This window comes from Ectopseudomonas oleovorans (assembly GCF_003052605.1).
GTDB classification, from domain to species: domain Bacteria; phylum Pseudomonadota; class Gammaproteobacteria; order Pseudomonadales; family Pseudomonadaceae; genus Aquipseudomonas; species Aquipseudomonas oleovorans_A.
In genome coordinates this window covers 1-42,942 of the sequence record NZ_QASO01000100.1, presented here as the reverse complement: position 1 = coordinate 42,942, position 42,942 = coordinate 1, and the positions used below count along the sequence as shown (strand labels likewise).

At 62.2% G+C, this 42,942-nt stretch carries 30 protein-coding genes, 2 tRNA genes and 11 pseudogenes; 36 read left to right on the top strand and 7 right to left on the bottom strand.

The annotated features are described in order from the left end of the window. Both DBO86_RS16810 and DBO86_RS16805 read left to right on the top strand, forming a co-directional pair. Positions 1 to 949, top strand: a 949-nt coding sequence (locus DBO86_RS16810) for an IS1182 family transposase (protein WP_108234275.1), incomplete at its 5' end; no start/stop codon positions are given. Positions 950 to 1,764: 815 nt separating this feature from the next. Continuing rightward, a complete protein-coding gene (locus tag DBO86_RS16805) occupies positions 1,765 to 2,025 on the top strand; it encodes a type II toxin-antitoxin system MqsA family antitoxin (RefSeq protein WP_322726717.1) in 261 nt (86 codons plus the stop codon). Here DBO86_RS16805 and DBO86_RS26780 read toward each other — a convergent pair. Beyond that, positions 1,981 to 2,546: pseudogene (locus DBO86_RS26780) on the bottom strand (NAD(P)-binding domain-containing protein); the annotation flags it as partial. The gene DBO86_RS16805 and the pseudogene DBO86_RS26780 overlap by 45 nt on opposite strands. A gap of 283 nt (positions 2,547 to 2,829) precedes the next feature. On the opposite strand from DBO86_RS26780, the pseudogene DBO86_RS16795 reads away from it, so the two are divergent. From DBO86_RS16795 to DBO86_RS16775, 5 genes and pseudogenes are all read left to right on the top strand, one after another. Then, positions 2,830 to 3,606 (top strand): annotated as a pseudogene (locus tag DBO86_RS16795) (radical SAM protein); the annotation flags it as partial. 73 nt (positions 3,607 to 3,679) lie between these two features. Continuing rightward, on the top strand, positions 3,680 to 4,282 hold the full coding sequence (locus DBO86_RS16790) for a DUF4823 domain-containing protein (protein WP_084341703.1): 603 nt from the start codon (positions 3,680 to 3,682) through the stop codon (positions 4,280 to 4,282). Positions 4,283 to 4,386: 104 nt separating this feature from the next. Further along, positions 4,387 to 4,956, top strand: coding sequence for a DUF1285 domain-containing protein (locus DBO86_RS16785; protein WP_003461924.1), 570 nt, complete (start codon positions 4,387 to 4,389; stop codon positions 4,954 to 4,956). Positions 4,957 to 5,031: 75 nt separating this feature from the next. Beyond that, positions 5,032 to 5,457 (top strand): GNAT family N-acetyltransferase, encoded by a 426-nt coding sequence (locus DBO86_RS16780; RefSeq protein WP_104727960.1) that lies wholly within the window; start codon positions 5,032 to 5,034, stop codon positions 5,455 to 5,457. Positions 5,458 to 5,772: 315 nt separating this feature from the next. Further along, a complete protein-coding gene (locus tag DBO86_RS16775) occupies positions 5,773 to 7,440 on the top strand; it encodes a sensor domain-containing diguanylate cyclase (RefSeq protein WP_003461921.1) in 1,668 nt (555 codons plus the stop codon). Between the two features lie 12 nt (positions 7,441 to 7,452). Here DBO86_RS16775 and DBO86_RS16770 read toward each other — a convergent pair. Beyond that, positions 7,453 to 7,548: pseudogene (locus DBO86_RS16770) on the bottom strand (protease); the annotation flags it as partial. Here DBO86_RS16770 and DBO86_RS16765 point away from each other — a divergent pair. Beyond that, positions 7,511 to 8,532 (top strand): annotated as a pseudogene (locus DBO86_RS16765) (IS30 family transposase). The pseudogenes DBO86_RS16770 and DBO86_RS16765 overlap by 38 nt on opposite strands. 188 nt (positions 8,533 to 8,720) lie before the next feature. Here the strand turns inward: DBO86_RS16765 and DBO86_RS16760 are convergent. Continuing rightward, on the bottom strand, positions 8,721 to 10,937 hold the full coding sequence (locus DBO86_RS16760; RefSeq protein WP_108234273.1) for a putative bifunctional diguanylate cyclase/phosphodiesterase: 2,217 nt from the start codon (positions 10,935 to 10,937) through the stop codon (positions 8,721 to 8,723). A gap of 430 nt (positions 10,938 to 11,367) precedes the next feature. Beyond that, a pseudogene (locus DBO86_RS16755) lies at positions 11,368 to 11,535 on the bottom strand (AI-2E family transporter); the annotation flags it as partial. A gap of 48 nt (positions 11,536 to 11,583) precedes the next feature. On the opposite strand from DBO86_RS16755, the pseudogene DBO86_RS16750 reads away from it, so the two are divergent. Then, positions 11,584 to 12,287, top strand: a pseudogene (locus DBO86_RS16750) (class I SAM-dependent methyltransferase). A gap of 6 nt (positions 12,288 to 12,293) precedes the next feature. Here DBO86_RS16750 and DBO86_RS16745 read toward each other — a convergent pair. Together DBO86_RS16745 and DBO86_RS16740 are read right to left on the bottom strand one after the other, a co-directional pair. Next, positions 12,294 to 12,683 (bottom strand): GFA family protein, encoded by a 390-nt coding sequence (locus DBO86_RS16745; RefSeq protein ID WP_108234272.1) that lies wholly within the window; start codon positions 12,681 to 12,683, stop codon positions 12,294 to 12,296. A 143-nt stretch (positions 12,684 to 12,826) separates the two neighbouring features. After that, positions 12,827 to 13,183 carry a DUF7079 family protein gene (locus tag DBO86_RS16740; RefSeq protein ID WP_003461909.1) on the bottom strand — a complete coding sequence of 119 codons (357 nt, stop codon included), beginning with the start codon at positions 13,181 to 13,183 and terminating at the stop codon, positions 12,827 to 12,829. Between the two features lie 215 nt (positions 13,184 to 13,398). Between DBO86_RS16740 and DBO86_RS16735 the strand changes: the two genes are divergently transcribed. Beyond that, positions 13,399 to 15,102 (top strand): amidase, encoded by a 1,704-nt coding sequence (locus DBO86_RS16735; RefSeq protein ID WP_108234271.1) that lies wholly within the window; start codon positions 13,399 to 13,401, stop codon positions 15,100 to 15,102. 534 nt (positions 15,103 to 15,636) lie between these two features. Here DBO86_RS16735 and DBO86_RS16730 read toward each other — a convergent pair. Then, positions 15,637 to 16,463, bottom strand: a pseudogene (locus tag DBO86_RS16730) (type II secretion system protein GspD); the annotation flags it as partial. Between the two features lie 31 nt (positions 16,464 to 16,494). Here DBO86_RS16730 and gspE point away from each other — a divergent pair. The 26 genes and pseudogenes from gspE to DBO86_RS16595 form a co-directional block, all read left to right on the top strand. After that, a pseudogene (gspE, locus tag DBO86_RS16725) lies at positions 16,495 to 17,786 on the top strand (type II secretion system ATPase GspE); the annotation flags it as partial. Between the two features lie 126 nt (positions 17,787 to 17,912). Then, positions 17,913 to 19,130, top strand: a pseudogene (gene xcpS / locus DBO86_RS16720) (GspF family T2SS innner membrane protein variant XcpS). A 3-nt stretch (positions 19,131 to 19,133) separates the two neighbouring features. After that, a complete protein-coding gene (gspG, locus tag DBO86_RS16715; RefSeq protein ID WP_088339346.1) occupies positions 19,134 to 19,556 on the top strand; it encodes a type II secretion system major pseudopilin GspG in 423 nt (140 codons plus the stop codon). Between the two features lie 91 nt (positions 19,557 to 19,647). Further along, positions 19,648 to 20,034 (top strand): annotated as a pseudogene (gene gspI, locus DBO86_RS16710) (type II secretion system minor pseudopilin GspI); the annotation flags it as partial. Between the two features lie 179 nt (positions 20,035 to 20,213). Then, positions 20,214 to 20,888: pseudogene (gene gspJ / locus DBO86_RS16705) on the top strand (type II secretion system minor pseudopilin GspJ). 13 nt (positions 20,889 to 20,901) lie between these two features. Next, complete coding sequence (gspK, locus tag DBO86_RS16700; RefSeq protein ID WP_108234270.1) at positions 20,902 to 21,855, top strand: type II secretion system minor pseudopilin GspK; 954 nt, start codon at positions 20,902 to 20,904, stop codon at positions 21,853 to 21,855. After that, entirely contained in the window at positions 21,852 to 22,991 is a 1,140-nt protein-coding gene (gspL, locus tag DBO86_RS16695) for a type II secretion system protein GspL (protein WP_108234269.1), read from the top strand. Before gspK ends, gspL begins: the two co-directional genes overlap by 4 nt. Beyond that, the gene (locus tag DBO86_RS16690) at positions 22,991 to 23,518 is read left to right on the top strand and encodes a type II secretion system protein M (protein ID WP_425266803.1); all 528 of its coding nucleotides are present in this window, start codon (positions 22,991 to 22,993) and stop codon (positions 23,516 to 23,518) included. Before gspL ends, DBO86_RS16690 begins: the two co-directional genes overlap by 1 nt. A 545-nt stretch (positions 23,519 to 24,063) precedes the next feature. Beyond that, entirely contained in the window at positions 24,064 to 24,837 is a 774-nt protein-coding gene (locus DBO86_RS16685; RefSeq protein ID WP_084342333.1) for an ABC transporter substrate-binding protein, read from the top strand. 178 nt (positions 24,838 to 25,015) lie between these two features. Then, on the top strand, positions 25,016 to 25,705 hold the full coding sequence (locus DBO86_RS16680) for an ABC transporter permease (protein WP_003461900.1): 690 nt from the start codon (positions 25,016 to 25,018) through the stop codon (positions 25,703 to 25,705). After that, a complete protein-coding gene (locus DBO86_RS16675; RefSeq protein ID WP_003461899.1) occupies positions 25,702 to 26,400 on the top strand; it encodes an ABC transporter permease in 699 nt (232 codons plus the stop codon). The genes DBO86_RS16680 and DBO86_RS16675 overlap by 4 nt, the downstream gene beginning before the upstream one ends. 28 nt (positions 26,401 to 26,428) lie before the next feature. Next, the gene (locus DBO86_RS16670) at positions 26,429 to 27,193 is read left to right on the top strand and encodes an ABC transporter ATP-binding protein (RefSeq protein ID WP_017677551.1); all 765 of its coding nucleotides are present in this window, start codon (positions 26,429 to 26,431) and stop codon (positions 27,191 to 27,193) included. Between the two features lie 55 nt (positions 27,194 to 27,248). Further along, positions 27,249 to 28,229 carry a transcriptional regulator ArgR gene (gene argR / locus DBO86_RS16665; protein WP_108234268.1) on the top strand — a complete coding sequence of 327 codons (981 nt, stop codon included), beginning with the start codon at positions 27,249 to 27,251 and terminating at the stop codon, positions 28,227 to 28,229. A gap of 419 nt (positions 28,230 to 28,648) precedes the next feature. Further along, positions 28,649 to 29,869, top strand: coding sequence for an aspartate aminotransferase family protein (locus DBO86_RS16660; protein ID WP_108234267.1), 1,221 nt, complete (start codon positions 28,649 to 28,651; stop codon positions 29,867 to 29,869). 125 nt (positions 29,870 to 29,994) lie between these two features. Next, on the top strand, positions 29,995 to 31,011 hold the full coding sequence (aruF, locus tag DBO86_RS16655) for an arginine/ornithine succinyltransferase subunit alpha (protein WP_084342262.1): 1,017 nt from the start codon (positions 29,995 to 29,997) through the stop codon (positions 31,009 to 31,011). Positions 31,012 to 31,092: 81 nt separating this feature from the next. Next, complete coding sequence (astA, locus tag DBO86_RS16650; RefSeq protein ID WP_108234266.1) at positions 31,093 to 32,109, top strand: arginine N-succinyltransferase; 1,017 nt, start codon at positions 31,093 to 31,095, stop codon at positions 32,107 to 32,109. A 63-nt stretch (positions 32,110 to 32,172) separates the two neighbouring features. Further along, complete coding sequence (astD, locus tag DBO86_RS16645) at positions 32,173 to 33,636, top strand: succinylglutamate-semialdehyde dehydrogenase (RefSeq protein WP_108234265.1); 1,464 nt, start codon at positions 32,173 to 32,175, stop codon at positions 33,634 to 33,636. Continuing rightward, entirely contained in the window at positions 33,636 to 34,982 is a 1,347-nt protein-coding gene (astB, locus tag DBO86_RS16640) for an N-succinylarginine dihydrolase (RefSeq protein ID WP_108234264.1), read from the top strand. The genes astD and astB overlap by 1 nt, the downstream gene beginning before the upstream one ends. Before the next feature lie 26 nt (positions 34,983 to 35,008). Beyond that, positions 35,009 to 35,287 (top strand): hypothetical protein, encoded by a 279-nt coding sequence (locus DBO86_RS16635; protein ID WP_003461883.1) that lies wholly within the window; start codon positions 35,009 to 35,011, stop codon positions 35,285 to 35,287. A 92-nt stretch (positions 35,288 to 35,379) separates the two neighbouring features. Next, complete coding sequence (gene astE, locus DBO86_RS16630; protein WP_003461881.1) at positions 35,380 to 36,393, top strand: succinylglutamate desuccinylase; 1,014 nt, start codon at positions 35,380 to 35,382, stop codon at positions 36,391 to 36,393. Between the two features lie 160 nt (positions 36,394 to 36,553). Beyond that, positions 36,554 to 37,558 (top strand): low-specificity L-threonine aldolase, encoded by a 1,005-nt coding sequence (gene ltaE / locus DBO86_RS16625; protein WP_108234263.1) that lies wholly within the window; start codon positions 36,554 to 36,556, stop codon positions 37,556 to 37,558. A 339-nt stretch (positions 37,559 to 37,897) separates the two neighbouring features. After that, positions 37,898 to 40,522, top strand: coding sequence for an alanine--tRNA ligase (gene alaS / locus DBO86_RS16615; protein ID WP_108234262.1), 2,625 nt, complete (start codon positions 37,898 to 37,900; stop codon positions 40,520 to 40,522). Between the two features lie 102 nt (positions 40,523 to 40,624). After that, positions 40,625 to 41,863, top strand: coding sequence for an aspartate kinase (locus tag DBO86_RS16610; protein ID WP_084342258.1), 1,239 nt, complete (start codon positions 40,625 to 40,627; stop codon positions 41,861 to 41,863). A 190-nt stretch (positions 41,864 to 42,053) separates the two neighbouring features. Continuing rightward, on the top strand, positions 42,054 to 42,239 hold the full coding sequence (gene csrA, locus DBO86_RS16605; protein WP_003244478.1) for a carbon storage regulator CsrA: 186 nt from the start codon (positions 42,054 to 42,056) through the stop codon (positions 42,237 to 42,239). A gap of 61 nt (positions 42,240 to 42,300) precedes the next feature. Next, positions 42,301 to 42,391 (top strand) — tRNA-Ser (locus tag DBO86_RS16600). A gap of 211 nt (positions 42,392 to 42,602) precedes the next feature. Continuing rightward, a tRNA-Arg gene (locus DBO86_RS16595) sits at positions 42,603 to 42,679 on the top strand. Positions 42,680 to 42,942 lie beyond the last annotated feature (263 nt).

Below are 42,942 nucleotides of genomic sequence, written 5' to 3'. Positions count from 1 at the left end.
ACTGAAGCGGCGCATGGAAGAAATCGAGGCGAGCATCAGCCGTTATTTGGCTGCGCTCGATGCGGCTGATCGACAGATTCCTAGCGCCTCCGCGCCAGACACGGCCAGCCTGGAAGATAAAATCGCCAAGCTCAAAGCGCAGATGAAAGAGCTTCAGGGGATCGAAACTCAGCTCAACAATTCCCCTGACAAACAGGTTTCGCTGACCGACCCGGATGCCCGTTCGATGATGACGCGCGGCAGCGGTATCGTCGGCTACAACGTGCAGACGGCTGTCGATACGCAGCACCATTTAATAGTTGCTCACGAGGTCACCAACAGCGGTTCCGACCGTGACCAACTCAGTTCAATGGCGAAGCAGGCTCGTGAAGCCATCGGCGAAGAAACGCTGTCCGTGGTGGCTGACCGAGGCTACTTCAAGGGTGAAGAAATCCTTGCCTGTCACGACGCAAACATCATGGCCTACGTGCCTAAGCCAATGACTTCAAGCGCCAAGGCTGATGGCCGATTCAACAAAGATGCCTTCGTGTATGACCCGACGAAAAACGAATACACCTGTCCGGCGGGAGAGGCACTGATCTGGCGATTCTCCAGCGTTGAGAAAGGCATGAATATGCACTGCTACTGGAGTTCAAAGTGCCAGAGCTGCACGCTGAAAACCCAGTGCACGCCAAGCACAAATCGTCGAGTACGGCGCTGGGAACATGAAGCTGTGCTGGAGGAAATGCAACGCCGGCTGAACCAAGCACCGGAGATGATGCGGGTTCGAAAGCGGACTGTTGAGCATCCCTTCGGGACGCTCAAACAATGGATGGGGGCAATGCACTTCCTGACTCGAAAACTGAACGGGGTGAGTGCAGAAATGAGCTTGAATGTGCTCGCCTATAACTTGAAGCGGGTGATGAAAATCATCGGCACCGAAGGCTTGTTGAAGGCGATGACGGCGTAAAAGCCCCTTTTTTTGCTGCTCCAGGAGGTGCCGCAGCGCTTCATACGCGCTCTGAGGCGTTACCAGCGCTGATCGTGGTAAGTAATCGGGAAATCACCACGCCCAAGAGCAATGGGCTGAGGCACACACGATAAGAAAGTGTTTTTACACACTCTGGGCCAATTACAGCCGGCTGGTAATTCCCAGCTTCTGACCGGCTCACCAATGCCGGGGTCGGCCCCTTTCTGGCCAGAAGCACTCTTTGACTATCGCCCAGTGGAACCAGCGCTTTTGGATAGAACAAAATCAAATGACTTAGAGCGCATGACTGGCTTCACTTGAGGTTCAGGTTGCGGATCTGCGATCGAACCTGCAGCCATCGTTTCAATCAGCGGAGTTAGGCGCAACCAGTTCCATCGCTTACACTTTTGGCGGGTAGTAGCATGAGCATTCATTGTAGTTGTTAAGAGCCGGCGCAAGCACGACCACATGCGGACCGCTGATACGCTGCCGCAATTTGTAGTCGTTAAGAGCCGGGCAAACACGCTCAGACCCGGACCGTTGATATCATGCCGCTATGTGTAGTCGATGAGGCGCAGGCCAAGCTGATGGTATTGTCATATCTGGCACAGCGAACGGAGAATCAGATGAACCAGGCAAGCATGCTGATGATCGCATTAGGGGGCGTACTCGTAGCCTTGAGTGTGGCGGGCTTCGTAGGCTATGTTGTCGCAAGGCATTTGGACAAAAAGGTTGCTCAGTGCCATCAGGCGCCAGGCAAGCATTCTTACGCTGGCGATCTTTGACGGCATGCTGATCGTGTCCTTCAAGGAGCTATGAACATGAAATGTCCTGTTTGCGGCGTAGCGGAATTGATCCACGACACCCACGACCTGCCTTATACCTACAAGGGTGCAACCACCGTCATCACTGCTGTAACTGGCGAGTTCTGTCCGGCCTGTGCTGAATCTAATTTAGATGCAGTGGAGTCGGATCGGGTGATGTGCGAAATGCGCGCTTTCTCCAAGCAGGTCAATGCGGCCATTGCTGATGGGCGTCACCCAGGTGGCATCGGCCACTTTAGAACCCTCTGCTAGTTCTGCGCCCCGGAGTTGCCACCGCCTACCACCAGCGCGCGTTTACCTGCGAGCGGCTGCGCCTCGACATAGTGGGCCGAGTGCAACTGCTGGCGCCGTAGATCTCGCTGCCGGGATAGTGGGGGATATGTGGATGGCTCCAGGTACCGGTGGCGCTTACCACCGCCCTGGCGCCCAATGCTCATGCTCGGCACGAACGCGCAGCGCCCCCGGGATGCGTTCCACCGAGTTGACCCGCACGGGGCGCTGGACCGCAAGCTGGTAGCGATCTTCATAGCGCGCGAGGTAATCGACGACGTGATCGCGCGTGGGGTAGCCATCCTCAACCGGAGGCATCATTCAGCCGGGAATTGAACTCCAGTTCGCTGGGGATAATAGTCGCAAGGAGTTCCAGCCGTGACGCTAGGCGCCGCCGGGGGCCATCATCGGCATCGAGCATCACGAATAACAAACCAGTACGACGCAGGAAAATATGCGGTGGCTAAAGCGGCTTGCCTACCACCGATAATGACGACATCTATCGGCGTTCAGCGTCGATTTTCATATGGAGGTCCCTGCGTCTCGACGGAAGGAGTCTCCATTTGCCCTTGAAAAAACGCGCGGCAACTCGAGCACCGCTCATTGAAGGACTGCTATTGGGCCGGTAGTAGCCCTGTCAATGTGTCTACGAAACCAAGGGCGACTCATAGATCTAGGACTCGCCTGCAGAGTGACTCCTAAAATTAGTCATAGAAAAAAATGATAAAAATCATTGGGTTGCCATGGTTTGTTCTGGCTTTGGACTCTAGCGAGGTAACTACCGACCAGATGTACACAGCGCCGCAGAAGAAATTCCGCGCCCGTGATGAGGCGCAGGTGCTGGAGGAGATTCGTCGTGCGGGCGAGCAACTGATTGTTAACCGCGTATTCCTCGCCGACGGTGATGCTCTGGTGCTGCCGACTCGGCGCCTGCTGGCCATCCTGCAAGCCATTCGCGAATACATGCCCGAGGTGCGTCGGGTCTCGAGCTATTGCCTGCCGCGCAACCTGCGCAAGAAGTCGGTGGATGAGCTCAAGGAACTGGCCGATGCCGGGTTGAAGATGGCCTATGTCGGCTGCGAATCCGGCGATGACGAGGTGCTGGCGCGGGTCAACAAGGGTGAAACCTTCGAGTCCAGCCTTAGCGCCCTGGACAAGCTTGGCCAGGCCGGCATCACCCGCTCCGTGATGATTCTCAACGGGCTCGGTGGTCAGGTGCTCAGCGATCAGCATGCGGACAACTCGGCGCGCCTGATGAACGAGGCCCAACCTGAGTACCTCTCCACTCTGGTGGTCAGTTTCCCCATGGGTGAGGCGCGCTTTCGCGAGCAATTCACCGATTACCAGCCGCTGACGCAACTGCAGCTATTCGGTGAGGTTGAGCGCCTGCTGCAGGGGCTCGAATTGCAGCAGACGGTGTTTCGCAGTGATCACGCTTCCAACTATCTGGTGCTCAAGGGCAATCTGGGGCGTGACAAGGCGCGTCTGCTGGCGCAGGTGCGTGAGGCTATCGAGCGGCCGCAACAGGCCAATCTACGTCAGGAGTGGCAGCGCGGACTTTGACGAGGCTGGCGCAGAACCTGCATCTATCCCTTATCCGCCGGTTTTCCGTCACCGGCATGAGGAGGATGGATTCATGCGTAACCTGCTTCTACTGGTGGCGCTGCTGGGCCTGACCGGGTGCATGAAGGTCAGCGATCTGGCCAGCGGCGCCGAGTACCACCTGCGCGATGCCGGGTTTCTCGACCACGGCCGTACCGAGCGCATGGCCTCGCGGCGCCTGCAGCAGGACTCCTTCATCTACATCGCCCAGGGCCACTTCGTGCCACCAGGCCATGGTTATCCGCGGCCCAATGTGGTGGCCGAGGAGGCGTTCAAGGGTTTCGTCGAATACTTCCCGCTGGTGCGCCGCGCACGTCAGCCGGCAGGCCTGGATGAAGCCATGGCCGAGGCGCGCGGGGCTGGCGCGCATTATCTGTTGTATGCGCGTTTCGCCTACAGCGATGACCGTATCGGCACCCTGGAGGAGTGGGAGGATCAGGAGGCTGTGGATCGCCTCGGCACTGACCGGGCATCGATCCAACTGATGCTGATCGAAACCAACACGCGTTATCTGGTGGACACCGCCCGCATTCGCAGCCGTGGCGGACTCCTGACGTTTTACGACGCCCAGCCGCAGGACCTCATCGGCCCACCGCTGCATGACTATGCGCGCAGCCTGTTGGGTGTGGGGCGCTAAGAATAGGGGCAATCGGCGCGCTGCTCTTGTGGGAGGGGCTTTAGCCGCGACAGGTGGCACGGTGTATCCTCGTCCGTTCGAATCGAACTGGACGAGGAAAGACCATGAGCGATCCAGGCAAGGCGGGCGACCTGCTGGCGCAGATCCCCAAGGGTGAAGGCAAGGGCCTACCTCCCGTGCACCTGTGGAATCCCGATTTTTGTGGCGATATCGACATGCGAATCGCCCGCGATGGCACCTGGTATTACCTGGGCACGCCCATCGGCCGCAAACCCATGGTGCGGTTGTTTTCAACCATCATCCGCCGTGACGGAGACGATTATTTCCTGATCACGCCGGTGGAGAAGGTGGGCATCAAGGTAGACGACGCGCCCTTCGTTGCCGTGACGCTGCAGGTGGAAGGTGAGGGTGAAGCGCAGGTGCTGCGCTTTATCACCAATGTCGAGGATGAAGTGGTGGCCGGCGCCGAGCACCCAATTCGGGTGGAGATCGACCCTGTGACACTCGAGCCCTCGCCCTACATTCTGGTGCGGCGTAACCTCGAAGCGCTGATTCATCGCAACGTGTTCTACCAACTGGTGGAGCTGGCGGTGGAGCGCGAAGTGGACGGCAAGCCTTGGCTGGGGGTGTGGAGTGCCGGGCAGTTCTATCCCATCGGGCCTTCTCCGGCCTGAGGCATCTGGTGCGGTGGGGCTGCGCAAGAGACCTCGATGCGCACGGCCCACGCTACTGCTTGGCAGGAGATATGGATGGATGAGCATCGCATCGAAACCGAACGCCTGACGCTGCGCCCACCGCAGCCGGAGGATGCTGCCGAGGTGCAACGTCTGGCTGGTGATTTTCGCATTGCCGATGTCACCAGCAGCATTCCCCATCCTTATCCGCCCGAGCTGGCGCAGCAGTGGATCGAGCGCTGCGCACAGGATTGGGCCAGTGGCACGGCGGCCAACTTCATCATCACCGAGTCGGCCAGCGGCAAGCTGGTCGGCAGCATGGCGCTGAAGGACATCGGCCGCGGCGAGGCCGAGGTGGGCTATTGGATCGGCGTGCCTTACTGGAGCCGTGGCTACGCCAGCGAAGCCTGCAATGCCCTGGTGGATTTCGCCTACCACCAAAACTGGCTCCGTCGCGGCCGTGCGCGAAACGGCAACAGACCCTGGCGTTGCATTTTCTAAGTGGGGTGAGGGGGGACGCTGGCTTGCTGCGCGGGCTGGCGCGTCTCCAGGCGGCAGCGGGTTGTCCGGTCGGCCGGAACGTATCGACGAAATATCTATAATTCAGGTGTTATATCGTAACAATTCTGATGCGCTCGACCAGTTCGAAATCAAGCTATGGGGCCGTAAAGGCTCTGGCTAGGGCCGTCTGAGGCTGAGCAATCGGCGCAACGGTCGATGAGCATTTGCCTGACCTGCACGAGGGATTAGACGCCAGCCCGCCAATGGCGTATCAATATCAGACGTCTTCCGCGTTTCTATCCAAACAGAATCACTATGCAGCCCCTATGTTCGGTCAATGCGCCCAGCAGTGCCAATGATGAGCGGTTCGATGCCTTAGTGCGCCTGCTTGGCCGGTATTTCGATTCGGCCGTCGTACTGGTTTCCGGTGCCGACTCTGCGCGCCGTATCTGGGCCAGCCCTGGCCTGAGCGATGTGGCGAAGATCATCGGCATCAGCGAAACCTCGCCCACCACGCTCATCTGGCCACTGCAGACGCAAACAGGCGCACGGCTCGGCACGCTGTACCTGCATTTCGACCGGCCACATACACTCGACGCCAAACAGCGCGAAGCTCTGCTGGATTTCGCCGCCCTGGCCCTCGATCTACTGGCACGCGAGACCGACGAAGCCCTGCAGCGCCATGAGAACGCCGCCCTGCGCGATAGTGAACGACGCATGGCGCTGGCCATCGCCGGTAGTGGCACCGGGATCTGGGACCGCGACATCAGCAGCGGCGAGATTTACTACTCCAGCAGTTGGAAAGCGCTGCTCGGCTATGCCGACCACGAAATCGGCAATCGCATCGAAGAGAGCTATACCCGCGTACATCCAGCCGACCTCGACTACGTGCGCGCGACCATCCAGGCACACCTGGATCAGCGTACCGATGCCTATGAGGTGGAGCACCGCCTGCGTTGCCGTGACGGCCAGTACAAGTGGGTGTGCAGCCGCGGCAAGGTGGTCGAGCGCGACAAGCACGGCAAACCGCTGCGAATGATCGGCACCACCACCGACATCACCGCCATGCGCCGCCTGTCCGAGCAGGTACAGCAGACCGCCACCCTGATGACCGACCTGACCAATGAAATCCCCGGCATGGTCTTCCAGGTCCGCCGGCAGAGCGATGGCAAGTACGCCGTTACCTACGCCAGCGCCGGCGCGCAAGCCATCTGTGGCCTCAGCGCCATGCAACTGATGCAGGACGCTGAGGCGCTGACCACCATCGTTCACTCGGATGACCGCATGGCCTTCATCGATTCCCTGCAGCTATCGGCCGAGGAGTTGACGGACTGGTATCTGGAGTTTCGCGTGCAGGTGCCGGGGCGTGAAGTCGCCTGGTGCCAGGGTGAAGCCTGCCCGCGCCGCGAAGCAGACGGCAGCGTGATCTGGCATGGCTTCATGACTGACGTCACCGAACGCAAGCAGATCGAGGCCGAGCTGCAGGCCTTCGCCACCACCGACTTCCTCACCCAGCTCGCCAACCGCAGGCACTTCATGTGTCAGCTCGAGGCAGAGCTGGCGCGCCTGCAACGCAGCCCTGAACAGAGTGCGGCGATCCTGATGTTCGACCTGGACTACTTCAAGACCATCAACGACCGCTGGGGCCACGATGTCGGCGACCAGGCGCTGCGCCATTTCGCGGGAATTCTAAGCAGCCAGCTGCGCAAGACCGACACCGCCGGGCGCCTCGGTGGCGAAGAGTTCGCCGTGGTGCTCAGCGACGCGAATCTGGACAAGGCCATGCACTTCGCCACGCGCATCCAGAGCGAACTGGCCAGGGCGCCGATCCTGCATGCCGGGGAACCGATCTTCCTCGCCGTCAGCGTCGGCATCTCCTCGCTCAATGCCAGCGATGCCAGCGTCGAGGCCGCCCTGTCGCGCAGCGATATCGCCCTGTACTGCGCCAAGCGCGGCGGGCGAAATCGCATCGAGCATCATTGACGGCAGGCTGGCTCAGGCCGCCAGCAACGCCTGGCTGATGGCCTCGTTGAACGCAGGAATATCGTCGGGATTGCGCGAGGTGATCAGCGTCCAGTTCTGTCCTGGGCAAGGGTTCAGCCTGCGCAAGATTGCTTGCTTGATCACCCGATCCCCTTCGACTATCAGCCGGGAGCTGCGCCGCAATCGAGATGTCTGTGGCGGCTACTCGGCCCGCACGGCCCAGCAGCAGATGCAGGCCCGCCGTCAGGTGTGTCGACCGAAGCGAAAGCTGTTGCCGGGTGGTGAGCGCTTCGAGTTGGTGGCGCATATGCTGCGTGAGCGTTTGTCTCCCGAGCAGATTGCCGGCAAGCTGCGCAGCATGAACATACCCAACCTGCGAGATGCCTACGTCTGTCGCGAGACGATCTACGGGGCGGCCATCCGCAACGCGATCTATGCCCTGCCAGTGGGTGAGCGGCGTAGGAGCTGATCATCTGTCTGCGCCAAGGCAAGACGACACGCCGGCCGCGCTCTGGCGGCGTGGATCGGCGCGGGCAGATTCCCGAGATGGTCAGCATTCATGCGTGTCCGCCGGAGATCGAAGAGCGGCTGATGCCTGGGCATTGGGAAGGCGACCTGATCAAGGGCAAGGCCAGCGCCTCGTGTGTAGGCACGCTGGTGGAGCGAACCAGTGGCTACCTGATGCTGGTGAAGATGAACGACGCGACGGCGACCTCGGCGATGGAAGGCTTCAGTGCGGCGCTCAATGGCATGCCGCTGGCGATGTGCAAGAGCATGACCTACGACCAGGGACGGGAGATGGCGCGGCATGCCGAGATCACCCAGAGAACCGGTGTGGCAATCTACTTCTGCGACCCGCACAGCCCTTGGCAGCGCGGTAGCAACGAAAACATCAATGGCCTGATCCGCCAGTACCTGCCCAAAGGCACAGACCTGACGGTACACAGCCAGGAAGAACTGAATGCCATCGCACTACAACTGAACATGCGTCCGCGTAAGCGCTTCGACTTCAAGTGCCCCATCGAAGTTATGGGTGAGGTGATGCAGAAGGCCATGGCTATGCGGCATGATGCTCCTGCTTCAATTCAATGACCGTGTTGCACTCAGCTCCTGCAACCGCCTGGGATAGAAATGAGGAGCTGTGTATTGTTGTTCATGCTTCCTTGCTGAATTGGGCCGCGGCGGATAACGGGTCTAAAGCGGGTCCGTAAATTATCGGTATGACTACTTCGGCAGACTCGCTGACAGTTCGCGGCTGCAGCACAGCGAGGGGCCAGCCTTCAAAGAAGGCCTATTCTTTTGCCCCTCAAGAAAACCTCGAGTGCTTCGTACTTCATCGGTTTGGCAAAGTGATACCCCTGCAACACATCGCACCTGCTGCCCTTTAAAAAAGCCGCCTGAGATTCGGTTTCAACACCTTCAGCGACCACTGTCAGGCTCAGGTGGTGGGCCATAGCGATAATGCCCTGAATGATTGCGGCATCGTGGCAATCCGTGCCGAGCTCCTGGATAAACGAGCGGTCGATCTTGATCTTGTCTATCGGCAAGCGTTTGAGATAGCTGAGACTGGAAAATCCGGTGCCGAAATCATCGAGCGCAATGCGCACTCCCAAAGCCTTGAGCCGGTGCAATGTGTCGATCGCTTGTTCAGCGTTATGCAGCAAAAGCGATTCGGTGATCTCCAATTCCAACTGCTCACCGCGGAGTCCGTGCTTCTCCAGGATCGTTTGGACAAATTTAACGAAATGACCACGCTGGAAATGCATTGGCGAAATGTTCACAGCCATCGAGATGCCTGTTATGCCTTGTTCGCCTAACTGACGCAGTTGAGCGCAAGCCGTATCGAGTACCCAGAGGCTTAGCGGGATGATCTGGCCACTGTCCTCTGCCACTGGCACAAATACCGCTGGTGAGATAAATCCTCTTTGCGGATGCTCCCAGCGCAATAGCGCTTCGATCCCGGACACTCGCCCCGTACGCGTCTCTATCTGCGGCTGATAATGCAACTCGAGCGATTCAGTATCGATAGCCTTCTGTAGGTCGTTGCGTAGTCTCGCGTTTTCACAAACGCGCTCATTGAGATCGCTGGTGTACCACTGGAAATTATTGCGCCCCTGCTGCTTGGCTTTGTACATGGCCATGTCAGCCTGCTGAATGAGCTGCATCGGTGGCTCGGTATAACCATCGCTCAGGGTGATGCCAACACTTGCGCTCACGTGCAGGTCAATGCCTCGGATGCAGTAGGGCCTGGCTATGCCCGCCATCAGTCGTTCGGCCACCGATACAACGTCGTCATCACGCAGCAGGTTCGGCAGCAGAACGATAAATTCGTCGCCGCCCATGCGCACGATGGTATCGCCGGGACGAACGTGCTGGGCCATACGCTGCGCCACCTCAATCAGCACTTGATCGCCGAAATAGTGCCCAAGCGAATCGTTGATGGATTTGAATCCATCCAGATCGATGCACATTACCGCCATGCGACGCTTGTGCCGGCGACTGATGTGACAGCCCTCAATAAGCCGATCTTCAAGAGTCACACGGTTAAGCAAACCTGTCAGGCGATCATGGCAGGCGTTGAAGCTCAACTCGCGCTCGTAGTGCTTCTGCTCGCTGATATCCCTGACCACTGCGAATACCCCGACGATCTCGCCATTGACCCTGATCGGCAGGTTGGAAATGTCCATGGTCAACAACGTTTCGTTCTCGTCGCGAACCCGGGCTTCGAAACGTTGGGGCTCGCCGATGCAGGCTGCAGAGAAATATCGACCTACCCGTTGCTGCTCCTCCTCGATCACCAGATTGACAAAGTGATGACCGATCAAGTCGCTAGTGGTGTATGGCTTGAGCTTCAAACTTGCGGGATTTGCATTCTGGATTCTGCCGGCCAGATCGAGGGCGAATACCGGATTGGGGTTGTAGGTGAACAGTGAACGAAAACGTTGTTCGCTTTCCTCCAGGCTTCGGCCGTCACACTCACGGCGGATCGCAATGGCAGCCAGTTGGGCCGCGCAACCCAGTCGTTGAATCTGCGCCTCGTCCGGCTTATGGGTGCGGTTCTGGTAAAAGGCAAACGTACCTAACACGCGTCCTTGATGGGAGAGCAAGGGCATCGACCAGCAGGAGTGCAGGTTATGCCCCAGGGCCAGACTACGGAAACGCTCCCAGCTTGGGTCAAGCGCGATGTATTCGGTGACCACCAGCTCACGTCGGAACGCAGCGGTACCGCAGGTTCCCTCCTGTGGGCCAATGGCCATTCCATGAATCGCCTGGCTGTATTCAATCGGCAAACCGGGCGCCGCACCGTTAAGCAAACGTTTGCCTTCGGCATCAGCAAGCAGAATTGAACTGAAAATTTCGGGGGACTGTGCGTCCAACATCTGACAAATGGCGCAGAGTATTTCGTCCAGATGACGGTCGGTTGCGATCATGTCGAGGATGTCATGCTGCGACTCGGAAAGTGCCTTGCTGTTAACGCTCGTGAAACAAGTATTCATGCGGGATCTTGAAGACTCTCGATGTCATCCGATCTTCAGAGAGCCTGAAATGGTGAGCGATCGAGCACTTTCGGCTAGCGCACAGGGAGCCTTTTTATAAAGGCACTGATCCAATCCCCAAAAGACTCAGATCAGCCGCGGAAAACCATATCAGATGCGTCCTCTTTGGCTTCGCTGCTCTCGGTCTCGGTGCGTCAAAAATCGCTTGCGAGGGCAGTAGTTGAGTCGCCAAGCCACCCAACATTACTCGCTGGCGAGACGCTCACAAATCATCGGCGCTGCGGCATACAGGCAGGAGTAGTGAGAAAGCCCCTCCATCCGCTCGATGCGCGCGTTGCTTGGGAGGCGCTCAGCCAGATACGCCGACATAGCGAAAGGCGACCAATTGTCCGCCGTGCCATGCCACAGGCTGACATTTGCCTCGCTTGGCTCAATCCGGCAACCTGACCTTTTTCTTCGCCTCGAACAGATTCCAGTTGGCCACGAATAGTGCCGCCACCAGCGGGCCGATCACGAAGCCGTTCAGACCCAGCAGGGCCAGGCCGCCGAGGGTGGAAATGAGGATCAGGTAGTCGGGCATGCGGGTGTCTTTGCCGATCTGGGATGCTGGAAGGCGTGAGGGCGATCCTTCGAAGGAGGCATGGCCATGCGTTACGAGGAAATCAAGGCGCTGTTCGATCAACAGGCAGCGGGCTACGACAAGCAATGGGCGGGGATGGCGCCGATTCGTGAGGCGCTGTATCTGCTGCTCGATGCGCTGTTCATCGACCTGCCGGCCGACGCGCGGATACTCTGCGTGGGCACCGGCACGGGGGCGGAAATCGCGCACATGGCCGAGGGCTTTCCGGGCTGGCGTTTCACCGCGCTCGACCCGTCCGGGCGATGCTCGATGTGTGCCGTCAGCGCGCGGAGCACGGTGGCTTTGCCCAGCGCTGCGACTTTCACGAGGGCTATCTGGATACGCCGGCGCCTGGGGCGGCCTACGACGGCGCTACCTGCTTTCTGGTGTCGCAGTTTCTGCTCGAACCGGCAGTGCGTAGCGCGTTCTTCGACCAGATCGCGCAGCGCCTGAAACCCGGCGGGCTGCTGGCCAGTGTCGACCTGGCGGCGGATATCCAGTCGCCGGCCTACGAGGTACTGCTGCCTGGCTGGATGACGCTGATGGCTGCGGCCGGGGTCGATGCGCAGATGCTGGAACGTGCGCGTGCAGCCTACGCCCGTGACGTGGCGGTGTTACCGGCGCAGCAGGTGGCTGGCATCATCCAGGCCGCCGGTTTCGATGCGCCGGTGCAGTTTTTCCAGGCCGGGCTGATGCACGGCTGGGTAAGCCGGCGCGCAGCCGATGCTTGAGCGGTTCTACTCGTGACGCGTGCGGCGGTCGCGGTCGCCTGGGTAGTGGCGTTCGAAGGGCAAGGGCAGTAGCCAGGCTTCGCGGCGGATGGTCCAGAGTTCGTAGGTGGGGGTGAACTGGTTCGGTTCGTCCAGCGAGCCGACGTTCACCTCGACTTCATCCCCCGAGCGTGCGAACACCGGCGAGCCGCAGTGCGGGCAGAAGTCGCGGCGGGCGTACTGGTCGGTTTCGCCCTCTACCTTCACCGCGTCCTGCGGGAATATCGCCGAGGTGTGGAATAGGGCTCCGTGGTGCTTGCAACAGTCCATGCAGTGGCACACGCCGACCCGATAAGGCTGGCCGCTGGTTTCGAAACGCACCTGGCCGCAGAGGCAGCCGCCGGTGAGGTGGGGCATGGCGATGTTCTCCTGTTTCGTGTGCAGGGACTGAGAACATCGCAGGAGGCGGCTTAGTGCTCGCTAGTTAAGAGCAGGATGATGACTCTGCAGGAGCCGGCTCGCGGGCGATCCTGATAGAAGCATCGCCCGCAAGCGGGCTCCTACGGTTCGAGATCCAGTTCCTGCTCGATCTTCGCCCATTCCGGCTTCAGGGCGCGGCGCAGGTAGGCGATGAAGAGTCGGTCGCGCAGACGGCGCAGGGTGGAGTTCCGTCGCGCTGCCTGGGCTTGCTCGATGGTTGCGCTCAGCCAGGCGCTGTCGAAGCCTGTCCAGATCGGTGGGATGGGCGCGAGCATGTTGGAGTAGCACGCGGGAGCGACGTCCTGGTAGAAGGCGGCTTGTACTGTGGCACGGTCGAAACCTGCCACCTGACGGGCGATGTATCCGTAGTCGACTTCGGTGTCGACGAATACGTCCGATAGCGCCGACCACAGATAAATGCGTTCTTCGCGGGTCATAAGCCTGCTCTGCCCAATGCAGCGTAATCGGTGGCGAGAATGTAATGGCTGGCGCGCATCCTGGCCATTGGCGCGGGCTGCTGCGAAGGCCTGACGGGATGTATCATCGGACACATATTTGCATGACTGAATCTGCCCGTGAGCGTCGACCGTGCAAGCGCTGTTTTCGTATCCGTGGCCGTAGACGCGGCCCGCTATCTGCGAGTGATGACACCATGATCGAGGTAACCGAAGTTTCCATTGCCGAGCTGCGCGCGGCGCTGGAGTCCGGCCGCACTACTGCGGTCGAACTGGTCAAGGCCTATCTGGCGCGTATCGACGCCTACGACGGCGCGGATACGCCGACCCGGCTCAACGCGGTGGTGGTGCGCAATCCCGACGCGCTGAAGGAGGCCGAGGCCTCCGATGCGCGCCGCGCTCGCGGCGAGACGCTGAGCCCGCTCGATGGCATTCCCTACACAGCCAAGGACAGCTACCTGGTCAAGGGGCTGACAGCGGCCTCCGGCAGCCCGGCGTTCAAGGACCTGGTGGCGCAGCGTGATGCCTTCACCGTCGAGCGCCTGCGCGCGGCCGGCGCCATCTGCCTGGGCAAGACCAACATGCCGCCGATGGCCAATGGCGGCATGCAGCGCGGTGTCTATGGCCGCGCCGAAAGCCCGTATAACGCCGATTACCTGACGGCCCCGTTCGCCTCGGGCTCGTCCAATGGTGCCGGCACCGCAACCGCTGCCAGTTTCTCCGCGTTTGGTCTGGCCGAGGAAACCTGGTCCAGCGGGCGTGGCCCGGCCTCCAACAACGGCCTGTGCGCCTACACGCCGTCGCGCGGGGTGATCTCGGTGCGCGGTAACTGGCCGCTGACGCCGACCATGGACGTGGTCGTGCCCTATGCCCGGACCATGGCCGACCTGCTGGAAGTGCTCGATGTGGTGGTGGCCGACGATGCCGACAGCCGCGGCGACCTGTGGCGTTTGCAGCCCTGGGTGCCGATCCCGAAAGCCTCGGAGGTGCGTCCCGCGTCCTACCTGGCGCTGGCGGCCAAGGCCGATGCGCTGAAGGGTAAGCGCCTTGGCGTGCCGAAGATGTTCATCAACAAGGACGAAGCCGCTGGCACCAGCGAGAATCCGGGCATTGGCGGCCCGACCGGCCAGCGCATCCACACCCGGCCGACGGTGATCGCCCTGTGGGAAGCGGCGCGCCAGGCACTGGAAGCGGCCGGCGCCGAGGTGGTGGAAGTCGACTTCCCGCTGGTGTCCAACTGCGAGGGTGATCGCCCCGGTGCGCCGACCGTATTCAATCGCGGCATCGTCACGCCCGAGTTCCTGCATGACGAGCTGTGGGAGCTGAGCGGCTGGGCATTCGACGATTTCCTGCAGGCCAATGGTGATCCTAAACTCAACCGCCTGGCCGACGTCGATGGCTCGCAGATCTTCCCCCACGACCCCGGCACGCTGCCGAACCGTGAGGGCGACCTGGCGGCGGGCATGGACGAGTACGTCAATATGGCCAAGCGTGGGATCAAACCCTGGGACCAGATCGCTACGCTGCCCGACGGCCTGCGCGGTCTGGAGCGCACGCGCAAGATCGATCTGGAAGACTGGATGGATCAACTGGGCCTGGATGCGGTGCTGTTCCCCACCGTGGCCGACGTGGGCCCGGCGGATGCCGACGTGAACCCGGCATCCGCCGATATCGCCTGGAGTAACGGTGTGTGGGTGGCCAATGGCAACCTGGCGATCCGTCACCTGGGCGTGCCGACCGTCACCGTGCCGATGGGCGTGATGGCTGATATCGGCATGCCGGTGGGCCTGACCTTCGCCGGCCGTGCCTATGATGATTCGGCGCTGCTGCAACTGGCGGCCGCCTATGAGTCGACCGGCAGCAAACGCCTGGTGCCGCCGCGTACACCGGCGTTGGGGTGAGTGCCCGCAAGGGCTGTAGGAGCGGCGCCCTCGCCGCGAAAAGGCTTGGCCGACAGTTGTGTAGGAGCGAGCGTCGCTAGCGAACCGCTTTTCGCGAGCAGAGCTCGCTCTACAGAGGCACATCGATCCAGCCCTCTCCCCCGGCCCCTCTCCCGTAAACGGGAGAGGGGGAAAGCCGCGCTGGCTCAGTGGGAGGGGCTTCAGCCGCGACTGCTGTAGAGCCTGTCGCCGCTAAAGCGCCTCCCACGGCTTGTGGCGCTCCACAATTTAGCGCGTAGGGCGGGTGCAACCCGCCATCTCCATTCTGGCGGGTTTCACCCGCCCTACGATGTATCGGTCACCTGTGAATTGAAGAGGGGAGGCAAGCCGTGCTGGCTCAGTGGGAGGGGCTTCAGCCGCGACAGCTGTAGAGCCTGTCGCCGCTAAAGCGCCTCCCACGGTTTGTGGTGCTCCACAATTCAGCGCGTAGGGCGGGTGCAACCCGCGATTGCCATTGCGGCGGATTACACCCGCCCACGAGATGACGCCCTATCGTTACTGCCGCAAATCCACCGCCGGTGCGCCTTGGCCGTCGAACAGCTGGCTTGGGGTGCTGGGCAGGATGCTGGGGCGGCCGTTGTCCGGGCCGCCGTTGCCGATGATGCGAATGTCGCTGTACTTCTTGCCTGACAGTGCAGCCAGGCCGGCGCCATCGCGGACGATGGTCGGCCGCAGGAAGACCATCAGGTTGCGTTTGATATGAGATTCGCGGGTGGAGCGGAACAGCCCACCGAGCAAAGGAATGTCGCCCAGCAGTGGCACCTTGGAGATGGCCTGGGTGACGTCGTCCTGAATCAGCCCGCCAAGCACGATCACCTGACCGTCGTCGGCGAGGATGATGCTCTTGATCGAGAGCTTGTTGGTCACCAGATCGACCGCCTGGGCGTTGCGCCCGGTGCTGGGGGCGATGGAGGAGATTTCCTGCTCGATCTCCAGGCGCAGGGTGGCACCTTCGTTGATGCTTGGCGTGACCTTGAGGGTCACGCCGATGTCCTGGCGTTCGATGGTGGTGAAGGGGTTGCCGGCACCCGAGGCGTCGGTGGTGTAGGAGCCGGTCTGGAAGGGCACGTTCTGCCCGACGAGGATTTCCGCTTTCTGGTTGTCCAGTGTCAGCAGGCTCGGCGTGGACAGCAGGTTGCTCTTGCTGTTGGCCGAGAGTGCGGTGATCAGTGCGCCGAAGCGGTCGCTGCCGATGCCGATGATAGCGCCGTCGGGCAGGGTGAGGTCTTCCGGTATTTCGTCACTTTGCAGGATCTGCAGCACGCTGCCCACCGACAGACCGGTGCCGGCGAAGTTGACCCGCCCAGGCCGCCGCTGCCGCCGCTGCCGCTGCAGGTGTTGAGTGCGCCGGAGTTCGCCCAGGTGCTGGGTGCGGCCTATCAACACGATTCCGCTTCCATGCAATTGGCCGAGGACATCGGCGGCAGTTTCGATCTGGCCTCGCTGGCCGATCAGGTGCCGGAAACCGAAGACCTGCTGGAGCAGGAGGACGATGCGCCGATCATCCGCCTGATCAACGCCATCCTGGGTGAAGCGATCAAGGAAAACGCCTCCGACATTCACCTGGAAACCTTCGAGAAGCGCCTGGTGGTGCGCTTTCGCGTCGACGGTATCCTCCGTGAGGTGCTCGAGCCCAAGCGCGAGTTGGCGGCGCTGCTGGTCTCGCGGGTGAAGGTCATGGCGCGGCTGGACATCGCCGAGAAGCGCGTGCCGCAGACGGACGCATCTCGCTCAAGGTCGGCGGGCGCGAGGTGGACATTCGTGTGTCCACATTGCCTTCGGCCAACGGCGAGCGGGTGGTGCTGCGTCTGCTCGACAAGCAGGTCGGGCGCCTGTCTCTGCAGCACCTGGGCATGCGCGCCGAGGACCGCAAGCTCATGGAAGAGACGGTGCGCAAGCCGCACGGCATCCTGCTGGTCACCGGCCCCACCGGCTCGGGCAAGACCACCACGCTGTTCGCCAGCCTGCTCAGCCTCAACGACCACACGCGCAACATCCTCACTGTCGAAGACCCCATCGAGTATCACCTCGAAGGCATCGGCCAGACCCAGGTCAACACCAAGGTGGACATGACCTTCGCCCGCGGCCTGCGCGCCATCCTGCGCCAGGACCCGGACGTGGTGATGGTCGGCGAGATCCGCGACAAGGAAACCGCCGAGATCGCCGTGCAGGCTTCGCTGACCGGCCACCTGGTGCTGTCGACGCTGCACACCAACAGCGCCATTGGCGCCATCACCCGTCTGGTGGACATGGGCGTGGAGCCCTTTTTGCTGTCGTCATCGCTGCTCTGCGTGCTGGCCCAGCGCCTGGTGCGGGTGCTGTGTCCGTCGTGCAAGGAACCCTATGCGGCCGATGAGGCCGAATGCGCGCTGCTCGGTGTGCCGGCCAGTTCGCCGCCGACGCTTTACCACGCCCGTGGTTGCGCCCATTGCCATCAACAGGGCTATCGTGGGCGTACCGGCATCTACGAACTGGTGGTCTTCGATGAAACCATGCGCACTCTGGTGCACAGCCGTGCTTCCGAGCAGGACATGACCCGTCATGCCCGCACGCTGGGCCCGAGCATCCGTGACGATGGCCGGCGCAAGGTGCTGGAAGGGGTGACCACGGTCGAGGAAGTGCTGCGCGTGACGCGAGAGGAATGATGGCGAGTGGGATGTTGGCATTGGCTCTTGTGGGAGCGGCTGGGCGGCATTCCGCTTCGGCCGCGCGTGATTGTGAATCGCGGCTGAAGCCGCTCCTACATTATTTACAGTCGGAGCGATTTGCCAATGGCTGCCTTTGAATATATCGCCCTGGACGGGCGCGGCCGCCAGCAGAAAGGCGTGCTGGAAGCCGACAGTGCGCGCCAGGTGCGCCAGTTGTTGCGCGAGCGCCAGTTGGCGCCGCTGGAGGTCAAGGCCACGCGCAGCCGCGAGCAGGACAGTGGCCAGGCGCGCCTGGGTTTTGTACGTGGTCTGTCGGCGCGCGATCTGGCGCTGGTCACTCGCCAGTTGGCGACGCTGATCCAGGCGGCGCTGCCCATCGAAGAGGCGCTGCGCGCGGCTGCCGCGCAATCCACCAATTCGCGTATTCAGGGCATGCTGTTGGCGGTACGTGCCCGCGTGCTGGAAGGCCACAGCCTGGCCGGCAGTCTGAAGGAATTTCCGGCCGCTTTTCCCGAGCTGTACCGCGCCACGGTGGCAGCGGGTGAGCATGCCGGGCACCTCGGTCCGGTGCTGGAGCAATTGGCCGACTACACCGAACAGCGCCAGCAGTCGCGGCAGAAGGTGCAGCTGGCGTTGCTCTATCCGGTGATCCTGATGTGCGCCTCCTTGCTGATCGTCGGCTTTCTGCTCGGCTACGTGGTGCCGGACGTGGTCAAGGTATTCGTCGACTCGGGGCAGACCCTGCCGGCGCTGACACGCGGGCTGATCGCCCTGAGCGACTGGGTCAAGGCCTGAGGGCTGGTTGCCCTGGTGGCGCTGATACTGACGGTCGTCGCCTTGCGTGCAGCCCTGCGTGACGAGACGTTCAGGCTGCGCTGGCATCGATTTCTGCTGCGCATACCGCTGGTCGGACGGCTCGGGCGTGCCACCGATTGCACGCGTTTTGCCTCGACCCTGGCGATCCTCACCCGCAGTGGTGTGCCGCTGGTGGAGGCGCTGGCGATTGCCGGCGAGGTGATCGGCAACCGGGTGATCCGTGGCGAGGTGCTGGTGGCGGCGCAGAAGGTGCGCGAAGGTGGCAGCCTGACCCGCTCGCTGGAGGCCACCGGCCAGTTCCCGCCGATGATGTTGCATATGATCGCCAGCGGCGAACGCTCCGGTGAGCTGGATCAGATGTTGGCGCGCACGGCGAAGAATCAGGAGAACGACCTCAGTGCACAGATCGCTCTGCTGGTCGGCTTGTTCGAGCCGTTCATGCTGGTATTCATGGGGGCAGTGGTGCTGGTGATCGTATTGGCCATCCTGCTGCCTATTCTTTCTTTGAACCAAATGGTGGGATAGCAGGTGAGAAAATCTCAGGCGGGCTTCACGCTCATCGAAATCATGGTGGTGGTGATTCTGGGCATTCTGGCGGCGCTGGTGGTGCCGCTGGTGATGAGCCGGCCGGACCAGGCCAAGGTCACCGCCGCGCAGAACGACATCCGCGCCATCGGCGCCGCGCTCGACATGTACAAGCTCGACAACCACAACTACCCCAGTACCCAGCAGGGCCTGGAGGCGCTGGTGAGCAAGCCGAGTGGTAACCCACAAGCGAAGAACTGGAACAAGGACGGCTACCTCAAGCGCCTGCCCATCGATCCGTGGGGCAACCCGTATCAGTACCTGGCACCTGGAACCAAGGGCGCCTTCGATCTGTATTCGCTTGGCTCCGACGGCAAGCAGGGTGGCAGTGACCTGAACGCCGATATCGGCAACTGGGATCTCTGACCCGACCATGCCGTCGTTCGCCTGTGGGAGCGAGCGTCGCGAGCGAAGCGTTCGACATCGCTCATGTTCGCGAGCAGAGCTCGCTCCTACGGTAAAGGCGCAGCGTGGCTTCACCCTGATCGAGCTGCTGGTGGCCCTGGCCATCTTCGCCCTGATTGCCGCCAGCGTGCTGACTGCCAGCGCACGCAGCGTGCGTACGGCCAGCCAGCTTGAGAACAAGACCCTGGCCATGTGGGTGGCGGACAACCGACTGACCGAGCTGTAACTGGCCGACACGCCACCGGCTGATGGCCGCGACCAGGGCCAGGTGGAGTTCGCCGGTCGTCGCTGGTCGTGGCAGAGCGAAATCCAGGCCACCAGCGAGCCGGCCATGCGTCGCGTGACGCTGTGGGTTGCCGCTGAAGAACGCGGTGCCAGCGGTGATCTGCGTGAGCGGGCGCTGGTGACCCTCAGCGGTTTCCTGGGGGCGCCGCAGTGATCTGCCTCCTTCGTAGGAGCGAGCTCTGCTCGCGAATCCGTGGCGACGCCATTTCGCTCGCTCCAGCCCGTAGGATGGGCCGGGCGGCGCTCCGCTTCAGCCTACCAACAGCGGCCAGCCTTGGTGGGCTAAAGCCCACCCTACCAACTGGTGACCCTCAGCGGTTTTCTGGGGGCTCCATGATGTGTTGGAGCGCTCAGCGCGGCTTTACCCTGCTCGAGCTGCTGATTGCCATTGCCATCTTCGCCCTGCTGGGCCTGGCCACCTACCGCATGCTCGACAGCGTGCTCAGCGCCGATGCCGTCACCCGCGAGCACGAACGCCAGTTGCGCGAGTTGACCCGCGCCCTGTCAGCCTTCGAGCGCGATCTGCGCCAGGTGACGGTACGGCCGATTCGCGATGCTTTCGGTGATGCCCAGCCGGCGCTGCACGGCGATCTGGCTGATGCCACGGCGCTGGAGCTGAGTCGCGTCGGCTGGCGCAACCCGCTCGGCCAACCGTGTGCCGAGGTGCAGCGGGTGCGTTGGCAGCTCAGTGGTGAACAGTGGCAGCGGCGTTACTGGCGCGTGCTGGATCGCGCGCAGGACAGCACGCCGCAGATCCAGCAGGCGCTCGATGGCGTCGAGTCATTGAGCCTGCGTTATCTGGACAAGGATGGCCAGTGGCAGCCTGACTGGCCGCCAGCCAATGCCTCTGGCGACGGTTTGCTCACCGAGCTGCCGCGCGCTGTGGAACTGCGCCTGTAGCATCGCCACTATGGCGAATTGCGCCGTCTGCTGCGCCTGCCCGATCTGCCGGCGCAGAACGCTGCCGGCGCGCCGCCAGAGGATTTGAACGAGGTGCCGCAATCATGAAGCGGCAGAAGGGGTGGCGTTGATCACCGTGCTGCTGGTGGTCGCCGTGGTCACGGTGGTGTGTGCCGGGCTGATCGCCCGTCAGCAGCTGTCGATCCGCAGCAGCGCCAACCAGTTGCACGTGACCCAGGCCTGGCACTACGCCCTGGGGGGCGAGACGCTGGCCAAGGCGATGCTCGAGCGCGACTTGCGCCATGGCGATCCACGTCAGCCGGTTGATCACCTGCTGGAACCTTGGGCCAGGCCGTTGACGTTCCCGCTGGATGAAGGCGGCGAGCTACGGGTACGCATCGTCGACCCCAACGGCCGCTTCAACCTCAACAGCCTGGTGCGCCAGGGGCGGCCCAACGAGCTGGCGGTGCTGCGCCTGCGCCACCTGCTGTCGCGTCTGGGCATCGATAAACCCTATGCCGAGCGCCTGCTGGACTGGCTCGATAGCGACAGTGAGTTGCAGGGCAGCAATGGCGCCGAGGACGGCCAGTACCTGCTGGCGACACCGCCTTACCGGACGGCCAATCGCGAGATCACTGATGTGTCCGAACTGCGCCTGCTGCTGGAGATGGAGGAGGCCGACTACCGGCGCTTACTGCCCTTCGTCAGTGCGCTGCCGAGCGAGGCGCTGCTCAACGTCAACACGGCCAGCGCGATGGTGCTCTCCAGTCTGTCCGACGGCTTGAGCCCGGATGCGGCCATGTCGCTGATTGCCGGGCGCGGCGCCGAAGGCTATCCCAGCGCTGCGGCCTTCGCTGCCCAGCCTGCGCTTGCCGGCCTGGGCGAGCAGGTGGTGCAGGGGCTGGCGGTCGGCAGCCGGTATTTCGAGGTGTTCAGCGAGGTGAACCTGGGTGAACGCCGGGTGGTATTGCGTAGCCTGCTGCAGCGCAGCAATGATGGCCAGGTCAGTGTCCTGGCGCGTGAACTGGGGCAGGGCGGTATGCCGCCACGGCCCATCGAGGAAGAACAAGAATGAACCCGACATGGATTTTTCTGCCGCCTGAGGCGTGCCACGCGCTCTCAGCGGATCTATCCGTGCAGCGCGTCACGGCAGACGGCAGTCGCACGCTCGGTCTGGCCGAGGCCCTGGCCGATTTGCCGGCACACTGGGAACTGGTGCTGCCGGTTGAGGCGGTCACCGCCTGCGCCGTGCAACTGCCGACGCAGAAGGCGCGCTGGATGCGCCAGGCGCTGCCGTTCGCGGTGGAGGAACTGCTGGCCGAAGATGTCGAGTTGATGCACCTGGCGCTGGGTGAGCAACTGGCCGATGGCCGTCACCGCGTCTATGCGCTGCGCGCCAGCTGGCTGCGCGAGTGCCTGGCCCTGTGCGCGGCGCAACCGCCGCAGGCGATTCGCGTCGATGCCGATCTGCTGCCACGCCAGGGCAGTCAGCTGCTCTGGTTGCAGTCGCGCTGGTTGCTCGGTGGCGAGGCGCCCTGGCGCCTGGCTTTGCAGACTGAGGACTGGCCAGCGCTGGCAGGCCGTTGCCCATCGCCATGCATCGCCAGTGCGCCAGCTGGGCAGGTGCTGCCCGAGCCGGTGGATGAGGTGCATCTGCTGGAGGACGCGCATCAATGGCTGGTGCATCAGGGCAACGGCGTCGATCTGGCTCAGGGGGAGTTCGCCCTGCGCCAGAGTGGTGACAGTTGGCGGCGTTGGCGCCCGCTGGCGGGGGTGTTGGCACTGTGCCTCGTGCTGCAGTGGGGCTTCAATTTCGCGCAGGGCTGGTACCTGCAGCGCGAAGCCGATGCTTATGCCGCGTCCAGCGAGGCGCTGTACCGCGAGTTGTTTCCTCAGGACAGCAAGCTGATCAACCTGCGTGCGCAGTTCGATCAACATCTGGCGCAGTCCACGGGCGGCGATAGTCCGGTGCTGGGCCTGCTGGCCGAAGTAGCGGCGGCGCTGCAGGCCGATGGCGCAGCGCTGGTGCAGGTCAATCAGCTCGATTACAGCGCGACTCGTGGCGATCTGTCGTTGCAATTGCAGGCGCCGGGTTTTGCCGAGCTGGAGCGTTTGCGTGAGCGTCTGGAGGAATCCGGCCTGTCGGTGCAGATGGGCTCGGCCAGCCGTGAAGCCGAGGGTGTCAGTGCACGCGTGCTGATAGGAGGATGATGGGCATGTCGAGGACGGGGTTGAGCGAAAGTCTGCAATTGCACTGGCAGCGTTCGCCGCTGGCGCAACGCTGGCAAACGCTGCCGGCACGTGATCGTCTGGCACTCTTGGCGCTAAGCGTTTTCCTGCTGTTGGTGCTGTTCTATCTGGCGTTGTGGCAGCCGGTGCAGCGTCAGGCTCAGGCCGCACGTGCCGCGTTCGAAGAGCAGTGCGCCCTGTTCGCCTATATGCAGAGCCGTGCGCCACAGGTGCAGGGGCGCGACCTGCAGCCACGCGCCAGCCTCGACCCGGCGCGCCTGCAGGGCGTGGTCACGGCGAGTGCGGCGCAGCAGGGGCTGGTGATCGAGCGTCTGGATACCGAGGGTTTTGGTGCGGTGCAGGTCAACCTGCAGCCGGTGGCGTTCGCTCAGTTGCTGCGCTGGATTCAGGCGCTGGAAGAGCAGGGCGTGCGCGTTGAGGAAGCCGGGCTGGCCCGCGCCGAGGAAAACCATGTGATAGCGCGGCTTAGCTTGCGTGTGGGTGAGTGACTCGTGCGCTATTGATCGTCACTCCCGCGAAGGCGGGAGCCCAGGTGTTGCGTAACGCCTGGTTTCTCGCCTTCGCGGGAATGACGGCTACTCCAGTGCGTGGTCGTGTACCGATGCGCACCCTACGGTTTGCATGGCGCCACGGTAACAGCGCGCACCCGATTGGGCGGTTAGGGAACGTTGGTGCGCCGATACGGTGCCATTTACAACACTGGATGACACACGAAAGCGGCGTTGAAGCCCATGAAACGGGCTTTTGCTGATTGATGGCCTGAGTATTGCTGTAGATATCCGTTTATGCTTTTTGCTTGATCACTCCTTTTGCGGGCTGTCAATATCTGCGCCCGGCGCTTCTGGTGCTTCTGTAATTAGTTGTCGCATTGAGGAAATATCGCCTCATTGCCTGCCGCTAGAATGCCGCACACCCAGCCAAGGCCCCTTTGTCGCTTGTCCACCACGACAGCGCAGCACCGCCTTCTACAATCCATAAAAGGCCCGGGCCCCTCACTGCCATCGATGTCATACCCAATTCGAAGGAGCAAAGAATGAAGAAGATCACACTGCTTGGCGCTCTGGCGCTGTCCCTGATGTCGCCCTTGGCCATGGCCGAGAAGCCGCTGCGCATCGGCATCGAGGCGGCTTACCCGCCCTTCGCATTCAAGACTCCTGATGGCCAGATTTCCGGCTTCGACTACGACATCGGTAACGCCCTGTGCGAAGAGATGAAGGTCGAGTGCAAGTGGATCGAGCAGGAGTTCGACGGTCTGATCCCGGCCCTGAAAGTGCGCAAGTTCGACGCCGTGCTGTCTTCCATGTCGATCACCGAAGACCGCAAGAAGTCCGTGGACTTCACTGGCAAGTACTACGCCACGCCGGCCAAGCTGGCGATGAAGGCCGGTACCGAAATCAAGGACCCGCTGGTCGACCTGAAAGGCAAGAAGATCGGCGTGCAGCGTTCGTCCGTGTATGACCGTTACGCCACCGACATCTTCGCTCCGGCCGGCGCCGAGATCGTTCGTTACAGCTCGCAGAACGAAGTGTTTCTGGATATGCAGTCCGGCCGCCTGGACGCCACCCTGGCCGATTCGGTGAACATCGACGACGGTTTCCTCAAGACCGACGCTGGCAAGGGCTTCGCGTTCGCCGGCCCGGACTTCACCGACGTGAAGTACTTCGGCGAAGGTCAGGGTATCGCCGTGCGCAAGGGTGACAAGGCACTGGCCGACAAGATCAGTGCTGCCATCCTAGCCATCCGCGCCAACGGCAAGTACAAGGAAGTGCAGGACAAGTACTTCGACTTCGACGTTTACGGCGAGTAAGCGTCCCAGGCAAAAAAAGTGGCACAGCCTGAAAAAGGTTGATGCCACTTTTTTCTTGGTTCTGCGGAGTTGGTTCTTGCTGGCTTTGGCTGAATGCCAACCGTACGACCCGTCGCGTGAGCGACATGAATTTTCTTTGTGCTAGGCGGCGCCTGGGGTGCCTGAGAGGTATTAGCGCATGCTTCAAGGCTACGGCTCGACCATTCTCGATGGTGCCTGGCTCACTCTGCTTCTGGCGCTGACGTCGATGGCAGTGGCGATCTGCCTCGGCCTGCTGGGTGCGGCCTTTCGTCTGTCACCGGTGCGTTGGCTGGCGGCGTTGGGTGATACCTATGCCACGGTGATTCGTGGCATCCCTGATCTGGTGCTGATTCTGCTGATCTTCTACGGCGGCCAGGACATGGTGAACCGCATCGCGCCCATGGTCGGCTATGACGATTACATCGACATCAACCCCTTCGTCGCCGGCGTGTTCACCATGGGCTTCATCTTCGGGGCCTACCTGTCGGAAACCTTCCGCGGCGCTTTCATGGCGATCCCCAAGGGGCAGGCGGAAGCTGGCGCGGCTTATGGCATGAGCGGGATGAAGGTGTTCTTTCGCATTCTCGTGCCGCAGATGATCCGTTTCGCCATTCCCGGTTTCACCAACAACTGGCTGGTGTTGACCAAGGCCACCGCGCTGATTTCCGTAGTCGGCCTGCAGGACATGATGTTCAAGGCCAAGAGCGCAGCCGACGCGACGCGTGAGCCGTTCACCTTCTACCTGGCGGTGGCGGGGCTGTACCTGGTGCTGACCAGCGTTTCTTTGCTGGCGCTGCGTTTCCTCGAGAAGCGCTACTCGGTAGGTGCCAAGGTGGCTGACCTATGATCTTCGACTATCAAATGATCTGGGAGAACCTGCCGCTGTACTGGGGCGGCGTGCTGGTCACCGTGAAAATCCTGCTGATCTCCCTGGCGTTCGGCCTCAGCCTGGCGCTACCACTGGCACTGATGCGGGTGTCGAAATCACCCTGGGTCAACTTCCCGGCCTGGCTCTACACCTACGTGATTCGCGGCACGCCGATGCTGGTGCAGCTGTTTCTGATCTATTACGGGCTGGCCCAGTTCGAGTTCATTCGTGACAGCTTCATGTGGCCGTATTTCTCCAGCGCGACTTTCTGCGCCTGCCTGGCGTTTGCCATCAACACCAGCGCCTACACTGCGGAAATCCTCGCTGGCAGCCTCAAGGCCACGCCGCCGGGTGAGATCGAGGCGGCCAAGGCCATGGGCATGTCGCGAGCCAAGCTGTACCGGCGCATCCTGCTGCCGTCCGCGCTGCGCCGTGCGCTGCCGCAGTACAGCAATGAAGTGATCATGATGCTGCACACCACGTCGTTGGCGTCGATCGTGACTCTGATCGATATCACTGGCGCGGCGCGTACCGTCAGTTCGCAGTACTACATGCCGTTCGAAGCCTTCATCACCGCCGGCCTGTTCTATCTGGCGCTGACCTTCATCCTGGTGCGCCTGTTCAAGCTGGCCGAGCGCCGCTGGCTGGTCTACATGGCCCCGCGCAAGGGCTGATGCCATGACGATTCAAGAGAACCCGAACATGTACAAACTCGAAGTTCAGGACCTGCACAAGCGCTACGGCAGCCATGAAGTGATCAAGGGTGTGTCGATGGCGGCCAAGGCTGGCGATGTGATCAGCATCATCGGCTCCAGCGGCTCGGGCAAGAGCACCTTCCTGCGCTGCCTGAACCTGCTCGAGCAGCCGCATGCCGGCAAGATTCTGCTCAACAACGAAGAGCTGAAGCTGGTGCCGGCCAAGGACGGTTCGCTGCGCGCCGCCGATGCCAAACAGCTGCAGCGCATGCGCTCGCGCCTGGCCATGGTGTTCCAGCACTTCAACCTGTGGTCGCACATGAGCGCCCTGGAGAACGTGATGGAAGCGCCGGTGCACGTGCTCGGCATGAGCAAGGCTGAAGCCCGCGACAAGGCTGAACATTACCTGGCCAAGGTCGGCGTCGCGCACCGCAAGGACGCCTACCCCGCGCACATGAGTGGTGGTGAGCAGCAGCGCGTGGCCATCGCCCGTGCCCTGGCCATGGAGCCGGAGGTGATGCTGTTCGATGAACCGACTTCGGCGCTTGACCCCGAGCTGGTCGGCGAAGTGCTTAAGGTAATGCAGGACCTGGCCACCGAAGGTCGCACCATGGTGGTGGTGACCCACGAAATGGGTTTTGCTCGCGAGGTGTCGAACCAGCTGGTATTCCTGCACAAGGGATTGGTCGAGGAGCGCGGTTGCCCGAAGGAAGTGCTGGCCAATCCGCAATCCGAACGACTGCAGCAGTTCCTTTCCGGCAGTCTCAAATAATAAGAAGCTAGACTTCGCACTTAACTGGTGCGTTGAGCCCACTGAATAGACACTAATGACTCCCCATCGAATCGGCTTTTTGTACTGGCCCGGCACCAAAGCCCTGACCTTGTCCCTGGCGGAGGAGGCCCTGCGTGTCGCCCAGCGCGTGCATCCGGAAGTGCTGTACGAGCTGGTGTTCCTCCAGGCCGAGCCGCTGGCGGCCGGTGATTGGCGTCTGCCGGGCGAGCCCTGGGCCGGGCATCTGGAAGGGTTGGACAAGCTGTTCCTGCTCGCCGATGCGCCGCCAGCGCAGGTGTCTGCGGGGCTGGCGGCGGCGCTCAAGCAGCAGGTGCGCAGTGGTTGCGTGATCGGCGGGCTGTCTGCCGGGGTCTATCCGCTGGCTCAGCTTGGTTTGCTCGATGGTTATCGCGCGGCAGTGCACTGGCGCTGGCAGGACGATTTCGCCGAGCGTTTCCCCAAGGTCATCGCCACCAGCCATCTGTTCGATTGGGATCGCGACCGGCTGACTGCCTGTGGTGGTTTGGCCGTGCTCGATCTGCTGCTGGCGGTGCTGGCGCGCGACCACGGCGCCGAGCTGGCCGGTGCGGTGAGCGAGGAATTGGTGGTCGAGCGCATTCGTGAGGGCGGTGAGCGCCAGCGCATTCCGCTGCAGAATCGCCTCGGTTCCAGCCATCCGAAGCTGACCCAGGCCGTGCTGCTGATGGAAGCCAACATCGAGGAGCCGCTGACCACCGACGAGATCGCCCAGCATGTGTGCGTGTCGCGTCGTCAGCTGGAGCGCATCTTCAAGCAGTACCTCAATCGCGTGCCCAGCCAGTATTACCTGGAGCTGCGCTTGAGCAAGGCGCACCAGCTGCTGATGCAGACCAGCAAGTCGATCATCCAGATCGGCCTGTCCTGCGGATTTTCCTCGGGGCCGCATTTCTCCAGTGCCTACCGCAACTTCTTCGGCGCCACGCCGCGCGATGACCGCAACCAGCGCCGCAGCAACAGCCCCTTCGAGTTGACCTCGACGTCAGTCGAGCGGGGCTGAGGCGGCGTCTTCTACAAGCTTGTCTCCCCTCTCCCGCTTGCGGGAGAGGGGCGGGGGAGAGGGGCTGTCCGACACTCCGAGTTGCCTGAACCACCCTCTCCCCAGCCCTCTCCCATAAATGGGAGAGGGAGTAGATCGTGCATGGTTACGCAAGCAGGACTTTCGATACCGGCCAGTCAGCCTGCGGAGATTTTTTCTGGCAGCGTGCTCCAGGCGGTGATCTGCGATTAAACTGCGCCTTTCCGACGCTTTCTGTCGCTTGGACGAAAACCCGCGGAAAACCTGGGGTGGCGCTATAAGAAGTTGTCGCATGGCGACAATGCCGGCCCCGATTCAGTCCCTACAATCCTTGCATTCCCTGTCGTTTCGGGCGCTTTGCCGCCTGCCAGCGGCCGGTATTTCTCATCAGGAGAGTTTTGATGTCCGTTCAGCACGATGCGGTGCAACGCGCCGATTTCGACCAGTTCATGGTCCCCAACTACGCCCCTGCTGCCTTCGTCCCCGTGCGCGGCCTGGGTTCGCGAGTCTGGGATCAGAGCGGTCGAGAGCTGATCGACTTCGCTGGCGGCATCGCCGTCAACGTGCTTGGCCATTGCCACCCGGCGCTGGTCGCGGCGCTGACCAAGCAGGCCAATACCCTGTGGCACATCTCCAACGTGTTCACCAACGAGCCGGCCCTGCGTCTGGGCAAGAAGCTGGTCGAAGCGACCTTCGCCGAGCGCGTGTTCTTCTGCAACTCCGGCGCCGAGGCCAACGAGGCCGCGTTCAAGCTGGCGCGTCGTGTTGCCCATGACCGCTTCGGCCCGGAAAAGCACGAGATCATCGCGGCCACCAACAGCTTCCACGGCCGCACTCTGTTCACCGTCAGCGTTGGCGGTCAGCCGAAATACTCCGACGGTTTCGGGCCGAAGATCCAGGGCATCACCCATGTGCCGTACAACGATCTGGACGCGCTGAAAGCCGCCATTTCCGACAAGACCTGCGCCGTGGTGCTGGAACCCGTGCAGGGCGAGGGCGGCGTGCTGCCCGCCGACAAGGCCTATCTTGAAGGCGCCCGCGAGCTGTGCAACGCGCACAATGCGCTGCTGGTGTTCGATGAAGTACAAAGCGGCATGGGCCGTACCGGCGAGCTGTTCGCTTATATGAATTACGGCGTGGTGCCGGACATTCTCTCCAGCGCCAAGAGCCTGGGCGGTGGTTTCCCCATCGCGGCGATGCTCACCACCACTGACCTGGCCAAGCACTTCTCGCCCGGCACCCACGGCACCACCTACGGCGGCAACCCGCTGGCCTGTGCAGTCGGTGAGGCAGTGCTGGATATCGTCAACACCCGCCAGACCCTGGACGGTGTGAAGACCAAGAGCGAGCAGTTCAAGACGCGCCTGCTGGCTCTGGGCAAGCAGTACGGTCTGTTCGAGCAGGTACGTGGCATGGGTCTGCTGCTCGGCTGCGTACTCCACGAGGCGTGGATGGGCAAGGCCAAGCAGGTGCTCGACGCTGCCACGGCTGAGGGGCTGATGATTCTGCAGGCAGGCCCGGACGTGGTGCGTTTCGCCCCGAGCCTGGTGGTCGAAGATGCCGATATCGACGAAGGCCTGGCGCGCTTCGAGCGTGCGCTGAGCAAACTGACGGCCGCCTGAGTCTTTGCTGACTGACTGTGGGAGGGGCTTTAGCCGCGACAATCGCCGCTGAAGCGCCTCCCACGGTTGTTCGCCTGACCCTGGCTGCGAGTCCTATAGATTCAGTGTTTTAGAAGGAGTGACCCATGCTGGTGATGCGCCCTGCGCAAATGGCGGACCTGGCTGAAGTGCAGCGACTGGCTGCTGACAGCCCGGTAGGTGTCACTTCATTGCCGGACGATGCAGACCGGCTGGGCGACAAGATCGCCGCCTCGGATGCGTCGTTCGCCGCCGAAGTCAGTTTCAATGGCGAGGAAAGCTACTTCTTCGTCCTCGAGGACACCGAGAGCGGTCGACTGGTCGGCTGCTCCGGCATTGTTGCCTCGGCTGGCTATTCCGAGCCGTTCTACAGCTTTCGCAACGAAACCTTCGTGCACCACTCGCGTGAGCTGAAGATTCACAACAAGATTCATGTGCTGTCGCTGTGTCACGACCTGACCGGCAATAGCCTGCTCACCAGCTTCTATGTCGAACGCCCGCTGGTCAGCAGCGCGTTCGCCGAGCTCAATTCGCGTGGGCGCCTGTTGTTCATGGCCGGGCACCCGGAGCGCTTCGCCGACGCGGTCGTGGTGGAGATCGTCGGCCATAGCGACGAGAACGGTGATTCGCCGTTCTGGGATGCGGTGGGGCGCAACTTCTTCGACATGACCTACGCCGAGGCCGAGCGCCTGTGCGGCCTCAAAAGCCGTACCTTCCTCGCCGAGCTGATGCCGCATTATCCGATCTATGTGCCGCTGCTCTCGGACGAGGCGCAGGAGGCCATGGGGCAGGTGCACCCGCGTGCGCAGATCACCTTCGACATCCTCATGCGCGAAGGCTTCGAGACCGACCATTACATCGACATCTTCGACGGTGGCCCGACCCTGCATGCGCGCACCTCGGGCATCCGCAGCATCGCGCAGAGCCGCCTGGTGCCGGTGAAGATCGGCGAGGCCGAGGCGGGCGGGCGCCAGTATCTGGTGAGCAACGGCCAACTGCAGGATTTCCGCGCCATCGTCGCCGATCTCGACTGGGTGCCGGGTAAGCCTGTGGTGCTCAGCGCACAGGCGGCCGAGGCCCTGGGTGTCGGTGAGGGCGCCAGCGTCAGGTTGGTAGCGGTTTAACAGGCTCGCTCCGGCTGGAGTGGGCGCCCTTCAAGGGCAGAGGAGAGTGCCGGCGGCGCTCTTGAGGAATCTGGAGGCTTTATGATCGTTCGTCCCGTGCGCAGTGCCGACTTGCCGGCCCTGATCGACCTGGCTCGCAGCACCGGCGCTGGCCTGACCACGCTGCCGGCCAACGAGGAGCGCCTGGCGCACCGGGTCGGCTGGGCGGAGAAGGCATTTCGTGGCGAGGCCGAACGTGCCGATGCCGACTACCTGTTCGTCCTCGAAGACGATGCCGGCAAGGTGGTGGGCATTTCTGCGGTAGCCGGCGCCGTCGGCCTGCGTGAGCCCTGGTACAACTACCGGGTCGGCCTGACCGTCAGCGCCTCTCAGGAGTTGAACATCCATCGTCAGGTGCCGACGCTGTTCATGGCCAACGACCTGACCGGCAACTCCGAACTGTGCTCGCTGTTCCTGCATGCCGATTACCGCATTGGCCTCAACGGCCGTTTGCTGTCGAAGGCGCGCTTTCTGTTCATCGCCGAGTTTCGCGAGCTGTTCGGCGACAAGGTGATCGCCGAGATGCGCGGTATGTCCGACGAGCGTGGGCGCTCGCCGTTCTGGGAAAGCCTCGGTCGGCATTTCTTCAAGATGGAGTTCTCCCAGGCGGACTACCTCACCGGCGTTGGCAACAAGGCTTTCATCGCTGAGCTGATGCCCAAGTTTCCGCTCTATACCTGCTTCCTGTCCGAAGATGCGCGCGCCGTGATCGGTCGGGTACACCCGGACACCGAGCCGGCGCTGGCCATGCTCAAGGCCGAGGGTTTCAGCTACCAGGGCTATGTCGACATCTTCGACGCGGGCCCGGCTATCGAGGCGGAAACCGCGAAGATCCGCGCCGTGCACGGCAGCCAGAACCTGGTGCTGGCCATCGGCACCCCAGGCGATGACGCCGAGCCTTTCCTGATACACAACCGCAAGCGTCAGGACTGCCGCATCACCGCTGCGCCTGCACGCCTGGCTGCCGGCACCCTGGTGGTCGATCCGCTGACGGCCAAGCGTCTGCGCCTTTCCGCGGGTGATCAGGTGCGTGCCGTGACGCTGTCGGCGCACCGCTGAGTTATTGGTTTTGCGCGGCGGCCCAAGCCGGCCGCTGAAAAATGCTGGGAGTGGTAAAACAAGATGAACACTCATTACATCGCAGGTCAGTGGCAGCCCGGTCAGGGCGAGTCGCTGCAATCGCTCGACCCGGTCAGCCAGGCCGTGCTGTGGCAGGGTCAGGGCGCCACGGCGGCGCAGGTCGATGCCGCCGTTAGCGCTGCACGGGGCGCGTTCTCGCTGTGGGCCGCGCACTCGCTGGACGGCCGTATCGCCGTGCTGGAGCGCTTCGCCGCCTGTTTGAAGTCACGTGCTGACGAAGTCGCCCGAGCGATTGGTGAGGAGACCGGCAAACCATTGTGGGAAGCTGCCACCGAAGTGAACAGCATGGTGGGCAAGGTAGCCATTTCCATTCAGAGCTATCGCGAGCGCACCGGTGAGAAGAGCGGCCCGCTGGGCGACGCCACTGCCGTGTTGCGGCACAAGCCGCATGGCGTGGTGGCGGTGTTCGGCCCCTACAACTTTCCCGGCCACTTGCCTAACGGCCATATCGTGCCGGCGCTGCTGGCCGGTAACTGCGTGCTGTTCAAGCCCAGCGAGCTGACGCCGAAGGTGGCCGAGCTGACGGTCAAATGCTGGATCGAGGCCGGGCTGCCTGAGGGCGTGCTCAACCTGTTGCAGGGTGGTCGCGAAACCGGCGTCGCCCTGGCTGGCCACCCCGGTATCGACGGGCTGTTCTTCACCGGCTCCAGCCGCACCGGCAATCTGCTGCACGCCCAGTTCGCCGGGCGTCCGGACAAGATCCTGGCGCTGGAGATGGGCGGTAACAACCCACTGATCGTCGATCAGGTCGCGGATGTCGATGCTGCGGTTTACACAATCGTCCAGTCCGCGTTCATCTCGGCTGGCCAGCGCTGCACCTGCGCGCGCCGTCTGCTGGTGCCGCAAGGGGAGTGGGGCGATGCGCTGCTGGCGCGCCTGGTACAGGTCGTCGGGCAGATCAAGGTCGGTCGCTTCGACGAGCAGCCGGCGCCGTTCATGGGTTCGGTGATTTCCCTACAGGCCGCCGCGCAGCTGATGCAGGCCCAGCAGGACTTGCTGGCCGGCGCCGCTACGGCGCTGCTGGCGATGACGCAACCGCAGGCCGATGCTGCGTTGCTGACGCCCGGCATCCTCGATGTCACGGCCGTGAGCGGCCGTCCTGACGAAGAATTCTTCGGTCCGCTGCTGCAGGTGATCCGTTACGACAGCTTCGAGTCGGCCATCGCCGAGGCCAATGCCACGGCTTATGGTCTGGCCGCTGGCCTGCTGTCGGACTCGAAGGCGCGCTTCGAGCAGTTCTGGCTGCATAGCCGCGCCGGCATCGTCAACTGGAACAAGCAGCTCACCGGTGCTGCCAGCACCGCGCCGTTCGGTGGTATCGGCGCGTCGGGCAACCACCGCGCCAGTGCCTACTACGCGGCAGATTACTGCGCCTACCCGGTGGCCGGGCTGGAAAGCGACAGCCTGAGCCTGCCCGCGACCCTGACTCCGGGAGTGACCCTGTAATGGCCGCCTATGAGATGAACTTTGACGGCCTGGTCGGGCCGACTCACAACTACGGCGGGCTTTCCTACGGCAACGTGGCTTCGCAGAGCAACAGTCAGGCGGCATCCAATCCCAAGGAGGCTGCCAAGCAGGGCCTGGCGAAGATGAAGGCGCTGATGGACATGGGCTTCAAGCAGGGCGTACTGGCCCCGCAGGAGCGTCCGGATGTCGCGGCATTACGCCGCCTGGGCTTTACCGGCAGCGATGTCGAGGTGATCCAGCGCGCTGCACGTGAGGCCATGCCACTGCTGGTGGCGAGCTGCTCGGCCTCCAGCATGTGGACGGCCAATGCCTGCACCGTCAGCCCTGGCGCCGACACGGCGGACGGGCGCGTGCACTTCACCGCGGCCAACCTCAACTGCAAGTTCCACCGTAGCATCGAGCACCCGACCACCAGTCGCGTGCTGCAGGCGATGTTCGCCAACCCGGCGCACTTCGCTCACCACCCGGCGCTGCCGGCAGTGGCGCAGTTCGGTGACGAGGGCGCAGCCAACCACACGCGCTTCTGCAAGGGTTATGGCGACGCCGGGGTGGAGTTCTTCGTCTACGGGCGCAGCGCCTTCGACGCTCGCTATCCGGCGCCGGCGCGCTATCCGGCGCGACAGACCCTTGAGGCCAGCCAGGCGGTGGCCCGTCTGCATGGGCTAAGCGAGGCGGGTGTGGTCTACGCCCAGCAGAATCCGGCGGTGATCGATCAGGGCGTGTTCCACAATGACGTGATCGCCGTGGGTAACGGCGAGGTGCTGTTCTATCACCAGGATGCTTTCCTCGAAACCGACAAGGTGCTGGCCGAGCTGGGCGACAAGCTGGCTCGTCGTGGCGGCAACTTCCAGGCCGTATGCGTGCCAGCTTCTGCTGTCAGCGTGCAGGACGCGGTGCGCTCCTACCTGTTCAACAGTCAACTGCTGAGCCGTGCCGACGGCAGCATGCTGCTGGTGGTGCCGGAGGAATGCCGGAACAATGCCAGCGTCTGGCGCTATCTGCAGCAGCTGACGGCCAGCGGCGGGCCGATCCGCGAGGTGCGCGTGTTCGACCTCAAGCAGAGCATGCAGAATGGCGGTGGCCCGGCGTGCCTGCGCCTGCGCGTGGCGCTCAACGAGCAGGAACTGGCAGCGGTCAATCCTGGCGTGGTGATGAGCGACGCGCTGCACGATACCCTGGTGGCCTGGGTCGACAAGCATTACCGCGACCGCTTGAGCGAAGCCGACCTGGCCGACCCGCAATTGTTGATCGAGTGCCGCACGGCATTGGATGAACTGACGCAGATCCTTAAACTGGGCTCGGTCTATCCTTTTCAGATAGCCTGAACCTGACCTCGATTCCCGGAGATTGTATGAGCGACGCGCTGCAACTGATTCTTGAAGATAACGACGGCACCCAGCTGGAGACCTCCTGCAGCCGCTTTGCTGTGGTCTGGCAGGGCAAGGAGCTGTGGGTCCAGGCCGTTGGCGATCAGTTGCTGATCGGCGTCGACGTGGAGGAGGGCGATACCGAGTACGTCAACCTGCTGCTGCGTCCGCAGGCTACCAACCTGGTCAGCCTCCAGTTGGAGATGGAGCCGATGATCGCCGATGAGGACGATCATGTTCATGGCCCGGACTGCAATCACTGATCGAACCTTGTAGGAGCGAGCTCTGCTCGCGAAAACGCTTGTTCGCTCGCGACGCTCGCTTCTACCAAAATGCTGCGAACCAAGGAGTCCCCATGCTTGCCCTCGGCAAACTGCTTGAACTGACCCTGGCCGGCCATGAGCCGTCGGCGAAGATTCAACTGACGCCCGATGGTACGCGTCTGCGTTGGCTCGACGAAGGTGCGCTGGAGGTGACGCCGCCTGCAGCGCGCGACAATGGCCTCGACCTGCTGCTGTCGGCCGGCGTCCACGGCAACGAAACCGCGCCAATCGAGCTGCTCGATCGTCTGCTGCGTGGCATCGCGCGCAACGAGCTGCATCCTGCGGCGCGCATTCTCTTTCTGTTCGGCAATCCCGAGGCCATGCGCCGCGGTGAGCGCTATATCGAGCAGGACCTCAATCGCCTGTTCAGTGGTCGTCACGAGCAATCCAGTGGCTTCGAGGCTATTCGCGCCTGCGACCTGGAGCATCTGGCCGCCACCTTTTTCGGCAAGCAAACAGGCCGCACTCGCCTGCATTACGACCTGCACACCGCCATTCGCGGCTCGAAGATCGAGCAGTTCGCCCTCTATCCCTGGCAGGAAGGTCGCGCCCATTCGCGGCGTGAGCTGGAGCGCCTGCGTGCTGCCGGCATCGAGGCGGTGCTGCTGCAGAACAAGTCTTCGATCACCTTCAGCGCCTACACCTATGCGCAGCTTGGTGCCGAGGCTTTCACCCTGGAGTTGGGCAAGGCGCGCGCCTTCGGCCAGAACGAGTTGGTCAACCTCGACCTGCTGGAGAATGCGCTGCACGCTCTGATTGAAGGGCGCGAAGTGATCAGCGGTGAGCCGACGCTCGATGGCTTGCAGCTGTTTTCGGTATCACGTGAGGTCATCAAGCACAGCGACAGCTTCCAGTTGCACCTGCCGGCGGATATCGAAAACTTCACCGAACTGGAGCCCGGTTACCTGCTCGCCGAAGACATCGCCGACAGTCGCTGGATGGTGGAGGAGAAGGGCGCGCGGATCATTTTCCCCAACCCCAAGGTCAAGAACGGCCTGCGCGCCGCCATTCTGATCGTTCCGGACGATGGCGCCGGCCTGGCGTAGCGGCGTTTGTGGGAGGGGCTTTAGCCGCGATGCTGCGGCGTATTGATCGCCGCTGAAGCGCCTCCCACGGCTATCCGCGATTTTGCCCTCAACTGTATCTTCCACCGTCCGAGCGACCTCTTTAGCATGGGCCTTTCGCCAATTGCCGGGAAAGCCTGTCATGCCCCTGATCGACCTGCGTAGCGACACCGTCACCCAACCCACCGCTGCCATGCGCGAAGCCATGATGGCTGCCGAGCTGGGTGACGATGTCTATGGCGAAGACCCCACGGTAAACCGTCTGGAGACCTGGCTGGCCAATGAGCTGGGCTTCGCTGCGGCGCTGTTCGTCCCCACGGGCACCATGAGCAACCTGCTCGGCCTGATGGCTCATTGCGAACGGGGTGACGAATACATCGTCGGCCAGCAGGCGCACACCTACAAGTACGAAGGCGGCGGCGCGGCCGTGCTCGGTTCCATTCAGCCGCAGCCGATCGACGGTGAAGCCGACGGCTCGCTGGATCTGGCCAAGGTCGAGGCGGCGATCAAGCAAGACGACTTCCACTTCGCCCGCACTCGCCTGCTGGCCCTGGAAAACACCATGCAGGGCAAGGTGCTGCCGCTCGATTATTTGGCTGCCGCCCGCGAACTGACTCGGCGTCGTGGTTTGAGCCTGCACCTCGATGGCGCCCGCCTGTATAACGCGGCGCTCAAGCTCGGGGTGCCGGCGCGCGAGATCACCCAGCACTTCGACTCGGTCTCGGTATGCCTGTCCAAGGGCCTCGGTGCGCCGGTCGGTTCGGTGCTGTGTGGCAGCACTGCGCTGATTGCCAAGGCGCGGCGTCTGCGCAAGATGGTCGGCGGCGGCATGCGTCAGGCCGGGGTGTTGGCGGCGGCGGGGCTGTATGCCCTGCAGCATCAGGTTCAGCGCCTGGCTGAGGATCATGCCAACGCGGCGCGCCTGGGCGCTGCACTAAGCGAACTGGGCTATAGCGTCGAGCCGGTGCAGACCAATATGGTCTATGTGCAACTTGGTGAGCGCGCCGGGCAGATCAAGGCCTTCATGGCCGAACGCGGCATCGCCGTCAGTGCCGCCCCGCGCCTTCGTCTGGTCACTCATCTTGATGTCAGCGCCGAGCAGATCGAGCGGGTGATCGAGGCGTTCGCCGCTTTTCGCTCTCATTGAGCGATATGCCGACAGTTCATAGCTGTCGGCTATCAACAAGGTACTAGCCGCGCGCGGTAGGCCCGATATAATGCGGCCCTTTGCAGACTGCGTGAAAACTACTGCGCTCTGTCATGCTGCGTTAAAAACCGGCTCAGAATGCTCATTTACAACTCGTAAACTCGTTTGCGAGCCCAGTGCGTTCTTCGCCGGTTTGATTCGCTGGCGCTCACCCTTCGGGCCAGCCTTTGGCTGTTACTCCCGTTGGTCGTGGCGCCTTGCCTGACCTTCGCTCGCTACGTTTTCACTTTGTCTGCTTCGCCGGCTTTGCCGTGGCCGCCTGATTCCGTGGATATCCCTATGAAAAGCGCAGAAATCCGTGAAGCCTTCCTGAGCTTCTTCGAAGAAAAAGGGCACACCCGTGTCGCTTCCAGCTCGCTGATTCCGGCGAACGATCCGACCCTGCTGTTCACCAACGCAGGCATGAACCAGTTCAAGGACTGCTTCCTGGGCCTGGAAAAGCGCGCCTACACCCGCGCCACCACCAGCCAGAAGTGCGTGCGTGCCGGCGGCAAGCACAACGACCTGGAAAACGTCGGCTACACCGCGCGTCACCACACCTTCTTCGAAATGCTGGGCAACTTCAGCTTCGGCGACTATTTCAAGCGTGATGCCATCCATTACGCCTGGGAATTCCTGACCTCCGACAGGTGGCTGAACCTGCCCAAGGAAAAGCTCTGGGTCACCGTCTACGCCACCGATGACGAAGCCTACGAGATCTGGAACAAGGAAATCGGCGTTCCAACCGAGCGCATGATCCGCATCGGCGACAACAAGGGCGCGCCATACGCTTCCGACAACTTCTGGGCGATGGGCGACACCGGCCCGTGCGGCCCTTGCACCGAGATCTTCTTCGACCACGGCGAGCACATCTGGGGCGGCCCACCCGGCAGCCCGGAAGAAGATGGCGACCGCTACATCGAGATCTGGAACAACGTCTTCATGCAGTTCAACCGCACTGCGGACGGCGTATTGCACCCGCTGCCGGCGCCGAGCGTGGACACCGGTATGGGCCTTGAGCGCATCAGCGCCGTGCTGCAGCACGTCAACTCGAACTACGAGATCGACCTGTTCCAGAACCTGCTGGCCGCTTCGGCCAAGGCCATCGGTTGCGCCAATGAAGGTCAGGCCTCGCTGAAAGTGGTCGCCGACCATATCCGTTCCTGCAGCTTCCTGATCGCCGACGGTGTCACCCCGTCCAACGAAGGCCGTGGCTACGTGCTGCGCCGCATCGTGCGTCGCGCCTGCCGTCACGGTAACAAGCTGGGTGCCAAGGGCAGCTTCTTCTACCAGATCGTCGCTGCGCTGGTGGCCGAGATGGGCGAAGCCTTCCCTGAACTCAAGCAGCAGCAGGCGCACATCGAGCGCGTGCTGAAGACCGAAGAAGAGCAGTTCGCCAAGACCCTGGAGCAGGGCCTAAAGATCCTCGAGCAGGACCTGGCTGGCCTGCAGGGCTCGGTTATCCCGGGCGATGTGGTGTTCAAGCTGTACGACACTTACGGTTTCCCGGTCGACCTGACTGCCGACATCGCCCGCGAGCGCGAGCTGTCGGTGGATGAGGAAGGCTTCGAGCGTGAAATGGAAGCGCAGCGCGAGCGCGCCCGCTCCGCCAGCGCCTTCGGCATGGACTACAACGCCCTGGTCAAGGTCGACGCCGACACGCGCTTCCTCGGCTACGAAGGCACCAGCGGCAGCGGCAAGATCATCGCCCTGTTCAAGGCCGGCAGCGCCGTCGACAGCCTCGCCGAAGGCGAGGAGGGCGTGGTGGTGCTGGATCAGACGCCGTTCTACGCCGAATCCGGTGGTCAGGTCGGTGACTGCGGTTACCTGGAAAGCGCTGGCGTGCGTTTCGATGTGCGTGACACCACCAAGGCCGGCGGCGCCTTCCTGCACCACGGTGTGGTGGTCAAGGGCGGCCTGAGTGTCGGCGCCAGCGTCAAGGCTGAAGCCGAAGCCGGCGTGCGCCAGGCCACCGCGCTGAACCACTCCGCGACCCACCTGCTGCATGCCGCGCTGCGTCAGGTGCTGGGCGATCACGTGCAGCAGAAGGGCTCGCTGGTCGACAGTCAGCGCCTGCGTTTCGACTTCAGCCACTTCGAGGCGATCAAGCCCGAGCAGATCAAGCAGCTGGAAGACATCGTCAACGCCGAGATTCGCAAGAACTCCGAGGTCCAGACCGAAGAAACCGATATCGAAACCGCCAAGGCCAAGGGCGCCATGGCGCTGTTCGGCGAGAAGTACGGTGATCAGGTGCGCGTGCTGAGCATGGGCGGCGACTTCTCTGTAGAGCTCTGCGGCGGTACCCACGTATCGCGAACCGGCGACATCGGTCTGTTCAAGATCACCAGCGAAGGTGGCGTGGCCGCTGGCGTGCGTCGTATCGAAGCGGTCACTGGTGCAGCCGCGCTGGCCTGGCTCAATGGCGCCGAGGAGCAGCTCAAGGAAGTCGCTTCCCTGGTCAAGGGCAGCCGCGACAACGTGCTGGACAAGCTCTCGGCCCTGATTGAGCGCAACCGTCAGCTGGAAAAGGAGCTGGAGCAGCTCAAGGCCAAGGCCGCCAGCGCCGCCGGTAACGACCTGGCCCGTTCGGCCGTGGACGTGAAGGGCACCAAGGTGCTGGCTGCGCGTCTCGATGGTCTGGACGGCAAGGCGCTGCTGGCGCTGGTCGACCAGTTGAAGAACAAGCTGGGCAGCGCTGTGATCCTGCTCGGCGGTGTGTTCGACGAGAAGGTGGTGCTGGTCGCTGGTGTGACCCAGGATCTGACCGCCAAGGTCAAGGCCGGTGATCTGATGCGCCAGGCCGCTGCCGTCGTCGGTGGCAAGGGTGGCGGTCGGCCGGACATGGCTCAGGGCGGCGGCGTTGATGCCGGCAAACTAGATGAAGCCCTGGCTTTGGCCGCTACTCTGGTCGAGCAGGCTTCGTAACGAGCGAGAAAGCGGGGCCCGCAGTGCGTCCGGCGGGCCTTGGCAGTATGACCCGATGCGGGTTTAATGGGCGCCCTTCGAGGATTCAGGCGGCTTTTTGAAATGGCTTTGATCGTACAGAAGTTTGGGGGCACCTCCGTCGGCACCATCGAGCGTATCGCGCAGGTGGCTGACAAAGTGAAAAAGTTCCGCGAGAACGGTGACGACATTGTCGTCGTGGTTTCCGCCATGAGCGGCGAAACCAACCGCCTGATCGATCTGGCCAAACAGATCACCGATGGCGAGCCGGTTGCGCGTGAGCTGGATGTCATGGTGTCCACTGGTGAGCAGGTGACCATTGCCCTTCTGGCCATGGCGCTGATCAAGCGCGGCGTGCCTGCGGTGTCCTACACCGGCAATCAGGTGCGCATCCTTACCGACAGCGCGCACAACAAGGCGCGCATTCTGCAGATCGATGACCAGAAGATTCGTACTGAACTCAAGGCCGGTCGCGTCGTCGTCGTCGCTGGCTTCCAGGGTGTCGACGAGCACGGCAATATCACCACCCTCGGTCGTGGCGGTTCCGACACCACCGGCGTGGCTCTGGCTGCGGCGCTGAAAGCCGACGAGTGCCAGATCTACACCGACGTCGATGGTGTCTACACCACCGACCCGCGTGTGGTGCCCAAGGCCCAGCGCCTGGAGAAGATCACCTTTGAAGAGATGCTGGAAATGGCCAGCCTCGGCTCCAAGGTGCTGCAGATTCGTTCGGTGGAGTTCGCCGGCAAGTACAACGTCCCGCTGCGCGTCCTGCACAGCTTCCAGGAGGGGCCGGGCACCCTCATTACCCTTGATGAAGAGGAATCCATGGAACAGCCGATCATTTCCGGCATCGCTTTCAATCGCGACGAAGCCAAGCTGACCATCCGTGGGGTACCGGATATCCCCGGTATCGCCTTCAAGATTCTCGGCCCGATCAGCGCCGCCAACATTGAAGTCGACATGATCGTGCAGAACGTCTCGCACGATAACACCACCGATTTCACCTTCACCGTGCACCGCAATGACTACAACAACGCCCTCGGCGTGCTGCAGAAAACTGCAGACGAGCTGGGCGCCCGTGAAGTGGTCGGCGACACCAATATCGCCAAGGTGTCTATCGTCGGTGTCGGTATGCGCTCCCATGCCGGTGTTGCCAGCCGTATGTTCGAAGCCCTGGCCAAGGAGACCATCAATATCCAGATGATCTCCACCTCTGAGATCAAGGTGTCCGTGGTGATCGAAGAGAAGTATCTGGAGTTGGCGGTACGCGCTCTGCATACCGCTTTCGAGCTGGATGCTCCGGCCCGACAGGGCGAGTGATTCAATTGATTTGAAAGGCGCGGCTGGTTCCGCGCCTTTCGTTTTTTTGACTGGTACGTGGGAACTTTCTTTCTACGCGGGCTGGTCAATACTTGGGTGGAGGCTTCGGGCTTGATTTAGCAGGAAGCCGGCACCATTTTCTTTTTGCAGACTGTTGTCCTGAGAAATGTAATCCGTTGAGGAGAAAGGAATGCTGATTCTGACTCGCCGGGTCGGAGAGACCCTGATGGTCGGTGATGATGTGACTGTCACCGTGTTGGGTGTGAAAGGTAACCAGGTGCGCATTGGGGTCAATGCGCCAAAAGAGGTTGCCGTACACCGTGAAGAAATCTACCAGCGCATCCAGAAAGAGAAGGGTGACGAACCAAGCCACTAATTTTTCTACAAATTTTTGTTTGCAAACGGGGAAAACATGTTTATCATGCGCCCCGTGTTGCGGAGAGGTGGCCGAGTGGCCGAAGGCGCTCCCCTGCTAAGGGAGTACACCTCAAAAGGGTGTCGGGGGTTCGAATCCCCCCTTCTCCGCCATTATTCGGCGAGTCAGGCGTAAGCCTGGCTGGCGAATCAACCAGAGGTGATCTGGTATAAAAACACCAAAGATCTCGCGAAAGCGTAGCGAGCGAAGGGTAGGCGAGGCGAAAACGAGCGAAGAAGCGCAGTTTAGTTTTCTAAATGAGCATTCTGAGTTCGGTTTCAACGAAGCATACCCAAGTGCAGTAGCTTTCGAGTGATCTGTAACGGACTCATAGCTCAGCTGGATAGAGTACTCGGCTACGAACCGAGCGGTCGGAGGTTCGAATCCTCCTGAGTCCGCCATATTGAATGGCTTGCATCGCTGCAAGCCATTTTGTTTCAACCAGCGGTGATCTGGTCTAAAAGCGCCATAAGGTCGCACGAAAGCGTAGCGAGCGAAGGGTAGGCGAGGCGAAAGCGAACGAAGAAGCGCAGTTTAGTTTTCTAAATGAGCATTCTGAGTTCGGTTTCAACGAAGCATAACCAAGCGCAGTAGCTTTCGGGTGATCTGTAACGGACTCATAGCTCAGCTGGATAGAGTACTCGGCTACGAACCGAGCGGTCGG

Excerpts from the sequence above, each read along its gene's own strand:
- DBO86_RS16805 (WP_322726717.1), top strand. The coding sequence starts at position 1,765 with ATGAACATGAAATGTCCTGTTTGCGGCGTAGCGGAATTGATCCACGAC.
- DBO86_RS16790 (WP_084341703.1), top strand. The coding sequence starts at position 3,680 with ATGCGTAACCTGCTTCTACTGGTGGCGCTGCTGGGCCTGACCGGGTGC.
- DBO86_RS16785 (WP_003461924.1), top strand. The coding sequence starts at position 4,387 with ATGAGCGATCCAGGCAAGGCGGGCGACCTGCTGGCGCAGATCCCCAAG.
- DBO86_RS16780 (WP_104727960.1), top strand. The coding sequence starts at position 5,032 with ATGGATGAGCATCGCATCGAAACCGAACGCCTGACGCTGCGCCCACCG.
- DBO86_RS16775 (WP_003461921.1), top strand. The coding sequence starts at position 5,773 with ATGCAGCCCCTATGTTCGGTCAATGCGCCCAGCAGTGCCAATGATGAG.
- DBO86_RS16760 (WP_108234273.1), bottom strand. The coding sequence starts at position 10,937 with ATGAATACTTGTTTCACGAGCGTTAACAGCAAGGCACTTTCCGAGTCG.
- DBO86_RS16745 (WP_108234272.1), bottom strand. The coding sequence starts at position 12,683 with ATGCCCCACCTCACCGGCGGCTGCCTCTGCGGCCAGGTGCGTTTCGAA.
- DBO86_RS16740 (WP_003461909.1), bottom strand. The coding sequence starts at position 13,183 with ATGACCCGCGAAGAACGCATTTATCTGTGGTCGGCGCTATCGGACGTA.
- DBO86_RS16735 (WP_108234271.1), top strand. The coding sequence starts at position 13,399 with ATGATCGAGGTAACCGAAGTTTCCATTGCCGAGCTGCGCGCGGCGCTG.
- gspL (WP_108234269.1), top strand. The coding sequence starts at position 21,852 with ATGAACCCGACATGGATTTTTCTGCCGCCTGAGGCGTGCCACGCGCTC.
- DBO86_RS16690 (WP_425266803.1), top strand. The coding sequence starts at position 22,991 with ATGGGCATGTCGAGGACGGGGTTGAGCGAAAGTCTGCAATTGCACTGG.
- DBO86_RS16685 (WP_084342333.1), top strand. The coding sequence starts at position 24,064 with ATGAAGAAGATCACACTGCTTGGCGCTCTGGCGCTGTCCCTGATGTCG.
- DBO86_RS16680 (WP_003461900.1), top strand. The coding sequence starts at position 25,016 with ATGCTTCAAGGCTACGGCTCGACCATTCTCGATGGTGCCTGGCTCACT.
- DBO86_RS16675 (WP_003461899.1), top strand. The coding sequence starts at position 25,702 with ATGATCTTCGACTATCAAATGATCTGGGAGAACCTGCCGCTGTACTGG.
- DBO86_RS16670 (WP_017677551.1), top strand. The coding sequence starts at position 26,429 with ATGTACAAACTCGAAGTTCAGGACCTGCACAAGCGCTACGGCAGCCAT.
- argR (WP_108234268.1), top strand. The coding sequence starts at position 27,249 with ATGACTCCCCATCGAATCGGCTTTTTGTACTGGCCCGGCACCAAAGCC.
- DBO86_RS16660 (WP_108234267.1), top strand. The coding sequence starts at position 28,649 with ATGTCCGTTCAGCACGATGCGGTGCAACGCGCCGATTTCGACCAGTTC.
- aruF (WP_084342262.1), top strand. The coding sequence starts at position 29,995 with ATGCTGGTGATGCGCCCTGCGCAAATGGCGGACCTGGCTGAAGTGCAG.
- astA (WP_108234266.1), top strand. The coding sequence starts at position 31,093 with ATGATCGTTCGTCCCGTGCGCAGTGCCGACTTGCCGGCCCTGATCGAC.
- astD (WP_108234265.1), top strand. The coding sequence starts at position 32,173 with ATGAACACTCATTACATCGCAGGTCAGTGGCAGCCCGGTCAGGGCGAG.
- astB (WP_108234264.1), top strand. The coding sequence starts at position 33,636 with ATGGCCGCCTATGAGATGAACTTTGACGGCCTGGTCGGGCCGACTCAC.
- DBO86_RS16635 (WP_003461883.1), top strand. The coding sequence starts at position 35,009 with ATGAGCGACGCGCTGCAACTGATTCTTGAAGATAACGACGGCACCCAG.
- astE (WP_003461881.1), top strand. The coding sequence starts at position 35,380 with ATGCTTGCCCTCGGCAAACTGCTTGAACTGACCCTGGCCGGCCATGAG.
- ltaE (WP_108234263.1), top strand. The coding sequence starts at position 36,554 with ATGCCCCTGATCGACCTGCGTAGCGACACCGTCACCCAACCCACCGCT.
- alaS (WP_108234262.1), top strand. The coding sequence starts at position 37,898 with ATGAAAAGCGCAGAAATCCGTGAAGCCTTCCTGAGCTTCTTCGAAGAA.
- DBO86_RS16610 (WP_084342258.1), top strand. The coding sequence starts at position 40,625 with ATGGCTTTGATCGTACAGAAGTTTGGGGGCACCTCCGTCGGCACCATC.
- csrA (WP_003244478.1), top strand. The coding sequence starts at position 42,054 with ATGCTGATTCTGACTCGCCGGGTCGGAGAGACCCTGATGGTCGGTGAT.